A 57,671-nucleotide genomic window follows, 5' to 3' on the forward strand; every position below is an offset into this window, starting at 1 on the left:
CGAGCAACGAGCCGACCTCCACCAGGGACTACTCGAACTCGCCTGCAGCGTCATCTGCCTTCGACGGCTCCGCAAGTCATTCTGAAATGATCACTTAAGGGCGCCCTATTCGCGGGCGGTGGCGAGGCCCATCAGGATCTTGGTCGCGCCGATGTCGCCGGTCTCGGCACCCGGGGTGGAGTCGACCTCCATCCCGGGTGCCGAGGGCGGTCATGACAACACGTACGAAGAGCGGGTTGGGCTGGTGGGAGATGGCCGGCCCGACATCGGATCTGTTCCAGTCCGCCTGAGCGAGGGGATGTCGACGACGGCTGGTGCGAGATCCACGGTTCCCGGCACCCGGTCGGCGCCCTGAAGCCGGCCTCGGGAGCGTCCGAGGCCGGCTGCGAAGCCCCCTTTTCGGGCCCCGGCGGCGTGCTGGTGGGCGCGAACGGTGGTGGAGTCGACCGACAGCCAGTTGACGTCCCCACTGCGTCCGCCTGCGCCTGGGTGACCTTGAGCATCCGCTCGAAGGTGCCGTCCGCCGTCCACCGGCGCAAGCGGGTGTGCAGCGTGGCCCACGGCCGATACCGCTCGGCCCATATCGCTCGGACACATCCCGCCAGGCCGTCCCGGTCCGGAACGTTCACACGGTCCCGTTGAGGACCCTTCGGGCGTCCAACCGCTTCCGCCCCCGCAAGGATGCGGGCGGCAGCGGCCGGGCGAACTCACATTCGACCTCGGACCCCAGCGGCGCCTGCACTGCCTCTTCGCGGCTCAGCGGTTGTCGTCGCTGCGGCGGGCGCTGACCTTGCGGTGCTGAGGGGCTCCTTCGCCGTCTGGCCGGGCACCTTCTTCGCCGGCATGTGCGGCTTGATGCCCCGGGATGCTGGAACGCAGTGATGTAGCGGAAGGTGGCCGCGCGCTTCCTCGCCGGGTTGCCGCCGCCGGTGGAGTCGGCCAGGTACGAGGTCGTCTCCCACGGAGCACCACCGGCTCGGGCCTCGCTCGGCCCGAAAACCCTCCGATGACAGTTCTCCGCGACGATCACCGTCCGGTACGCACCCGGAGGCCTATCGGTGGCACGGCCCGGGACCTGTGTGTGCCTGACGGAACTGTCCGGGTGCGCCCGGCGTCTGTAGCTCACGCCGCCCCCACGGCTTTTCCCATGGTTTCGATCATTCTGGGAGAGTGGTTCATGAGTCGCCACAGCCTCATGCCGACGGACCCGCAGCGCTTGGGCGAGTACTGGCTGGCCGCCCGGCTGGGATCGGGTGGCCAGGGTGTGGTTTACGAGGCCTACGACAGTGCCGGCAGCCGGGTCGCGGTGAAGGTGCTGCACTGGGACGCCGCTTCGGGTGCAGCGGCCCGGCGTCGGTTCGCCAGGGAGGTGACTGCGACACAGCGGGTGGCCTCGTTCTGTACGGCTAGGGTGCTGGCCGCTGCGCCCGAGGCCGAAAGCCCCTACATCGTCAGCGAGTTCGTGCCCGGCCCCGACCTGAGGGCAGCGGTGGGGGCCTCAGGTCCCCTCCGTGGCGATGATCTCGTTCGGCTGGCGACGGGGGTGGCCACCGCGCTGGCCGCGATTCATCAGGCCGGGGTGGTGCACCGGGATCTCAAGCCCGGCAATGTGCTGCTCGGCCCGGACGGCCCTCGGGTGATCGACTTCGGTATCGCCCGTACCCCCGAGATGACGCTGACCGAGACCGGTGTGGTCATGGGTACCTTCGGCTATATGGCTCCCGAGACCCTGCGGGGGCGGCGAGCCGGCACCGCGGCGGACGTGTTTGCGTGGGGAGCGGTGGTGCTGTTCGCCGCGACCGGACGGGAGCCGTTCCGGGGGGCGAACATCGGGGAGGTGGTGGTCCGCGCCCTGGAGCACGAGCCCGACCTGAGCGTCCTGCCCGATCCGTTGCGGTCGCTGGTGCGTGAGGCACTGGCCAAGCGGCCCGAGAACCGGCCCGATGCGGCTGCGATCCTGCTGCGTCTGCTCGGCGGCGGCTATGACGATCAGCAGGCGCTGCGGGCCGGGGCCGGGGCCGCAGCGCTGGTCCGTGCCCCGGCCGGTGCGGCGGCGGCAACCGTACCGTCGCTGGGTGAGGCGGCCACGGCCGCCTACGACGCCCTGCCGGCCACCGTTCAGGCCAGTGCACGCGAGGTCTGGCTCCGACTGGTCGTCCCGGGCAGCGCACCGGACGGATCCCACGACAGTGTGCGCACCGCCGAGGAATCCGAGCTGCTGTCCGGGCGGCCCGCGGGCGAGCAAGCCGCCGTACGGGAGGTGATCGCCGGGTTCACCGGCGCAGGCGTCCTGGTCCATGAGGCAGCAGCCGTCAGGCCGGTCAGCGCGGCCGTGCTGCGGGCTTGGCCGCTGCTGCGGGAATGGGTGGAGGCCGACCGCGAAGGGCTGCGCCTGCACCGACGGTTGGGTGAGGCCGCCCGGGTCTGGCACCAGCACAGTCACCGACCCGACGATCTGGACCGCGGTACCGCCCTGCGCAACGCGCTGGACTGGGCCGCCACCGCCCCCGGTTGGCTACGGCCGAATCCGATGGAGAGCCAGTTCCTCATCGCCAGCCGCGCCGCGGACACCCGCCGGCTGCGCCGCCGCCGGACGACACTGCTCGGCACCGGCTGTCTGCTGGTCGTTCTGGCCCTGGTGTTCGCGGCCCTGTGGCGGAAGTCCGTGAACGAGGAGCGGCTGGCCGAGCGACAGCACAGGGTGGCGACGGCGAAGGGACTCGTGTTCCGCGCGGAGTCCCTGCAGGAGTCCGACCTCACCACCGCGTTGCGGCTCGGCGTTTCGGCACAGACCCTCGACGCGACGCCGGAGAGCCGTTCCGGGCTCGTCTCCAGCCTCCTCCGGTTCCATGACGCCCTCTATCTGGACGGACGCACTGGAGCCGTGACGAGTTCGCGTCGCGCGGTGCCCAGTCACACCGTCGACGAGGTCGCGTTCAGCACGGACGGCCACACCGTCGCGACCGGCGACACCGACGGGTCGTTCGCCCTGTGGGACGTCAGGAACCGGTCGCGACCGGTACGTATGTCCCGCACAGCCGGGAAGGCCGGTGCCCTACGGGCGTTGGCCTTCGGTCCGGGTGGCGCGCTGCTCGCCACCGGCGGTGACGACGGCACGGTGCGTCTGTGGGACACCCGGCATCCCGCCCGGCCGCACGAGCTGGCGGAACTACCCGGTCACGGTCGCGTCGAGACTGTGGCTGTCGGCCCCGACGGACGGACGCTGCTGGCCGGCACGGACGGGCGGTACGCCGTCCTGTGGGACATCAGCGCCCCCAGCGGTCCCCGGCAGCTCGGCCGGCTCGAAGGCGGCGGTGCGGGCCCCGTTCACGGCGTCGCCTATTCCACCGACAGCCGTACCGTGGTCATCGACGGGGCCGGTGACGCTCCGTATGTCTACGACGTCTCGAAGCCGGAACAGCCCCGGCAACGGGGCTTCATCCCCGGTAACGTCGTCACCGCCGTCCTGTCCGTGGCCTTCGCTCCCGACGGGCACACGGTCGCCACCGCCTACGACAACGGCGATGTGATGCTGTGGGACCTGCGACGGGCCCTGGACGAGAACGACCAGAGTTCCCTGGCCACGATCACCGTGCACTCGGGGCCGGTGCGCGACGTGGCCTTCAGTCATGACGGCGAGACCCTGGCGACGGCCGGACAGGACGGCGTGGTGATCCTGTGGGACGTGACCAAACCGGCGCACCCGCAACGCCTGGCCTCGTTCACAGGTCACGGCGCGGGGGTGCGTTCGGTCGACTTCAGTCCCGACGACCAGACCGTCGTCAGTGGTGGCGAGGACGGAGTGGCCGCATTGTGGGACGGCACACCGCGGATCACCGGCCACGCCACCACCGTGCTCACCCAGCCCCAGGGCGAGGTGAAGACCGTCGCGTTCGGCCCGTCGGGACGGGCCCTCGCCCTCTATCAGGCATACGACACGGCCACGGCGGAACTGCGGGACGTGAGCGTACCGACCCGGCCCCGGCACCTGGCGGACCTCGACGTCGAGACGACCTGGATCGTGTCCGCCGCGTTCTCCCCCGACGGCCGGCTGCTGGCGCTGGGTACGGGCGACCGCGAGACCCAGTTGTGGAACACCTCCGATCCGGCCCGGCCGGAACGACTCGCCCGGCTGAAGGGTTTGAAGGGTGTGGTCTCCTCGGTGGTGTTCCAGCCGCACGGACACATGCTCGCCACCGCCACCGAGGAAGGCACGGACGGGGACCACTCCGCCATCCTGTGGGACATCGCGAACCCTCGCGCCCCACGGCGGCTCGCGACACTGCCCGATGGTCCTGTGAACTCCCTCTCCTGCACGCCGGACGGACGAGCCATCGTGACGACGGCGTTCAACAAGGCATACATCTGGGACGTCTCCTCGCCGGCGCACCCCCGTCGGCTGGCCGTCTTCGACGGTGACCCGGAATCCATGGCGGCGTCGGCCGTCAGCCCTGATGGGCACATGGTCGCCGTCGCGGAGAGTGCGAAGCAGCGGGTGGTGCTGTACGACATCGAGAACCGCGCCCGGCCCCGTCGGCTCGCGACCCTGCCGAGCACCGCCACTTCGGGCACCAGTGCCATCGCATTCAGCCCTACCGCCACGGTGTTGGCCATGGGCGACTGGGACGGCTCGATCGTCCTGTGGGACATCACGGAGCGCACCGCTCCGCGTCGGCTCACGGAGCTGTCCGGTATCCGGTCGATGGTCACCGGTCTCTCCTTCGCCCGGGACGGCCGTCACCTCGCGGCCACGGAGTGGGGCGCCCGGGTGGCTGCCGGCCGGGGTGTGGTGTGGGACGTCGGCCGTATCGGCGCGATCGTCACACGCCCCGTCGAGCGCGCGTGCGCCCTTGCCGGCCGGGGCCTCAACACGAAGGAATGGTTGCGCTACACGGACGGTCTGCCCTTCCGGGCCACCTGCACCGCCCGTTGAGGACACACGGCTGGTGGTGGCGCGTCACCCAGCACCCATCTCGGCCCGGTGGGCGACGGCCGTCGGCCTGCTGGTGGACATGCCGACGCGCCGATACGTCGATGAGACGCAACTGCTCGTTCCGCGCGGCGGCTGCTGCGGCGGCGGGGCGGTCCGACGTGTTGGCCGCACCAAAGAGAGGTCCACCGGTCGGTGAGCTGAGCAAGACATGGCTGGTGTGCTCCCCGCAGCTGCGGGGCGGCCCCGCGCGAGTCAGCCCGGGTTGTCGGTGCCCTCAGGGGATGCGGATTCGTCGAGCGCGGCGCGAGCTGCCCCGGCGAAGGCGCTGATACGTTCGGAGACCATGGTGACCTCGACGGCGTGCCGCTCCACGAGCTTCACGTTCAGGTCGGCAGCGCCTACAGAGTCCCGCCATGCGAGCAGCGTTGTGTGCATGGAATGAAGCGCGGTCTTCACGCCATTGGCCGCCTGCTCCACAGCATCGGGTCCCTCGACGGCCAGCGCGGCCCAATTCGCCTGCAGGGTCCCCATCTTCACCTGCGCGACGTTCAGTTGACGATCGGCCTCCTCGGTGTCCGTGTCGCCCACCAAGGCACGCGCAGCGTACTTGAGAGCATTGTGGGTTTCATGAGCCGGTGCGAGGAACGCGCTGTATGCCTCGCGTCGTGCCTGCCTGCGCCAGTGCGCATGGTCGACCTTGGCTTGGGCGCGTATCTGCTGCCGGTTCGACCACCCGGATACGGCTGAAGTGGAGACGGCCCCAAGGACCCCGATCACCGCTCCCAGCAGTGCTGAAATACCCTGATCCACAGAAGGATTGTGCACACCATCACTCATGATCACTCGACGTGACGAAGCGCTACTAGGCCGTGCCCGCTTGGCTGGGCGAGCGCCGTTTGATGTCGATCGCCCAGCTGCTGGCCCCCGCTGGGGCTAGAGTCTGCGCCGAACGGCCTTGGGGGGTCCTGTGCTCATCAGACACGTGGCGGTCACCGTCACTGCCATCTGCGTACTCACCACCACCAGCTGCGGCACCGGCCACAGCGGCGACCACAGCTCTAGTCCCATCGTCCCGGCGATGGCCGCCAGCCTGCCCCACACCCTCGTGGGAAGCGACTACAACTCCGTCACGCTCCTCGAGACCCAGACGCAGAACGGCATCATCACGGGCACTCTCGACGAGACCGAGGTGAAGTACAACAGCCCTGAGCACCAGCGCGCCGCCGTCACTGGAACACTGAAGGAGACCCAGGTCACCCTCACCGCGAAGTTCACCCTGGGCAGTACGGTCATCAACGGCACTCTGAACGGCGACACCCTTACCCTCCAGGTGCCGCAGTCCAACGGGCAGATCGAGGACTACACGCTTCGGCCGGGCAGCGTCGACGACTACAACCAGCGCGTCGCCGGACTCGAATCCGATGACAGCCCCAGCCCGACAACCCAGCCCTCCAAGTTCTACTGAATCCTGTCGGCCGGCCGAGTGGGAACTCTGGCGAGGCCGTGACTGTGCGCTTCCGTGTCGGTTGGCACGCCCGTGAAAACGATGAAGGAAGCGGTCGAGGAAGCGCGCCTGGACGAAGGCGTGTACTGCCTCTACCTCACTGGAGATCAGGCTCGCGCGACGCTGCGCGCCCTGACCGAGGGTGCTGGGGATGATCCTGATGCCACTGCCGCCCGCGCCCGGCTTCAGCAACTGCTCGAGCCGTGACAGCCTCGGCAGCGGACTGAGGAGGAGGACCGACTCGCGAGGCAGCAGAAGTTGTCGTTGTACGACCTTCCGGACGCTGAGGCGTTGCAGGCCTTTGCGGCGCCCGGACGGCGAAGGCGCCGGTTGAACCAGAGAGACTGATCGGCGCCCAGTGTGTCCTGGCCGAGTTCCCTGCGCGTCGAGGGCATCACAGGGTGCCGGCGGAGGGCGAACGGGCTGCTGGCCCAGGACGGCGCCCTCACCCTCCGAAGGAGTGGCGCTCTGGGATTGCGGCACAGCGGTGCGATCCCCGTCAGGCGGCTGAGGAACAGCGAACCGAAGGACGGCGGCCCCGCCCGTGAAAAACGAGGCGCCACTGCGCGCGCCCCAGCCCGGCGTAGCCGCAGCTCAGCGGCGCTGAGCAGTCTTCTGTGGGAGGACTTCGCGGCTGCCCGGCCAGGGGCGACCCGTCAGATCGCCAGCGCCGCGCGCACCATGTTCCACATCACGCGCTCCGCCGCCTCCTCCTCGTCCTGATCGACGCGGACGCTGTCCCAGCCCAAGCTCTCGGCATAACGCAGGACCCCGGACAGTGTCTCGTGATCGTCGGTGCCGCGCGGGCCCTCGAAGGGAGAGTGCAGGACCGGCGACAATGACTGCCGCACCCAGCGGGCCACAGTGGCCTCGTCCCCTTCGGGCATCCACGAGTAGTAGGGCTTCCGCCCGAGTGCGCCCAGCGCCTCCTTGAGCCCCTCGAACTCCGGGCCGGGACGCGGACCGGCTGCGCGGTCGAGGGCGTCGGCGAATTCGGATAGCAGCGCGAGGTCCGCCTCGGCCACCTCAATGGCAGCCAGGTGCACCACCTTCCCACCGTCGGGGCCCACCAGCAGCAGCATGTTGGGCGGGTACTCCTCCGTCCCGTCCACCAGCTGCTCCGTCCCCTCGGGCAGTGCGCTGCGCACCTGCCAGTACGCCTCGAAGACGTCCTCGATGGGCGCGCCGGGGATCGGCACCCCCTCGCTGTGCTGGTAACCCACCAGCACCCCCTCATGGTCCAAGACCATGTCCATTCGGAGCCTCAGGAGCAGACCGTCCAGCTCGTACAGGCCGGCCAAGGCGTCTTGTACCAGGGGCAACAGCAACGTTCGGGTGGAGGCGAGGCGCGGCGGCAATTGCGGGCCGCCAGCTTGGGTGCGGTCGTTTGCCCGCATCGCCTCGGTGTACCGCGCGCCGGTGGCCCGGCTCTGCGCTCGGATCTCCCGCGTGCGCTTCCGCGACTTCCTGGGCTGACCCAAAGGCATGACTGACTCCGTACAGCAGCGCGCCCCACGCACACGCCGCTCTGAAGGCAGGCAGGTTCAGGCGCACGATGCGTCGAAGGACGGCTTGGCCTACCAACGAAGACCCCGGCGTGAGCGGGAACCCCCTTCAGCGGTCGGCGGTCGTGGCCGCCTGGCTGACAGCATACCGGCCCGGCGACAGCAACACGACAGGTCAGATGTCGGCCTCGGACAGATGAGGCCCCGGGGGAGTGGACCGCTACACACCTGGCGGCAGCGGTACGAACACACCTCGCAAGTACGCCGGAAAAGCTGAGGGAAGACGCCAAGACGATTCGCTTCCGACGGATGACCCTGTGTCAAGACAACTGTCCGCACTCATACGGTCCACCACTCGCAGGCTGTTCCGGCCCGCGCTGCTGTCCCTCGCATCACCGGCCCTGAGGAGGGAAGGAACGGATTGGGGCGTGAGGCTGCGGGTGCAGTGGGCCCTGTTCCGGTTGCACAGTGACCACGAAGAGGGCCCCCATGGCCTTCCGTGCCGTACACGAGCAGTGGGGAACGGTCTTCGCGCATGTGTCGGATCTCGGGTGTGAGCATGCGTGGGCGGACATCTGGCAGGTACGACCGCCCGCGCCGTTGACATGCGCCGAATGTCGGCACCCAGTCAGGGCGAAGGTCTCGCCGACCGGGCTGCGGTTCTTCGCCCATGCCCCGGGCGCCCCGGAGTGTGCGGCCACCGGAGAGCCGATGGCCCATCACCTCCTCAAGCTGGAGCTCGCGGCGGCGGCCCGAGCCACGAGCGCGAACGCAGAGCTGGAGGTTCGCGGTCCCGAAGGCGCATGGCGGGCGGACGTCATGGTGAGCGACCCGGGCGGGACATGGCGGACAGCACGGGGAGGCGCAGCTATCGCCCATCACACGGGACATCATCGCGGCCCGCACGGAGCGGATGCGCGCGGACGACGTTCGGTCGGTCTGGTTCGGCGACCGGCCGCGGACACCGTGGCTGGGGCTGGTCCCGTCAGCGCGCCTGGTGACCAACGAGGGCGGCGGCCTCGTTGTAGCGGAGGGACTGGCGCGGTTCGCTGCGAGCTTTTGGGTGGCAGGACCGCAGGTGCCGCTGGCGGAGTTTCTAGGGTGGGTGTTTGCACATCGCGTCATCCCTCACTGTCGGATCGTGCAACGCACGCGATGCTTGCCGGAACCGTTACGTACGGTCTGGACAGCCCCACAGTACGTCCGCGCGGAGGCGGCCTACCGGCGCAACGGGACCGCCGGGAACAGGCACAGTGGGCGTCGACGCGGCATCAGGACGCGATTCAGGCCGTGCTACATCGTCAGGCCGCACTGAAGAAACTGACCGTGGCGTTTGTCCACCAAGAAGCCGGCGCTTATCCCAAGGCTGCGAAGGCTGGCGCACTCGAGTTCGCCATGGGGATTCCCGTGTACGTCCGAGGTGCGCCGTACGGAGTGATCTGCCCGGTAGCGAGCCGCATCCCCGCCCTCCGGAATCACCTCGCCCCGCTTGTTCGTCGCCTCCGAAAGCGAGCGACAGCCAACCGAGGGGTACGTGCTTTCAGCCGATGCCCGGAGCGCATCGCTGCACAAGCTCTCCCCGGCCAGCGGATCGAGGTGCTGGACGGCCACCAAACGGCACCACCTGGCGCTCCGCAGCAGGAGCAACCGGACCCCTTCAGGCCGGTCCCCGAGTAGGGCCTGCTCTCCTGCTAGCCATGGCTGAATGCGTCGCGTGGGCCAGAGATGCAGCGAGGACCCGGATTCGACATGCCACCGGCACGCCTCAGAGCCTTGTGTCCACGGACGTCAGCCCGTACGGGTGAGCGGTCAGTTGTTCTCCTGCTGGGCGCACAGCTCATCTCCCTGTCCGGTATGACTATTGATTCCTGATTTGGTCGATTGACTGTGTGCTCAGCGCCAGAGAAGGTTCGACGCCTGTCGTAGGGTCGGGGCATGTCCCCTGCCGCGGTTGAGCTGCGCGAGTTCACTCTCGCTGACGGCTCCTTTCTCATGTCGTGGATTCCGGGTCCGGTCGAACTGCTCACCTGGGCCGGTCCTTCGTTCACCTGGCCGTTGGACGAGCCTCAGATCGCCGCGTATGCGGCCGAGTCCGCAGCGCCGGGACGATGGAGTTGGATGGGCGTCGACTCTCAGACCGGGCAAGTGGTGGGCCATGCCTCGGTGCGCGTGGACGCCAAAGGTGGCGCAGGGCGACTGGGGCGGGTGCTGATTGCCCCGGAGGCCCGTGGCCGTGGGCTGGGCGCTGGCATGTTGAAAGAAGTGCTGGCGGTCGCCCTCGACCTCCGGGGCCTGCAACGCGTGGAACTCGGGGTGTTCAGCCATAACGCCAGCGCGGTCCGCCTCTATGAACGGCTCGGTTTCCAGGTAGAGCGTGTACTGCCCGACGTGGAGCAAGTGGAGGGGCGGTCCTGGTCGGTGCTGCAGATGTCCCTGGCCTGCGCGGACTGGGCGTCCGCTCGCGGGCAGCAGAGGGAGGATGATGGTGGGCCTGTGGCGCAACATCATGAGGCAAGCGGAATGACGCCCTGACCGCTGGTGGCCTGGGTCAGCCGCAGCGAGGAGCCCTCGGTCAGGACGATGTGCGCGTGGTGCAGGAGCCGGTCGACGGGGGCGGTGGCCAACGTCTTCGGCATGATCGAATCGAATCCTGAGGGATGAAGGTTCGAGGTCACGATCACTGACCGACGTTCATTTGCCGCGTCGATCACGCGGTAGAACGCCTCCGCGGCGGCCTGTCCTGAGGGCAGCATGCCGATGTCGTCGACCACGATGAGGTCGCACCTGGTGATCTTCGCGATGGCCTTGGAGACCGTGTTGTCGACGGTCGCCCGCCCGAGGTGGGCGGTCAGTGATTCGAGGGTGAACCAGGCGACCTTCATGCCCTGGTCGATGGCCTTGTTCGCGAGTGCTTCGGCCAGGTGGCTCTTGCCCGTGCCGCTGGGCCCGGCGACCGCCAAGTTCTCCGCCCGAGTGACCCATTCCAGCGTCATGAGTGCGTGCTGGGTCGGGACCGGGATGGAGGATTCGCTCTCCCTCCAGGAGCCGAAGGTCTTGCCCGAGGGCAGCTGGGCGAGCCGGCGGTGGTTGCGGCGAGTGGCCTCGTCTCGGCCCTTGATCTCCTCCTCCAGAAGAATCCGGACGACCTCGGCCGGGTCCCAGCGTTGCGATCTGGCGGTCGCGAGGACCTCGGGGGCGGCTCTGCGCAGATACGGAAACCGCATCCGCTTGAGCACCGCTTCCAGCTCGGTCGGGATCGGCGGAGCCGGCGGGGGCGGAGGAACCGGTGCCGGCGCCGGTGCGGGGACGACTTCTGCGGGGTCCATCACGGGAGTGGTCATCATCAACTTCTCTTCTGGCTGCGGTTGGTGAAGGTCCGGTCCAGGGCCGCAACGCGGCCCTGGACCGGGAGATCACCGGCATCGTCACCCTCCACTCCCGTCTTGTCGGTGACGTGTTCTTCCACCCCGCCGCCTCGGCAACCCAGGCGATCTGCGCCTGACAACCGCACCCTGGGCCGCCGCGCCCGGCCGCTGTTCCGGCGCTGCGGTCACCGACCCCGGGGGCGGGGTGACCACCGCCCTGCCCCCCGGGCCGCCGCGCAGTCCCAATCCCCACAGCATGTGCACCCACGACGTTTGAGTAGTCGCTATGACCGCTACGCTCCGCGCCCACCGCGCCCGCAATGCCCGCTCGCCCCGCTACGCCGACCGCCGTCCCCGCCCGACCGGCCCGCGCTCAACGAACCGCACCGTCGGCGCTACCCGCTCCCGTCTCGCCCGCTCGCGTACGTCCGTGCTGCGCCGTGCCGCGCCGTGGCTCAAGACGCGTTTGATGCGGGGGGAGTGGCGGCACCGCGTGCAGCAGGCCGCCATCCGGCGCGGGGCATGGCGGTGGCGACGGCATGGCGCTGCGGCGCGTACGGCCGTGCCGTCCCCTTCCCCACGCCCGACCGCTCGATGCTGCCCCGCGAGGAACGCATCGGCCTGCCCCGGCGCAAAGGATCACCGTCGGGCCGTGCTGCGGTGGTTGCGTGTCGTGCCCCGCCTCCGGCCATGGTCGGTCCAGCGGCCCGGAGGGAGCGGTGACCACCCCTTCCCACCCCCTTCGGGCCGCCCCAATCCCCGGCCACGCCCGGCACGGCCCCCACACGCTCACCCTGGAACCGGCCTCGTCGGTGAGGATCTTCTCCAGGAAGGCCACGAACTGCGAAGCGCTCTCCAGGCGACTGATGTCCTGCATGGCCTGCTGGGCGATCAGTGCAGGTCGACGGCGAGGGCGTGCACGCGGCGGCCCCACGCGAGTTTCTTCGCCCCCCTAGGCCCTGCGGAGGCCGAGTGTCACCGAACACCCTGTCGCGGAAGGCTCTTTGAGTGCGCATCCGCATGGTCCAGGTCCGTCAGGAGCCTTTCCATGTCGGTCATGAGCGAGCCGTAGACGTGCCACGCACCGGGCTTGGTGAGGGTGCCCCCGCCGATCAGGCTGGTCATGGTGTCGTGCCATGCCGATGCCCCGTCCATCGCTCGCCGTAGACGTTTACGGCGTATCACGTCGGGTGAACCGGCCGGGCCGGTCCGCTGGACGAACTCTTGGACGGCCGCTCCCGCCAACTGCAGCGTCTCGGCATAGCGGTCGAGGAACTGGTGGCCCAGGTGGTGATCGGTGTGGTGGTCGTGGGCATTGTCGGCAAGAGTCCGTGCGATGCCGCGTACCTGCAGGGAGACGCCACACAGTGCCCTGAATGCCTCGCTCGAGGGCACTTCCCTGCGGCGGGCATGGGCGACGCAGCGGGTGTTCCAATGCAGGCTTTCGTGGGCCTGGCGCACCTGCTCCTGCGCCTGGGCGAGGCGCTCGTCCAGGCTGCGTGCGCGGTGAAGCCAGCCGTGAGCCCTGGAAGCGAGCTGTCGGCCTTCCAGACCGGCCCCCATGTCGCGCAGCAGTGACCCCATGGCGTCGGCGAGTTCGCGTACGGCGGAGTCGGACTCGTCGAGATACAGCGGAGGCAGCAGCAGAGCGTTCACGGCAATGCCCACAACCGCTCCAGTGAGGGTCTGCAGGATGGGGGCCACGACACCGCCCAGGGGATCGGTCGCCGTGGCGGCCAGCGCGATGACCGCGGTCGAGGCGATCTGCAGCCGGTCATCGGCCGTGCGGCGGGGGCCCGCCAGCGCCGCGAGGAGGGCGATGACCGCCGCGGCGCCCGCGGTCGGCCCCAGCAGCCGAGTGGCCCCGAGCGCGAGGGCCAGGCCCGCGATCCGTGCCACTACGTTGTGCACCGCCTTCGTCACGGACTGGTGCACGGTGGACGCGTTGACCATCAGCAGAGCCGTGGCCACTGCCAGGAACGGGCGCCCCGCCGCAGCCCACGGCGCCGCGGCACCCCACGCGAGCAGGGCCGCGATCAGCGTCTTGGCCCCGTGCACCGCATGGCCGGGGCGCCGGGCGGACCGGCGTAGGACGGGCCCTGCCAGGCGTGACACCCTCGCGGGAACCAGTCGCGGCAGAGTGGTTGAAAGTTGCACGATGTCGAGGGTGGCACGTTCTCCTGTCATGGGCCTCGTGATGTCCGACACGGCCGCGTCGCCAGTGCGAAGGGCGGGTGCGATCCGGGCACGGTGGGCGCCGCCCTCCGCCCTGGATCGGGCCGTCGAGGTGACGTTCCCCACGGTAATGGTTTATTGTTCAACTACTTGCCTCGTGCATAGCCTTCATCCCGCCGTCACCACGGCAGGATCCACAGCTCGTCGTCCCCCAACGACGCGCTGCACAGGAAGGCATGATGATGACCAAGCTCATACGGCGTACGGCGACCATGGGTGTCTCCGCTGTCCTCGCGGGAGCCGCCCTCCTGGCCGCCGGCGGCTCCGCCGTCGCGGCCCCCGACCACCTCGACGCACGCACTCCGGCTCACGTCGCCGTAGTCGTGGATGCCAAGGCCCACACCGCCCACCACAACCACGGCGCCACCCGTCCCGACCCCTGGATCGCCGGGCAGCTGACGATGGTCGACCCCTGGATCGCCGGCCAGCTGACGATGGTCGACCCCTGGATCTCCGACCAGCTGGCACTGTTTACGGCTCGCGCTTGAGAGCGTCCCGCGCGAGGCAGCGGCGCACGGGAGAGGCCGACAAGAAGGCAACGATGCCGCGCATGACGGCCTCGCGGGACAGTTCGGGGGTAGTCCAGCGGGACAACGGCGTGCCGGTCTCGGCGGGCAGTTGACAGGCTAGGGCCTTGACCTGGGCGGCCTGCGGCGGGGTCAAGGAGGGCGGGCGTCCGGTGCGCCACCAATGGCACGCCCAGGACCCCGTCAACCTCGCCCTGTCAGTCGCCAACACCTGCCTCTACGGCATCGTCCACGCCGCCCTGCTCGCCCTGGGCTGTTCCCCCGCCCTCGGCTTCGTCCACACAGGCACCCAGCACGCCTTCGTCTACGACATCGCCGTCAAGCCGGCATTTTGCGCGCAGGCGTCAACTACGCCCCCGAAAGCGACAACTAATGCCGTCCATGGTCGTCATCGCCACCACCGCCGTCCCCGACCAGCTGCGCGGCGCCCTCAGCCGCTGGACCAGCGAAGTAGTTCCCGGCATCTTCGTCGGCAGCGTCTCCGCTCGTGTCCGCGACGAACTCTGGAACGCCGTCACCGAAACCGTTACTGACGGCGCCGCCCTCCTCATCCACCCCGCCCCCACTGAACAGGGCTACGCTCTCCGCACCGCCAGCACACGCCGTCGCGTCCCCGTCGACTTCGAAGGCCTTACCCTCATCTGCATGACAGGACCACCGACGGCAAAGGCATCGCAAAGCGACTCCTGAGTCGCAGGTCAGGAAGTATCTTCCCCGCCGACGCGGGGGTGCTCCGCGCAGATCCCTCGAACCTGAACCCGAGCCTGCGTCTTCCCCGCCGACGCGGGGGTGCTCCGCTCACGGACGACCGCTTCTTCGACACCTACTCCGAGGCCGTGCACACCAGCGCCTCACCATCACGCAGGCCGCCCGAGCCGGCGATCACCTGGTACGTTCGCTGAAGGCTTGAAGGGGCAGCCGCCGTCCAACGACCGCTGCCCCCCGCTTCTCCGCTGGCTGGGGCCGCGGCGACCTCGACTTCACCCCGGTACAGCCCGGCCTGATCATCGAGTACCTCGCGGACACAGCGGTCGACGACGGCCGGTGCACCCTGTGCGGTACGTCCGTGTCCGCAGCGACCTCGCTGTGGATGATGTGCCACTCGTCCAAGACTGACGTCGCCAACCAGCGTCTCGTCCGGACGCCCACGGCAAACGCCGTACCGCCTGGTCTGGGCCTATTACCTGTTTGTGGGGGGCAGCGAGGGGCATACGTGACTTACCGCGCAAGGCGGATACATAGGCAACCACGGCAGGAGGCGCGTCTGCCATGTCGGCTGGTGAGAAGGCCAAGGCCAAGGCCGAGCAGGCCAAGGGAAAGCTTAAGAGGGCCACGGGGCGGGCTGCCCTAGATGACCCGATGGTCGCAGAGGGCCAGGCGGAAAAGGCCAAAGGTGATGCACGTCAGGCCAAGGAGAAGATCAAGGACATGTTCAAGCGCTGACCTCTAGCGCCGGAGGGCTGGGCCTTCACCCGACCACAGGGGTTGGAGGCCCTTCCCGGTACTCAAGCTGTCGCGAGATCGCCCGGACTGCCTTGAGGGCGGGCCCGTCGCTCTGAAATTCACGGCTGACAGCGCGAGCAGGGGGCACCCCCGCCGACGAGTGCCTGGCGCACCGTGGTCTCGTCGGTGCCGCGGCTGCGCTTCCCAGCGTTCCAGCACCCGCCGCGGTGGATATACACCGCGTGATCGCTGTTGAGCCCGAGCTCGAGCAGCCACTCGGGCGCCGCCGGCCGAGCCACTTCGTCCTGCTGCCGCTCCTCCCCGCGTCGCCCCTCGTCGACGGTCCACCGGTCGGTGTCGGCGGGCTGGCGTCCAGCCTGTGGGATTTGGGCTCGCGCACCCGCGACTCCTCCTGTCTTGCCCTGTAAATCGAACGCGTGCTCCATTCCGGGTGTGCGCCGGGTAGACCAGCTCACCGACACCCAGGAGCGCATCCTAAGTCGCGGCAGATGAGCGAGCGGACGGCGAAGATCGTCCTGCTCGTCACCGCGTGCGGTGTGATGTGGGGTCTCGTGGCCGCGTTCCCGTGGATCGCCTACGTCATCGCGGGCATCCTGGGCACGCTGGCATGGCAGAAGGCGCACAGCTGGATTGCCGCTCGGCGGGGAAGCGCCGAGGGCTCCGAGGTCGGCCCCGGGGATCTGTCGACGTCCAGGCAGATCTGGCAGGTCGAGGTCATGCGGGACAACGATCGAAGTTGACGGCGCTGGGGCCCGGGGCTGGGGTCGCCAGCACGCTTGACCCCACCAGCGCGTTACAACAACATCACACGAGGCACACGCACGTGCTGCAAGCAGGCATGATTCCCCGTCAGCAGCACATTCAGATCATGGGGGGACCATGAGCGCACCCGCACGTCCTACGGCACAAGCAGTCTCGCGCCGCCCGGGATGCGCCATCCTCGCCTTCATCGGCGCCGTGCTACTGCTCATCAACGAATACCCCCTGGGCGCCGTCCTGTTGCTCTTCATCACCGGCGTGTATTTGGTGGTTGACCAGCACAAGGCGAAGCAGGCCGTCGAACTGCACCGCATCCGTTCGCTGCAATCCACGGAAATCACCGGCTACCACGCCATGAGTCCAGGTGAGTTTGAGCGTGCGGTCGCCTTCCTCTGCGAGCGGGACGGGTGCGCGGATGTGCGGGTCATCGGCGGCGCGGGCGACCTTGGCGCGGACGTCATCGCGACGGCCCCGGATGGGCGGGGGATCGTGATCCAGTGCAAGCGGTACGGGCCAACGACGAAGGTCGGTTCGCCGGATCTGCAGCGGTTCGGTGGGACCTGCTACAGCGTCCACCGGGCGCACGTGGCGGCGATCGTGACGACATCGGTGTTCACGAGGCCGGCAGTCAACTACGGCACGGCGCAGGGAATCCGGCTCGTCGACAACGGTGCGCTGGCAGGGTGGGCGACGCGGACCGGTCCGACCCCGTGGATGTGACGGCATGACCGACCAGCTACTTCACATCGGCGGCCGAAGTATCCAGGTCACAGCTGCTGCCCACTGGGTCACCCGCTACTTCGACGAGTACGCAAACCGGCAGGCGGCGGCCATCCGGAGCGATGGTGTGTACGCGTGGCCCGCTTACGACCGCCTCAACACCGGGAGCGGTCCGAATGAAGTCAACGACGGTGACTTCCTCGCCCCAGGCATGCTCAACGCCGGACCGTCGATCACCGGCATGTACTCGCTCCACACGGTCCGCAGCACTCTGGAACGAGCGCTGGCGGCGGTCCCTGTCGATCTCAGCCTGGAAACGGCAGTCGAGCAGGGCCTGCACCGTCAGCTGCTCGGCGACCTCGTCCGAGTCCTCGATCCCTATGGAGCGCTGCCTGACGTGCAGCTCACCACCTTGTCGAAGATCCTTCACCGCAAGCGGCCGCTACTGGTCCCCCTGTTCGACGACAACGTCCGCGGCTGCTATTGGACGACGAGGCCGACTCCGGGGTACCCCATGCATCGAGTGCGACACCGCCCGGATGCAGAGTTCTTCCCGCTCCTGGCAGAACATATCGCCCACGACCTCACGGGCCAGGCGGAGCTGTGGCGACAGCTGACAACACTCGTACCGACGGATGTGACCCCACTGCGCCTCCTCGACGCGATCGCCTGGGGGCTCGGCGGACATCACGCTAAGTGACGAGTTCCGCGGCTGTCCAACATTCCGACTGCAATGCCTGACCGAGGGCACACTGATGCCAGGCCCCGCCGTCGCCCCCCGTCGACGGCGGGGCTCAACTCATGACGGCAGCGGTTGTCCCGGTTGCTGCGCGGTCTCCTCGAGCTTGCCGTATGAGTCCAGCGCCCACCGGGCTCCACTGTCGTCGGTGAAGTACTGACTCGGCCGGTTGTTGTGCACAGCAGCCGCTGAATAGCGCTGTGACAGAAAGTCGCCTCGCCGCTGCGCAGCAGTTCGGACTCATGGGGCAGAGTAGAGACGCCCCGGGGCGAGCGGGACGGGCGCTCCTTCAGCGGGGCGCTGGGCCCGACTCAGCAGACCGGACCGGCGGCCGGGGCGCGGCACGGTTATTCACCGCTCGCCACCGATCTGTGCGGGCAGCATCATGGGCAGCGGGTCGCGCTGCACGAGCTGCTGCTCCAGGCTCTCGACGCACTCCTCGCGCGTGTCTGCCTGCACGGAGCACCGGATCGCCATGAGCCAGTGTGGCGGGCAGGTTGGGCAGGGGTTACCGGTTCGAGCGGATCCAAGTACGGATCAGTGACGGTGCCTTCACGTCACCTTCACGTGGGCGCATGATGCGTGCACGCACCAACGAGCCTTGGGCGGACCATGAGCGACACCACGCAACCGCCTGTATTTCCGCCGCCGCTCCCACCCGAGCCGCCGACGCCCGCAAAGAAGAACCGCACCAACCTGGTCATCATCGGCGCCGCCACCGCGGTGATCGCAGCAGTGATCGGGACCGGTACCGTCGTCGTCAACTCACAGGATCATGGCGGCAAGCAGGACAGCAAAGCCGGCGCAGCACCGTCGGTCAAGGCGACCGCCGCCAGCGAGCCGGACCCCACGCCGACGTACGTCGATGTCGACGAGAACAGCTTCACGATCGAGTTGAAGACCACGAAACGCCAGTGCTTCGGCTCCGCGGGCTGCAACCTCACGGTCGAGCCGCGCCTGACCTACCTGGGTGACGACGGGAGCATCGACCCGGACGCGGTGTACGAAATCACCTATGAGATCCACGGTGACGAGTCCGGTCCGGTCATCGAGACGGCCGAGCTGACGGACCAGACCAGCCTGAACTACACGCCCTCCGTGATCAGCACCACTTCGGCGGCGACGAAGGTCTCCGTGGAGATCACGGACGTCGAGGCACAGGGGAGTTGAGGCCTTCGTACGGCAGGCCCCGCTCCGGCGCCCGGGCGGGCTCTTCGTCATGCGGTGGGGTGGTGGGTTGGAAGCTCGTCCTCGCTCCACCGGCCGAGAGTTTCGTCCTCCGAATAGAAGCAAGTGATGCGGGACATCGCGGGGAAGGCCGGGTTCCCCATGGAGGACGGCCGGCTCATCCTGGCCCTGGAGCCGGAAGCGGCAGCTCACTACGCCTCGGACGGCGCAAGCCTGTTGGAGCCCGGCAGCCGGTTCGTGGTGATGGACTGCGGCGGAGGCACCGTAGACCTCACCGCCAGGGACTGGCCTGGGCGGCGGCCAGCTCGGTGGCCGCCGCCCCGCCCGGCGCAGCGCCCCGGAAGAACCGGAGGGTAAGGCGGTCCTGGCTGCAGTGGGCAAATCCCGCCTCGACCCATTGGCATCGCAAGCCGCGGTTGAGCAGCTGCGCCCTCGACTCCCGGCTCAGTACAGACAGGACCGCCAGCGCATTGGGGCTCGAGCTCGTGCCTGGCGCATCTCTCGACGAGGAGTTGCAGGAAGCCTGGCCATTCGTGTGACAGTACGCTGCCCGGCCAGTTCGTGATCGCTCCCGCTTACCTTGTAGCCGAGCAAGTCTTCAGCCGGCAGAGGGTCTGTACCGACCTCTCCCTCACTGGCTGATGCAGACGCCTATCTGCAGGGCGAACTCAGACGTGCTCCTGCGCCAGATCGAGCGGGCCAAGCGCAACGGCTCGGCGTCCGACCCAAGCGTATGGGGAGCGATCATGTGGAGAGGGCGACATGGTGCAGGATCTGCGTAGCCGTCGGCCCTCCCGTGGGGGAGGCCGGGGGGCGTGGCCCCGCCCAGGTGACAGCGCACGGGCGCGGTCAGGGGGCGGGGCCTCTGTCTGGGGAGGGCAAGAGGATTACCGCGGTCACAGGATGACACTGGATTCGGCCACGCAACAGGGTTGTGACTGGAATCGGCCGCATGGCGGGGTCAGCATTCGGCATCCGTCTTTGGGCCGATGGGGGAGCCATGGCATCTTTAGGTCGCCCCGCCGCCCGTGGAGCGCCTGTGGGGGGCCATCAGAAACGGCCTAGGCGCGTGAGCTGCACGAGGATCCGGCGGTGTACGCCGGATGCGTCCTGGCCCAGAAGCTCGACAAGGCGCGATTCCTCGAAGGCAGTGCTCTCTTCCTCAGCACGCCCGGTGTCCGCGAGGAGTTCGCCAGCCGGTTCGGCCCGCAACCCGGCGCGGCCGCGTCCGCGGCGTCGTGGCCGTACAGCTCACGGACCGCTTCCGCGCCGCCAACGTCCTGCGCGTGCGTGCGCTGGACGCGGCCGACCGGTTCCCAGTGGAACACCAGACGCTCGGCGATGTGGCCGAGGCAGCGGAGCAGGCGACTGGACGGGCGGACGCGGCCCGATGGACCTGTGCACCCAAATGGGGCGCCCACTCCCCTTGAATCACCTGATCAGAGCGCTGGTGGGCCCGCCTCGACACGGCGCAGCACGGGCAGTAGGCGGTCCAGGTCGGGACCGGTCTGGACCTGTCGCTCGTCCCACCAGGTGGCGCCGGCGTCGTGCAGCGGACCGATCACGTCCTTGGCTTTCGCCGCGTCCGCGGGCGTGGCACCACCGAGCACGAACTCGAAGGGACGCGCTGCCTCGACCGCACGGTGCTTGCGTACGTAGCCGACCAGTTCCCCCACCTCCGCCACATCCGGCACATGGCCATGCCGGGCCGTTTCGAACAGCGGCACCGCGCCGTCCCATCGCGCCGCCCGCCGCATGGGCGCTCCACGCGGCCAGAACCCGCCGATCCACACCGGCGGACCAGGCTGCTGCACGCTGCCGGGCAGCAGCGTCACGTCCCGGACCTCGTAGTGCCGACCGTGGTGGTTCACCGGCCCACCGGACCAGAAGCGCCTCAACAACTGCAGTCCCTCGTCCAGCCGCTCGGCCAGCACGCGTGGCTCGGCGGCGTCGCCGAAGCTGCGGTACTCGTCTTCGATCGGACCGCCCAGGCCGGCGGCGAAGATCACCCGGCCGCCGCTGAGGTGGTCCAAAGTGGCCACTTGACGGGCCAGTTGCTGCGGACGGTACCGGGGGACCGGCGTCAGCAGGGTGCCCAGTCGGATCCGCGAGGTCGCCAGCGCGGCGGCGGTCAGCAGCATCCAGGGATCTCCGAAGGGACGACCCTGGTGCTGTCGGTGCAGGACGTGGTCCCAGACGAAGAGCCCGTCCCAGCCCGCCTGTTCGGCGGCAGCGGCCACGGTCGCGACGTTACGGGGATCGGCGAAGTCACCGAAGTTCGGGAGGTTGACGGAGAAGCGCATCTCAGCAGCATGCGCGGGCGGCCGCGAAGTGGGCAATCAGTTTTGGAACCAGGCGGCTGCACGGCAGGCTGCGAACAGACGCAGGGTCACCCGTGTTCCATCGGGACCCACCTCGCAGGGAGTGGTACGGCGTTCCGCCGGTTCGCGGCATCGCACGGAGCCCGGGGCGCCCAGGAGCCGGACCCGGGGGCCCGGGCGCGGCGTCCGGCCGGAGTCCACACCCTGACGGCGGGCGATGCGGGCGATGCGGGCGGTGCGGGCGGTGCGGGCGGTGCGGGCGGTGCGGGCGGTGCGGGCAGACCGGGTCCGGGCAGTCACGGGCCTGCAAGGGACGTAGGCCGATCACCATGCGCCGGTGGTCGGCCACGGAGGTACGCGGGACCGTACGGAACCTGCAGGTGCGGGGGCGGACGTCGAGGCGCCCGAACCGGCGCCGCCTGGCAGCTGCGGGCCCTGGGCCGAGGACATGTCCGAGGGGACGGTACGGCCCGGCCGGCTGCGGCCCCGCCCTTCTAACTCGAACCTGCGTTGTTTCTAGAATGGCCGGGTGGAGGACATCGACGCGATCGCGGCGCTGCAGGATCCGGTCCGGCGCCGTCTGTACGAGTACGTGGTGGCCCAGGGCCGTGAGGTGGGCCGCAACGAGGCCGCCGAGGCGGCCGGGGTGGCGCGCACGCTCGCCGCGCACCACCTGGACAGGCTGACCGAGGCCGGGCTGCTGGAGAGCGGCAGCCGCCGGCTGACGGGACGCTCGGGGCCGGGAGCGGGCCGTCCCGCCAAGGTGTACACGCGGGCGCGGGCCGAACGGGCGGTGTCATTGCCGGCCCGCGACTACCGCACCGCCGCCGAACTGCTCGCCGAGGCCGCCGAGCAGGCCGGGCTCGACGCCGGGCTCTGCGCGGCCGCACGCCGCCGGGGCGAGGCCCTGCGCGGCTCGGCGGCGCCCTGCGGCAGCCTCGACGAGGCGATGGCGATGCTGGCCGCCCGCGGCTACGAGCCGCACCTGGAAGGCACCGCGGAGACCCAGGACGCCGAAAGCGCCGAGGAGACGACCGGAGAGGCCGCGGCGGTCGTGCGTATGCGCAACTGCCCCTTCCATGCCGTCTCCGAACGCTTCCCCCCGCTCGTCTGCGGCATGAATCTCGCGCTGCTGGAGGGGTTGCTGGGCACGGACGGTCCCGTCCGCGCCCGGATGGATGCCAGGCCGGGGGAGTGCTGCGTGGTGGTCGAGCCTTCTAAAAACAATATCGATTGACATAGAAATGAGCCCATGCTGGGATGTGGCCATGACTGCATCCGTGCATGCTGCCCACCTCGCCCAGCTCAACGTCGCCACGCTGCTGCACCCCCTCGAAGACCCGCGTATGGCGCCGTTCGTGGAGATGCTCGACCCGGTCAACACCGCCGCCGACGGCGCGCCCGGCTTCGTGTGGCGGCTCGTGGAGGAAGGCGCCTCCGACGCCACTGCCCTGCGCCCGGCGGGGGAGGACGTCATCGTCAACCTGACGGTGTGGGAGACCCCGGAAGCGCTGTGGGACTTCACCTACCGCAGCGGACACTTGGACGTGATGCGCCGGCGCCGCGAATGGTTCGAGCGGCACGTCGAGGCGCACCTGGTGCTCTGGTGGGTCCCCGCCGGCCACCTCCCGACCGTCGGTGAGGCCCTGGAACGGCTGGCGGACCTGCGTGCCAATGGGCCCACCCCGCGCGCGTTCACCTTCGCCTCGTCCTACACCGCGGCCGAGGCCGCCCAGCACCTTCACGCCGTGCCGCAGGAGCAGCCGTAGGCGGTGCCTGACTGGTCCTCACCGGAGCAGTGGCCGGATCTCGGGGAGGGCGGCCGGGCCGAAGGGAGGCGTACGCTCCTGGTCGTATCTGCCCTGTGAGGGCCGGGACCGCTCCGGGGGCGCCTCCGCTGACCGCGCACCTTTACGTCTTCGCGGGTTCGCTGCCAGCCTGTCGGGCGCGGTCCTGCGGGGCACCCCCGGATCGTCCCCTTTCCGCCGTTCGGTACCCTCGTGCGCCGGTACGCTGTCCGTGGAGCCGGGGGGTGCCTCTATGTCCTTCGTCAAGCGAGTCGAGGGCTTCTCGGCTGGTAGAAGGTGCCGTCGCGGAGCATGGCGAACAGGACGCTGATGCGGTGGCGGGCGAGGCGGAGGAGGGCCTGGGTGTGGGTCTTGCCGCGGGCTCGGCAGCGGTCGTAGTAGTGGCGTGAGGCGGGATCGTGGAGGGCGGCGAACGCGGAGAGGAACATCGCCCGTTTCAGCTGCCGGTTCCCGCCTCGGGGAGCGTGTTCGCCATGGATCGAGGTGCCAGACTGGCGGGTTGCCGGGGCGAGGCCGGCGTAGGAGGCCAGGTGGGCGGCGGTGGGGAAGGAGCTGCCGTCACCCACGGTGGTCAGCAGGACTGCGGCGGTCCTGACGCCGATGCCGGACATCGAGGTCAGGACCTGGGAAAGAGGGTGGGCCTCCAGCAGGGCCTCGATCCGGACTTCGAGGGCTCTGCGTTGTTCGTGGACGGCGGCCAGGGACTTCGCCAGCGAGGGGACGATCACGTCGAGGGTGCCGGTGCCGGGGACGATGACGGTCTGCTCGTCGAGCGCGGTGAAGATGTCGTCGACCAGCCGCTCGGCCATGCGTGGTGCTCTCGGGCGGACGACCTCGACCAACTTGCGGCGGCCTGCCTTGCGCAGAGCGGCCGGGGATCCGTAGCGCTCGAGGAGCCAGGTGATGGCGGGGTGGTCCAGGCGCGGGCCGAGGACGCGCTCCAGGCTGGGGTGCAACTGGGTGAGCAGGCCGCGGATGCGGTTGGAGGTGCGGTTGGCCTCGCCGGCGAGGTCCTGGTCGAAGCCGACGAGCATGGTCAGCTCGGCGGTGACCTCGTCGGTCAGGTCGAGGGTGCGCAGGGTGTGGGGCATGGTGCGGGCGGCGTCCGCGATGACCGCGGCGTCCTTGGCGTCGGTCTTTGCCTCGCCGGGGTAGAGGTCGGCGATCCGGCGCATCGCCAGTCCGGGCAGATAGGCGACCTGGCAGCCGGCCTCGCGGGCGACGGTCAGTGGGAGGGCGCCGATGGAGGCGGGCTGGTCCACGACCACCAGGACGGTGCCGAACTTGGCTGTGAGTTTGTCGAAGACGGCCCGCAGCTTCGGTTCGCTGTTCGGCAGAGGCTTGTCGAAGACCGTCTTCCCGGCCGGGGTCAGGCCGTGTCCGTGATGCGTCTGCTTGCCGACGTCCAGCCCCAGAAAGACGCCCACCCCGTCGATGCTGATCACCGTGCCCCCACATGTGTCGACGCATGCCGGCCCCAGGGTCGGGAGCCGTTCTCGCGCATCCACGTTATGCAGACCTGTCGCCCGCGAACGGCCGGGCATTGCGCCAAGCCAGGCGACGGTCGGACCTCTGATCAGCGTCTCCGACGGCACCCCTCGGACCCGGTGACACCACCCCCCAGGTCATCCGATCGACAGGGGGCAACAGTCATGCCGGGCCCGGAGGCCAGCGGCCCTCTTGCAGGACCGCGAAAAACATAACGGGGCGCACGGAGTCGGCGTGTATGCGGAGGCGTCATGGGGTCAGAGAACGACGCTCTGGCCGTGGTGTTGATCCACGGGCTCATCTCGTCACCGAAAGCCTGGAAAGACTTCGTCCGGCTGGCTGGGACCGATCCAGACCTGCGCTCGGTCAGGATCCTGCCCTTCGCGTACAGCTCGCCCAAGCTCCGGCTCAACCCACTGAGCCGGATCCCGGACCTGGACGACATCGCGGACAGCCTGCGCGGCTATCTCCGGGTGGAGGCCGCGGAGTTCGGGCGGCTGGTGCTGGTGTCCCACAGCCAGGGCGGGCTGGTCATCCAACGGCATCTCGCGCGCACACTGTCCCGGGGTGAGGGCCTGGACCTCGCCAGGATCCGACAGATCGTGCTTTTCGCCTGCCCGAACAACGGCGCCGAGCTGTTGCTGTCGCTTCGTCGTGCGTGGTTGCCCCATCACCCGCAGGACCGCGGGCTGCGTCCGCTCAACAGCCAGGTGCAGGACGCGCAGAGCCGGGTGGTCAACCAGATCATGCACGCCGAGACGGTGGCGCCGCACGAGTGCCGGATCCCGATTGCGGTCTATGCCGGCGCGAGCGACAACATCGTTCCACGCGCCTCGGCGCAGGGCGTCTTCAAGGAAGCTGGCGTGCTGCCGGGGAACCACAAGACGATCATCCGGCCGGATTCCCACGACCACCGCTCGTACACCACGTTCAAGCACCATGTCCTGTCCGCTCGGGCGGTCGTGGAAGACGCTCCCACGCTGTCGGCGGCCGCGTCCGCCACCGCCGCGGCGGTGACGGACGGTCCACGGCCCCGCCCGTCGGGGGACGCGCACGGCCTAAGGCGGCTTGCGGCGGAGTTTGGCTGGGGCGGCGAGACCGTCGAGCTGGTGGACTTCCGCAAGAACCTGGTCTCGCTGACGGGGCTCCTGGACGGCGTGCCACCCGCCGAGCGGCGGGTGCTCGGCGCGTTGCTCGACCATGGTACCGGTGCGGTGTCCCACAAGCACTGGGGTGAATGCGTCTACCGAATGCCGCTGCCGCAGCTCCAGCACGTCCTCAACATCAGTGCGGCGCGGCTGACCGAACATCTTCGTGCGCTCGAGGGTCGCGAACTCGTCAGGCGGACCGCCCAGGACGGCGAGGCGCCCGCACACGCCGAGACGGACGGCCGCCGCGACTCCATGGATGCCTACGTCATGGGCCGCCTTCGCGCGTTTTGTCACGCACGGGGAGTCGATCTCGAGGGGATGATCGCCCGCCTCGATCTCACCGCCCTTGGATGACCCGGCGCTCCCGCGCCGTGACGGCACCGATCAGGAGGCCGCGCCGCCGGCGGCGACCGTCTCCCAGTAGGCGAGGTTGGCGCGGAGGTTCACGATGTCCGCGTGGTCGGCCCCGAGGACCCGGACGGCGTCGCTGACCAGCACCGCGAAGGCGGAGGCTGCGCCGGCTGCGTCACCCGCCCGGCCCAGCCAGTAGGCATGATTGCCACGCACGTTGAGGGTATCCGGGTGATCGGGACCCCGTACCGCGCGCCTCACGGCAAGGAGGTCCTGGAGTACCCCGGCGGCGCCCGCGGCGTCTCCCGCGGCTCCCCGCCAGGCGGCGAGGTAGTTGCACGCGTTGAGCGTGCGGTCGTTGTCGGGACCGAGCACGCGCGCCATGTCGGGATCTCCAAGTCGGCCGCTGACCGGATCATCGACCACATCGCTCCGTTGCTGGCGCTCCGACAGCGGAAGCAGTTCCGCAAGGACACTGTGCTCATCGTGGACGGCACCCTGGTGCCCACCCGCGACCACAAGGTCGCCGAGCAGTCCAAGAACTACCGCTACTCCACGAACCACCAGGTCGTCGTCGACGCCGACACCCGCCTGGTCGTCGTGGTCGGCCGACCGTTGCCGGGCAACCGCCATGACGCTCGGGCCTGGGCCGAATCCGGCGCCAAGGACGCCGTCGGGAAGACTATGACCATCGCAGACGGCGGCTACCGCGGAACAGGGCTGGCGATCCCGCACCGACGGCGCAGCAAGAACGAGGAACTACCGCACTGGAAAGCCGCCCACAACAAGTCCCACAAGCAGGTCCGCGCCCGCGTCGAGCACGTCTTCGCCCGGATGAAGACTTGGAAGATCCTGCGCGACTGCCGCCTGCGAGGCGACGGCGTGCACCACGCGATGCGCGGCATCGCCTGTTTGCACAACCTCTCCCTCACCGGATAGCCCACCGAGCAGGGGAGCGAGGGCGGGATAGTGGGTAGGGCCTGCCTACCGAATGACGTCGCACGTCAACGGTCAATGAAGTTGGCATTCCCACGGCTCGATGTCCGGCTCCCCCGGGGGCAGCTCCCCGGTGCAGTATCGGTAGAGCCAGGCTGCAGCCCGGCGCTCCGCATGCTTCTCGTTGACCGGTTCTCCCTGCTCATCCAGTTCGAGGACGTTGGCGAAGATCGCGACGCAGATCTCCATCTGAGAGGGCGACTCGCGCAACTCCTCCCAGTAGTCGATCCCTTCCAGCATCGGGTGGCCTACTGACCCCCGGGCGAGCCATCCAGCGAAGCGTCGGAGGGCTCCGGAAGCACCATGGCTGAGATGCGAAGGCATGCGAGGAATCTAGCCCCAGCCTTCCCAGGCTGATCGTCGACCTCCCAACGCGAGGGGCGAGGGGGTGGCGCCGATGGTGACGGGACGCCCCTTAGTCGACGGTGATATATGAGGGTCGCGGCGATAGCTGTGAAGGCAAGGAAGTGTTCCGGCTTGCGCTCGTAGCGGCGGTGCAGGCGACGGCAGCCGGACACCCAGGACATGGTCCGCTCCACCACCCAGCGGTGCCGGCCCAGCCGCGGGGACGACTCGATGCCCTTGCGGGCACGGCGGTGCCGGATGCCACGGGAAGCGAGCCATCGCCGCAGGTGCCGGTAGTCGTAGCCCTTGTCACCGTGCAGCTTGCCTGGCCGCCGGCGTCGATGGCCGCGACGCGAGCGGATGGGTGGAATGCCGCAGACCAGCGGGATGAGGGCCTGGCTGTCGTGGAGATTGGCGGCGGAGATGCCGATCGACAGGGGCAGGCCCTGGCGGTCGACGATGAGGTGGATTTTCGATCCCTTCTTGCCGCGGTCGGTCGGATTCGGTCCCGTCAGCTGCCCCCTTTGAGGGCCCGGACGCTGACCGAGTCGATCGCGCACCGCCACCAGTCCAGCTCACCCCGGGCACCGAGTTCATCCAGGACCAGGCGGTGGAGTATGGCCCACACCCTGGCCTCGGTCCACTCGGTGAACCGCCGAAAGGCGGTGACCCCGGACAGGCCGAAGCCTGGCGGGAGTTGATTCCAGGTGCAGCCCGAGGTGGCCACGACGATGATCGCCGCCAGCACCTCGCGGTCCCCGCGCCGACGATGTCCTCCGCCTTGCGGTCGGACCGGCGCCGGCGGCACCACCCGCTGAAACAACGTCCACAGCTCTTCCGGCGCCATCCGCTCGACAAGCGCAGTAGTCATCACCCCAGACTGCCGAAAGATCACACCAACTGAAATGGCGTCTTACGAGTTGGTGCGTGATAGCGGGTGAGGCGTCGTGCCTGGCCGGTGGCATGATCCGTCTGTGGCGATCATGGTCAATCGGGCGGTGCTGGCGCATCGGCTGTTCACGGGGATCTCTCGGCGTCATCTCGCGTGTCTGGTCGAGGTGTTGGCGGTGCCGTGGCAAGCCGGGGTCGAGGGTCGTCGCCATGCTGCACGAGGTGGGGCCAGGAAGCAGGCCGCGGGAGCCGGCGCCCGCCACCAGCTGGTCTTCGTCGACCGGCTGGTGGCCACGCTGATCCATCTGCGGCACGACCTGCCGCACTCGGTACTGGGGCTGCTGTTCGGTGTCGACCGCTCGACCATCACCCGTGCGATCGCAGAGATACGTACGCTCCTGGCCGAGCGGGGGTGCGCGGTCCCCGACCGTCCCGGCCTGCGGTTACGGACTATGGCCGACGTGTTCGCCTACGCTCAGGCCGAAGGCATCGAGCTGCGGCTGGATGCCACCGAGATCCAGGTCCGCCGACCACCGGCCGGCCGCGGCGGACGGCGCGCATTCGTTTCCGGGAAGAAGAAACAGAACACCATGAAGGCCACCGTCATCGCTGACTGGCAGGGCCGCACGTTATGGACCGACACCCTGCGGCCTGGTCGTATGCACGATGCCACGGCCGCCCGAAACGAGGGCATCGCCGTCTGCTTCCAGCACTTCCCCGACGTCGAGGTCCTCCTGGACGATGGCTACCTCGGCCTGAGCCGCGACCACCGCGGGCAAGCGATCACACCGCCCAGAAAACCCCGGCCCGGAGCACTGCCCGGCAGAGTCGAACAGTGGGAATGCGATCGCCACGGACACTCCTCCGACCGCATCACCGTCGAACATGCCCTCGCCGACCACAAACGCTGGAAGCAACTGACGCGCTGGACCCACCGCCGCGACCGCCTGCCCGACACCTACCGCGCCATCGCCAGCCTCGTCTCCGACCGCACCATCAACGCCTGAGAGCAGGCCACGACCAGGCCAAACACGCCTCACCCGCTATCACGCACCAACTCGTTAGGGTGCACACGTGAGCGAAACCTGGGACGACGGCGCGCCCGGCGTCATGAAGCTGCCCTCCGGTCGCCTCGTCCGTGGTCGCGGCCTGCGCCGCCCTCTCCCCACCGGTCCCGAACCGGCCTTCGCCGTCCACCTGCTGGGCAAGCGGCCTCCCCAAGTCCCCTGGGAGGCGCGCTGGCTGCGCTGGCCCGACTTCCGGCTGCCCGCGGACGACCGCGAGACCCGGTCCGTCCTGCGCGAGGCGTGGGAGCGGTCCGCCACCGAACGCGTCGAGCTCGCCTGCGGCGGAGGCCGGGGAAGGACGGGCACGGCGCTGGCCTGCCTGGCGGTCCTGGACGGCGTCCGCACGGAGGACGCGGTGGCGTACGTGCGCCGGCACTACGACAGCCGCGCCGTCGAGACGCCCTGGCAGAAGCGGTACGTACGCCGCTTCGGCCCCGGGGACCGCTGAGGGCCGCCCGCCCCGATTCGCGGCAGGGGGACCGGCGCGTTTCCCTGGAAGTGTCAGACCCGGCACTTCGGCAAGAGGAGGCGTCATGGACATCCCTCCAGAACTCGTCGAGGCGAAGAGAGCCGTGGAATTCGGCCTGCTCGCCCTGCCCGGGGTGAACGCGGTGGGGCTCGGCATGCGCGAGGAGAACGGCGAGCTGTTCGACGAGCTTTCCGTCGTCATCTACGTCGAGGACATGGCGCAGGTGCCGGACGGCCTTCCGGAACGGATCGGCGATGTGGGCGTGTGCATCGTCGAGAGGTCGGTCGAGCCCTGCGGCTTCCCCGACGTCGCCCGCTATCCCGACGTGCGGGGCGGCATCGCGATCAGGAAACCGCACGTGGGGACGGGGACGCTCGGTGCGGTGGTGGTGGACGCGCAGAGCCTGGAGCGGCTCGGCTTGAGCTGCTTCCACGTCACCGGGGACGCCCACGAGGCGTTCCCGCACTCGATCTGGCAGCCCGACAACCCGCCGATCGCCGTAGGAGTCAGCATCGTCAAGGACGACAATCTCGGTGAGGTGGAGCGGGTCGACTTCCCGCAGACCGCCCCCTTGCCGTTCTCCCCGATACTGGCCGGAATGTCCGACGCGGCCCTGATCCACCTCGACGTGGCCGCCGCGGCCGGACGACTCCCGTCCCCGGCGATCGCCGACCAGGGCCCGGGACAGCCCAACCTGGTCGGGGCGGTCACCGCGACGGCGGACCTGAACGCGCCCGGCTGGCTGCCGCACCGCATACGGAAACGCGGATTCGCCACGGGCCCTACCAACGGACTGGCCTACCACCGCTTCCTGACCGTCAACTGGGAGCCGGGCGGCCCCAACGCCTTTCTGATCGACCAGGTCGCGGTACTGGGTGACGGCGTCTTCTGCGATCAGGGCGACTCCGGATCCCTGGTCCTGGAGGAGACGGGGCCGACAGCGGTGGGCCTGCTCTGGGGCCGCAACAAACAGAGTGCATTCGCGCCGGCCGGAAAAACGGGCTACTTCACCGAAATCCGCACCGTCCAGGCACAGTTGGGGTTCTCGACGGTGTGGCCTTAGGCCACGCCCAGTGCCGCATCAGGCAGTGTTCGCCGTGCCGGGTGGTCTGCGGTGGTGGGCACCATGGACGAGGAAATCATTCCCATTCTTCGCGTCGAGGACGCTGCGGCGGCGGTCGAGTGGTACGAGCGGCTGGGTTTCGCCAAGCAGTGGGAGCACCGCTTCGAAACGGGACTTCCCGCGTTCGTCGAGGTCGCCCGGGGCGGAGTGCGGTTGTTCCTGTCGGAGCATGAGGGCGACGCCCATCCGGACACGTTGGTCTACCTCCGCGTTCGTGATGTCGATGCCATCGCTTCCGAGTTCGGTGTGCAGGCGAAGGACGCTCCATGGGCGCGTGAGACCGAGCTCTGCGACCCTGACGGCAACCGGATTCGGATCGGCACGCCGAGGGAATGAACATTCGCCGGGGGTAACGAGTTCTGTCTCGACCTCGACTGAAGGGCCGCGAACGTGACTTCGTCCGGTTCGACAGATCACGACAAGTTCTATGAGACGGACCCGGTGGGGGAGGCCGGCCGCGCGGCCGGTGCGGACGCCTGCGGCGGTGCGTACGCCTGGTGGGGCGTCGGCGGGGCCGTGACGCCGCCCGCGTCGCAGGCGACGCAGAGGAGGGCGATAGGGCGATGAGGTTGTGCGTATGGCCCCTACGGGAAGAGGAAGTTGACGAGAGTGGTGTCGACGAGCTGGGACACCGGCTTGAGCTGAGCGGACGTGGTGCCCACGCGGTTCTGGAAGACCGCGACGAAGCGTCTGCCGGTGGACCTTTCGTCGATGATCGCCGCTTCCGAGCACACGACCGCTCCCGTGTTCAGCGGCCCCTGCCCGACCTTCGAGAACACCATGTCGAAGTTCACCGTGGTGTCCTGGTCGAGCATGGAATGACGATTCAGCACCGCCTGCCGCAGCAAGGCCAGCATGGCTTCGTCGCTGTCCCCGTCGACAAGCGGGGTGTTCTGCGCACCGGCCAGACTCCGGCCGCCCAGAAAGGTGAACAGACGCGCCATCTGCCGGGCGGACGTCGCCTGCGCCACGGGCCCGGTGTCGTTGACGCACGGAATGCGCCGGGGCGTGAATCCGTTGGCGAAGTCACCGGACAGCCACATGCCGTCGGCCGTCTCCGGGCTGCCGGTGGCGCTGTCATCGAAGAACCCCGCCGAGGCCGCGGCCTTGGTGAGATAGCCGAAGCCCAGCCCGTGGATCACCGTGCCGGCGGAAGTGTTGCTGCCGTTGGCGATCGCGTCCGACAGCTCGTCGGAGAACGCGGGAGTGAATTCCACGAAGGAATCTGCTCGCACGTCGAAAACGTCGTCCCAGCGCGGAAGCAGGGTGTTTCCCATGTCCACCCCTCGGAGCTGGGCCACCCGCTGCGCGTCGATGAGCGGATTGAACGTGTCGCGCAGCATGGTGATGACGTCGGCCGGAGGCGGTCGCGCGTCGAAGGAATCCACCAGTTCGTTCGCGGCGCGCAGCAGTTCGTGTGCCGCCCACATGGCGGTGGCCTTCAGCAGGCTCGCCGAGTAGTGGACCTCGAGTTCGAGCTGTCCGGTGAAGAAGTGCGGCTCCTGCTGGTTGAGGGCCACGACGACGACCGGCTCGCTGCCGAGCGCCTGCCCGGACGGGGTCTCCTTCGCGTCGTGGAGCGCCTTGTCCAGACCGGCGTCCCGCTCCAGCAGGTCGTCCTTGAGATCCGGGAACAGCCCCATGGCCGCCTCCTCAGTGGTGGGGACCGTGAGGCCCTCCGTGCGGTCCGTCGTGGGGCCCGCCGTGGGGACCGTCATGTGGACCGTGCGGTCCGTCGTGCGGTCCGCCGTGGGGACCGTCATGCGGGCCGTCGTGCGGGCCGTGCGGCCCGTCATGTGGCCCATCGTGAGGCCCGTGCGGGCCAGGGTGCGGGCCGTCGTGGTGCGGTGATTCCACATTCACCGTGTCCATGTACACGACGCTGCCCTGCGTCCCCGACTCCGGATCCTCGGGATGGTAGGCGACCGTGACCGCCTCCTCGACGACCAGGAGCCTCCGGGCCGCCCCGCTGTCCGGCCCACCGCCCGGAAGGGGCAGCTGCCCCGTGTAGTCGGAGGCGGAGAGGGAGACGTCGTCGACGCGGTCGAGTGGGGACGCGCTGTCCTCCAGGGTGAACCAGGCGACGGCGTCGTCGTCGAGTTCCGGATCGCGCTCCTGGAGGAACGCCGTCGCCCTGGCGGGACGCACGCCCGTGTCGGCCCCGCCGGGCACGGTGTAGTTGGGACCGGACAGCTGGACGAGCAGGGGATCCGTGCCGGCCACGGTGAGGACGCGCTCGGGGAGGACCCTCAGGTTGTCCGTGAGCACGATCTGCGACAGATGGTCACCCGGCAGGGAGTCGGGCTGGAAGCGCGTCAACGCCAGCCGGACGAACGGGAAGTAGGCGCCCCCGGTGTCGAGATCGATGTCGCAGAACCAGCGGCCGGCATCCCGGTCGAACCGCGGCTCGTAGCCGACGGCCGTGACCGTGAAGCCGGCGGTGAAGTCCGAGGGCTCCGGCAAGGGGAGGCCCGCCGCGACCGTCGCGGCGCCGGGGAAGGCGGACGCCGTCGGCGCGCTGACGGGCGCCGAGACGTGGATGGGGTCGCGCCCCATCACGCTGATGAAGGGGTACGAGGACTCCGGCGCGTCGCTCCCCTCGTCCCGGACCAGCACCCCGAGCAACTCGCCCTCGCCGGAGGAGAACCACGGCCGCTCCAGATAGACCCGCAGGCCGCCGAGCCGACGGCGGGTGAGCGTGCCGGGCAGGGAACCGGACGCGTCGAAGGACTGGGTCGGCACGACGTCGATCACCTTGGGCGCCGCCGGCTTGGCGCTGCTGAACACCGTGTGCGTGACGTCGACCGGCTGCTCACCCGGCCGGGACAGCAACTGCTGCTCGGGATGGTCCCCGAAATCGGCCGGGAAGCTGTCGGCGAACGGCGTGGTCGCCACCACGTGGTACCGCACCGTCCGGTGCTTCGTATCGCCGAACTCCTGCTTCTGCAAGGTCGGCGGAATGCTGCTGTCGCCGTCGGCGCGCGCCTGCTCGGCCGCCCGGGTGTTGAAGAACAGCGTGCCGCCGGCCAGGACAAAGGGGAGGGAGGCAGGGTCGTCGGGGACGTCGCTCCCCTCGAGCGGCGGCTTCGGCAGCGTCAGCCCGAAGACCGGCGCCGCACGGTCCTGCGGCGTACCGGGCTCCTCCTGCGCCGGGTCGTCGGTCACCTCGGTCCACTCCGCGAACAGATCGATCCGGTCGGTGCTCGCGGGGTCCACGCCGACCGTTCCCGACAGGTGCTCGGCGGTCTCACCGTGATCACGCCCCGCGAGGTCCGGGATCTCCAGGACGGGCGCCATCAGGGGGTGCTGCACGGCATGGACCAGAGTGAGCTCGTACCAGGGCGTGAGCATCCAGTGACGGCCGCTCCGGGCCGCGTTCATGATGGCGGCGAAGCCGTCGCTGCTGTCGCCCAGCTCGTCGTGGCACCAGCGCAGCATGCCCATGATCCCTTCGTCGACGCGGACCTTGGAGCTGACCCGTACGACGGCCACCGCCGCCTTGGGCAGCGAGACCGTCAGCACGCGGGCGGCCGCGTCGAGAACCGGCGGCCCGGACCCCTCGACGACCCGCAGCCGCAACGACCGGGGCGTGTGCCACTGCGCACCGGCCCACGGCACCTCGAAGGGCTCGTCCCGCTGGTTCTCGGGCAGGCCCGGCAGCCCGTGGAAGACCACGCCCAGCGACAGTGGATCGGGCAGGTACGGCACCTGGATCGACTCCCCGGTGTGCAGCGTGTAACCGCCGGGGTGCCCCGGGGTATCGGGCGCCGCCCGGAAGCCGGGCAGCCCGGGATCGTCGAGACTGCCCGACTCCCGTACGGCGAGCTGGTACACCGCCTGCCGGGTCGTCGAGTTGCCGGAGGCGATCGCGTCGTCGAGCTTGCCGTGGCGTTCGACGCACTCCAGCGACGCCTTCGGAGCCACCAGATGCCGTTCGTCGACGGGCAGGTACGGCGGATGCGTCCCACCGGCGACCAGCGGGGATGCGTTGAAGGCGGCGGCGTACGCGGCGGTGGACTGCCCGTCGTCGCTGCGGATCACCATCCGGTGCGCGCCGGTTCCCTCCAGGAAGGGGGAGCGCGGCAGCAGCAGGGGGGCCGGGACCGGTTCGTGCCGCCGGAAGGTCGTCCCGCCGACGGGCAGCGCCAGATCGTCCTGGTCCATCCGGTCCGTCGCCTGGTCCACGGTGGGGCCGTTGCCCGCCAGGTCGACGGTGCGGACACGGAGTTTGTACTGAGCACCGAAGCGCAGCCGGGGCAGGCTGCCCGGCTTCGGAGCGGTCTCGATCTCCAGTGGCAGCTTCGTGAATGCCTCATTGCGGACGGGCTGCGGTCCCGCCGTCGGGTCCGGTGTACCGGGGCCGCCGTTCGGGTCGTAACCGTCGACCATCACATTGCCCGGCAGGGGAGCCGACAGGGCCCAGCCGTTCCAGGTGACCATGTGCTCGTGCACATGGACGCGGCCGTCGGGCCCGTCCGGCTGCATCAGGCCGGTCTGCACGAAACCCTCGTCCGTGACGGGGGGAACGATGGGCGGAGTGCCCGCCTGCGCGCCGGGCGGGTTGTAGCTCACGATGCGTTCGTTCAAGGACCGCCACTTCCCCCGGTCGTTGACGTCGACCCGGTAGCCCCGCACCAGGTCTTCCGAGGTGAACGTGGTCAGGCCGTCATCGTCCCGCTGCCGGTGCTGGTCGGCGGCGTGCAGGAGATCGGACTGGAGGGCCTGTGCGTGGCCGGTGTGGACGAGGGCGAGGCCGGTGGTCCGTACGGTCGGCGGCGCGGCGGGGGCGGGTGAGCCCTCGGGCGGCGCATCGGCGGCGGCGGACGCGGCGAGCAGCTTCAGGTTCGTACCGTCCGTGTCGGTCTGCTCGATGCGGTACGTGTCGGGCCGTTCGACGCCGTCGTCACTCTCGCTGACGGGCAGCGCGAGCAGCCCGCGGGCGGGCGGACCCAGCGGATCGGATCCGGAGGCGGCGGCGCAGAAGTTTCCGTCCTGGTCCAGGACGTACAACGTGGCCGGCGTGTCCGGGACATTGGCGGAGTCCGGGAGCGCCGACGGGACGGTGGGGACGAGCACCAGGCCCAGCCCCCCATGGGTGCGCGGCAGTTGGTCGACCGGCAGGGCCAGGTCGATGACCAGGCCGAGGCGGCGCAGCAGCGCCGGATGGTCGCCGAGGGCGGAGAGCATCTGGTGGAAGTCGGGCTTGGGCTTATCGGGCCGCGGCGGCGGCTCCGGCAGCTCGCCCGCCCCGGTGGACCCGTCCCGTATCTGCGGATGGAAAGCGAGGAACTGCTCCTGGGCCGAGGAGAGATCCGGCTGTACGTTGCCGGTGGGGTCGTCGGCGGCTCGTGCGTCGGCGTCGTCGAGCTTCTCGGCGACGTTCTGCAGGGTGTCGGGCATGTCCTCGCTCGAGGGGAATCCGGCGAACCCGCTCATGGCCGCGGGGTCCGGCAGCTCGGTCGGCGAGGCGGACGCGATGTCGGCGTAGGCCCGACGGCCCGCTCTGGCCAGGTCCGCCGCCGCATAGGTCACTTTCGCCCGTGGCGCGTAGTCGTCGAAGGCGAAGGAATCCAGCGGGGTGTCCGGGTGGAAGAACCGCTTCCAGAGGTTCGAGTCGGCGGGATTCCCGGCGAGGGTGAGTGGGCCGAACGGCGCACCGGCCGCCGTGCTGCGCCCGGTGCCCTCGTCCACGGTCGCGGTGTCGAGCATGAACCGGGCGTTCGCCAGGAGCGCCGGCCAGTCGAGGAAGTCCTCGAACGGGGCGAGGGTCGCCCCCTGGCCGTCGCCGTCGACGCTCAGCCGGGGCGCCACGAACACCGAGACCAGGGCCTGGGTCCCGTCGGGCGACAGGCCGGCCGGCAGGACGACCCACTGGATGCGCTGTTCGATCGTCACGAGTGGATTCCCCTTCGTCTCGTTCGTCCCGCGCGGATCCCGTGGCGCGCCCGGCTCAGGGGGCGAAGGCCAGGCAGTAGGTGTCCCAGTGGCCCGGCTTCACACAGTCGGCGAAGCTCGGGTCGCCCGAGCCGCCGAAGCGGCGTTGCAGTCCGAGGGAGACGGACTTGCTGAAGAACGCCACCTTCACACTGACCGTGAGGGTGCCCTCGCCGTACACTTCCGTACGGTTGCCGGACTTGACGTACGTGAGCTTCAGATAGAACTCCACGGACACGCTGACCAGACCCAGCACGGACAGATAGCCGCCGCAGCGCAGATACCCGGTGAGCTGCACCGCCTGATCGCTGTACGCGAAGTAGATCCCCGCCATCAGATGGACGCCGCCGCTGGCGACCCCGAGATCGAGCGAGGTGTTGCCGCCGAACTCCAGTGCCCCCTCGATGAGTTGGATACCGGCCGGGCTGACCGTCAGCGAGAAGAACCCGCCGCCGCCGAAGATGCCGACGGTCAGGTTGAACGGGTGGAACCGCTCGGCGACCGAGAAGCGGAAGGTGACCACCTGCCGGTCGTCGAACGGGATCCGCAGCTCCGCGCCGAGTGACACATTGCTCAGGCTGAAGGCGCCGAACTGCACGGCGGGAACGGCGAGGGTGTATCCCGCCTTGATCCCGCTTTGGTCGACGTCCACGTAGGCGCCCTGGCCGAAGCCATCCTTCGGCAGCAGTTCCTTGAGCGTGTTGATGAATTCCAGCGCGCTCTTGAAGCCGACCTGCAGACCGGAGGCGTTGAGGACCGGCCGGCTGCCCGGCTTGGTGACGAACTCGATCCGGCCGAAGTCGACGGTCAGGAGGCCGGCGAAGTCCAGGCCGAAGCCGGTCAGTACGCCGCGTACGGTCGACTGCTGCGCGGCGTCCGGCGTGCAGACGGTGGTGGCCTCCAGCGTGAGGGAGGCGTTCTTCAGGTTGATCGCGGCGAAGTCGGCCCCGGGCACCAACGGGGTCCGGCCCTGATGGAGCGCGGGTGTCCACAAGTAGCGCAGTTCCCGGCCGTTCGCCAGTTCGCGGGCCCGCAGGATCGGCACGGGCAGCAGACCCCTCGCCAGCCGGTCGGCGATGATCTCGTCGGCGTGCGGGCCGGTCAGCTGGGCCAGACCGTTGATTCCGGCGGGAGCGACCGGCTCGAGCAGTTTGAACAGGTCGACCGAGCCGAGCAGTTTGGCGTCGCCGAAGATGTGCTGGAGCTGGTCCACGCTGACAGCGGTCGCGGCACCGGCGAAGTCCTGTGGCAGCAGCCCCGCCTTCGCCGTGATCGCCTGGACCACCGAGGACGGCTGCGCGAGACCGCCGGCCTTCTCCGCGGCGAAGCTCACGGCCAGCGGGTCGACCAGATCGAGGAAGGCGGAGCTGGGACCCGCGGCGGCGAACCCGTTGGCGACGTAATCCCGGCGCAGGGCGACCTGCCGCTCGGCGGGCGAACCGGTGAGCTGCTCCACGGCGTGTACCCGGGCCGTGGCAAGCTGCATCTCCGGCAGTGCGCCCAGCGGATGACCGGACACGGGGGCCATCGTGAAGGTGAGCGACCCGACCGGCATGCTCGTGGCACCGGACTCCACGCCGTCCGGCAGCGGCGTCAGGGCCATGGTCTGGCCCTGGAGCGTGACCCGGCGAAGGTCCTCGGGAGCGGAGCCGTAGATCCCGGCCACGTCCAGGCTGGAGACTTCGTTCAGCGTGAAGAACATCAGCGGCATGGTGAACGTGACGTGGCGCTGCTCGGTGTCGGTGCCGACGACGGTGAAGCGGAACGGCTCACCGGACCCCTCCAGCTTCACCAGGTGGGTGTTGTCGGCGGGGGCGAGCGGTGGAGTGATGGTGTCGGTGATGCGCAGCGCCGCGAACGGCATGCTCTGGCCCACATGGTGATAGTCGACTCCCTCCCCGTACGTCTGCTCGGGCTGGGTGACGGTGATGCGGTCCTCCCTCACCAGGTACGCGACCACCGTGCCGTCCCCTTGGGCCACGAACCTGCGCTTGGCGGTGTTCGTGCGGACCGCCGCGTGGCCCGAGCTCAGGAAGCCGCGTTCGACGACCCGTACGTACTGGTCCCGGCCCAGTTCCGCCTCGTGGTGGTAGCCCTGCAGAGAGATCCCCGGCAGCGGCGCGAAGTCGCCGCTCATCCGGACGCACGCGCCGAGCGGGGTGAGGATGAAGCGTTCGGCGCGCAGCGGCTCACGCTGGAATCCCTCGACCGGCACGCCGTTGAAGATCAGCTCGCCGGCGCTGGTGAGCTTGATGAGGTCCCGCAGGTTGTCGTCACTGATGGGGGAGCTGATGCGCTGCGGAGTGTCCGTGAAGGCGGCGAATGCCTTGAGCAGCCCCTCGGCTCCGTCCTGTCTCGTCAACGCCGCGCGCCACAGCGGTGCGTGCCCGTCCTTGGACACCGGGCCGTGCGCGAAGGACCATCCGCTGTCCCTCTCGGTCCCCAGCAGGAGGCGGGCGGGGAACTCGATCGCGGTGCGCGGCAGTCCGCCGAAGACGGAGATCTCGCCGTCGTCGGGAGGTATGGACACCGGTACGGTGGTGTTCTGCAGGAGTTCCCAGGCCAGCAGCGCCTCCGAGGCGAGGTCGATGCCGTCCTCGCCGTCCGGGAGCAGCAACGCCAGCCTGCTCGGCCCGGCCGAGACCGCCGGGACCGTCGGCGGGAAGGCACCGGGCACGTCCGACTCGCCGACGTGCTGCGGCGGAAGCCCGAAGAGCAGCACCGCCGGTTCGTCCGCGTTCTCGCGCACCAGCCGGGAGCCGTCGCGCTCAAGGTTGATCACCGAAACATGCAGCAGGAGCATGTCCTCGACCCGCAGAATGGTGAACGGATCGGCAGTCATCGCGGCACCGCCTTCCGTCGGCCGCCCGTTCTCCTCAGTGTGGCAAACGGGTGAGGTATATGCACCCTTTGTCGGCTTCGGGGCGGGCTCGGTCCGTGCGGTGCACCCGGGCTCGGTGCGGTCGTTCGCCGGTGAACGACCTAAGGACTGTCCGGCGGATCACTAACGGATCCACAGCCGGATCGCGGCGACAGCGACCGTCCCGTGAAAGACGAACGCTCTCTTGTCGTACCGGGTCGCCACGGCCCGGAAGCCCTTGAGCGCGTTGATCGTCCGCTCAACTTCGTTCCTGCGGGTATAGAGCGCCCGGTCGAAACCAGCGGGGCGACCGCCCCGGCTTCCGCGCCGCTGCCGGTTGGCCCGCTGGTCCCTGCGTTCCGGGATGGTGTACTGGAACTGCCGTCGCCGCAGGTAGCAGCGGTTGCGACGGGAGCTGTACGCCTTATCGCCGCACAGATGGCCAGGGCGAGTGCGCGGGTGCCCGCCCGCCGGGCGTGGGACACGGATACGTTCCAGAACCGGGATCAACTGCGGCGCGTCACCCCACTGTCCGGGCGTGATCAGGATGGACAGTGGCCGGCATCCGCCGTCACTCGCCAGGTGGATCTTGGTGGTAAGCCCGCCGCGTGAGCGGCCCATCGCCTCGTCAGGCCGGTGCTGCACCGGCCGCCTGCGGCGTCCAGGCACCGGTGCCGACCGGTGACGGGCCCCGGCGGCATGCTGGTGGGCACGGCACACCGTGGAATCCACGCTCACAACGCTCCAGTCGATCCGCCCCTCCGCGTCGGCGTCAGCTTGGACAGCCCGAAGGATCCGATCCCATGTGCCATCCGCCGACCAGCGCCGATCTCGTCATCGACGAAGTAGGAGATACGTCGGTGAAAATAGTCAGAGAGTGCCTTAGGTGGCGCAGCGTAACGTTCGTGCCGGGCTTGCCCGTCGCAAGCTCCCACAGGTACGGACCCGAGATAGGGACGCCGGTCTGCTCCGAGATCTCGCGGGCCACGGTGTTCCAGGACGGTGGTTTGCCACCCTCGGGGGCGAGCCCGTCGCGAAGGTGACCTCGCTAGGCCGCAAGTCGCTGAAGAGGACTAGACCAATAGCCCTCCGTTGGGTGCCACGCCCGGCAGGGTTGAGGGTAGCCGTCTGGATAGGCTCTCTACGGGTGTTTATCCAATCTGTTGGGCCAGGGCCCGGTTGACGGCCTTCCCGGTGGGGCTGAGTTCCAGCAGGGATCGTCGGATGCCTGTGGGCAGTCAGGGGCCGGCGCCCTGGGAGGCGAGGTCGGCCAGGATCGGGACGCCCTGGCGCTCGCAGATGCGGATGATGCGGTGGGTGCGGGCAGCGGTCAGGTCGTGAGCCCGGCGCGGCAGCGCGGGTGACAGCCACAGCAGCCGGCCGTCCGGATCGGTGACCACCTGCACGTTCACTCCGTGCCGGCGGTGCTTGTGGGAGTAGTCGGCGCGTGAGGCGCCGACCCGGTCGCACTTGCCCAGGGTGCCGCCCAGCAGGATGAAGTCCGGGTCGGCCTTTCGCCGGACCTTCAGCAGATCCGGGGTGCGCTGGGCGAGCAGGTAGATGACCGTGTTGGTGCAGGCGTGGGCGGTGGATTCGCCCTGCGGTCGCAGGCCAGGCCCCCGGAGCCCCCAACTGGGTGGCCACTCCGCGTGTCTTCAGCCACACCAACACCTCACGGGCAAGGGGACTTGCCGCTAAGGTCTCGTGCGGTGAGCATGGATGAAACCGGACTTGCCAAGGCGGTTGCTGAGGCGCTGGGCGGTCAGCGCACCGCTGCCCTTACGGAACTCACCGAGCGTGTCACCGCGCTGCGCTCCATGACCGAGGATGCGGGAACCACCGAAGTGCTGTTGGCCCCGCTGAAAGGCCGCGCTGCGGAAAAGTGGGAACGAGTTGCCCGGCGGGAGGCTGAGGACTGGGTGTATGTCCGTTCCGACGATGGTGCAACCGTCCTTGCTGTGGACCAGGCGTCCGAAGCCGGAGTCCGCGATCCGGCAGCAGCTGTCGTCTACCCTGAGCTGCACACACGACTGGTCAGCTGGTGGCTCGTCCACGCCTGGCGCAGCGCCGACCTCCTCGCTGACACCCTGGACAACCTGACCCGGTGGCGTATCACTTCCGGCGCGGTCACGGCCCGGGCTCTCATCGAAGAAGCAGGAGCCCTGGTAGACGAGCAGAACGCCATCGCTGAGGCATGGCGGATCGGCAAAGCCGCCGCCAAAGACTCCTTGAAACGTCCCGCCCTTGTCCGCGAGGCGCTTGCTCCTGTCCTGCTGAAGGCCGGGTTTGGCTCAAGGATGAACGGCAGCAACGAACAGCTCCAGGCCACCAACGTCCTGACTCTCGTGAAGAAGCTGACCAAAGCGACGGGCGATGACAGATTCCCGAAGTGGTATGACCTGCTCTCCGACGCCGCGCACCCCGCCTTCGGAGCCAGAATCGCCTTCGCCACACCTCCGCTCGTACACACCTCAAGCGCTGTCACGGTGCGCAGTTACGCCCGATCTCCCATGTCGCTCGCTGACGGAGGATCTGTCCAAGTTCTGGAACCTACCGTCGCCTTCGCAGTTGCCGACTCCCTGATCTCCGCCGGCACCCACATGTTGAACGTTCTCGAAGATGGCCTGGCCATCGTGGACGACTTCGGCCTGACGACATCAGCGGCAACGCTCACCCGCCGTACGTACTGGCGCGCCTTCCACCCCACGCGCGGCAGCCGCGCCTGCCCCTGCGGCCGCGGTAAGTGGTCCACCTGCGGTCACCGCTGGGGAAACCAGATCCCCACGCCCTGCAGCCGTTGATCACAGAGCGGAGCTGAGAACGCCAGACCACCGGCCGTAAGCCTGCCTTACTGCGGCGGAAGTTTGCACCGGTCGCCCTCATGGGTGTGATAGGCATGGCGACCACTCGCCAGACGAACGACAACCTCAACCACGTCGCAGCCGGGACATGATTCATGGCGACTGGTGTTGTTGGCCTGCCACCCGTCTACTCACGTTCTACTGCTCACGGTCGGTCGGGCCAGAAGATCGACGAGGGGAGCCGGACGGAGGGCAGGTGCACCGCCTGGATCGGTCCCAGAGCGGCGGCAGCAGCACGAAGGGCTTCGTCGTAGGCGCCGGAGCCAAGGACCTCAGCAGAGCAGGCAGGACAGTCTCCTGGGCGGCGGGCGTGACCGGCGCGGTGATCCCCGGAGCCTCGGACGTGCGCGAAGGCGTCGTCAGGAAAGTCGGCCCGCACGGCATGCCAGACCCCGACCCGTTCGTCCTCGGGCAGCCCGGCCGCTACCTCCGGCCGTATCGGCGGCAGCAGGCGCCCGCGGTCCTGGACGAGGAACACCCGGTCGGTGAAGTCGACGCCGTCCCCCTCGGGGCGCTCCTGCTCCAGCCACGCACGGGCCTCCTCGCGGGTGCCCGGCCCCACAGGTAATCCGTCGGGAACCGTGTGGTCTCGTAGCGGGTGTCGAACTCCGCCCAGTGAGCGTCATTTGAGCGACTGCCCGGAATGAACGGGATGGCCCGCACCACGACGTACTGGTACTCGTCGCTCTCGTGATCTTCCATGGGGTCGGGGGCGGTGAGCGCGCCGGCGGGTTCCATCCGTGCCTGCCCGGAACCGTTCCAGCTCAGCACGGTGATCTCCCGGTGCAGAGGTGCCGGGTACAGGCGCTCATCGGGGGTGGCCTGCCCCCACAGCTGGTTGATCAGCTCCGCCAGGTCCCGCACCGTTCGGGCCGCCCCGACAGGAGTATCGACATGGTGGCCGGAGGGATGGGCAACGTAGTTACGCAGCTTGGCCAGCGCGTCTTCGACCGCTCGGCTGCGCCGCCCGCGGAGCAGACCCGCCGTACGCGCCCACAGGCGGAGCCCGTGCAGCATCCCGTTGAACTCGATGGCGTGGGTGTCGACGACCAGCTTCGCGCGTTGCCGCATCATCCTGTCTGCGCGCTTCTTGACGTCGTCGTACGACGTGACGGTGTAGGAGACGTCCGGGGCCTGGGGGAGACGGAAGGTGATGGTGCCGGAGCACCACTCCATGAAGCGGTCGCGCAACGCCTGCTCGTAGATCAGGAGCGCCTGGTCGCCGACCATGGTGTACACGTCGTAACACAGCACGCTGTAGGCGAAGACGGTGCGCAGCCGCTCGAAGGAGTTGCGTGTTCCTGCCGCGACGCCCTCCGCCAAGTCGCAGTCGGCGATCTGCCACTGCTGGAACTCCGTGGCGTCTTCGGGCCTCATACGGCCGCCGAGCCCGCAGGGGTTGAACGCCAGCGACAGATCGTCCGCAGCGCGCAGCTCCTCAAGCGGCCGAATCTCCATGTACTTCTCCTCACGATGGGAAACGGATCAGCTTGCACCTCCGGGCCTCTAGGAGCTGTCCGGTCGATCATGCGATCGCGTTATATCGGGGGCCTGGAGCCTGGCCGAACGCTTCCTCGTGGGCTTCGGTTCATGGGTCTGTGGGATGTCTTTTCGGACAGTGAACGGCGGCAGTGGATCTTCGAACCGGCAGGAACGGCCGCTGTGCCAGTCCAGCCTATGGTGGTCAGTGTGGAAAAATCTTCACGATTTGGAATTCGCCATCAGCACCTTGATGCCCGTTGAAGTCAGACGGACATACTCCCTGGGTGTCTTTTGCGTAAAAGATGAGGTGGCACTTCAGGCATTGTTTCCACCCAGTCTCTGACGCGTCGAAAGCGGTTGCCGGCATCGCTTGGGGGACGATGCGTCGCACCGTGTCACCTTCATGCCGATCACGCACGAGTATAGGTCCGAGTAGATCGTCCCCTTCGTGTCGGAGTGGCCTTCCCGAGCAAGCCTGATTGCTGAGGCTGAGAGTCGGAAGGGCGTGCAACCCATTGCACCACTTGCATCGTCGGCAACCGTAGTTCCAGCCGTAATCGGGCGGGAATTGGCCGTAGCCGCTGAGATTGCGATAGATGACGTACGGTGGAAGTGAATGCTCCGCAATGTGTACCCCCTGGACACCAAACCCAGAGCCCTGTAGGAAATTAGCGGCGGCGCAACCTCCAGCATCTAGGGGGGCGCTTGGTTGCTGTGGGTCCACTGTGGTCGGATCATAGGCGCCGTTGAAAAATAGCGTGCGGCATTTCGCGCAGCGATCCCAGCCGTAATCGTATTCATCGAATGCCATAGTCGGCTCCAGCAGATCTATTCGGTCCCTCTCCCCTGGGAGCGCTGTAAGAGGAGACCGGGGAGAAGAGCGCTATTCAGCGCCATGCAGCGCAAAGCGGGGCCGTCTTAAGACGCCTGTGACTTCTGGTGTCCATCGGTGCGTCATCAACTGTGCCCACCGCGCACATGTCCATTATCCCTCGCCTCTCAACGGCCCGCACCCTCTCGACGAGCGGACGGCGCCGTCTGGCTCCTGCCCGACACCCCGGCCCACGACCCCGATCCCCGGCGCCCACCGTTCTCGGCAATGTAACCGCCGTCCTGCACAGCCTCTGACCCAATCTCTCGTCCGGCCGCAATGTGCGCAGCACGGCAAACGTGGATTGTGACCCAATACCCCTGGGACTTGTCCGCCCGATCATGTGCGGAGCCAGATGACGAGGGCTGCGACGGTGGCAGTGCCGAGAAAGACGTGTCTGCGTTTGTCGTAACGGGTGGCCACGGCCCTGGCTTGCTTGAGCCTGTTGATCGCCCGCTCGACGGTGTTGCGCTTCTTGTATCGCTCTTCGTCGAAGCCGGGTGGCCGTCCGCCGCGCGAACCTTTGCGCCGGCGGGCGGCCTGGCTGTCGGTCTTCTCCGGGATGGTGTGCCGGATGCCCCTGCGGCGCAGGTACCGGCGGCACGGGCCGTTGCTGTAGGCCTTGTCCGCGGCGAGGCTGTCGGGCTTGGTGCGGGGCCCGCCCGGCCCGCCGCGGGGGACACGAATCTTCTCCAGGACGGCCTCGAACTGGGTGCAGTCCGCGCGCTGGCCGCCGGTGACGACCAAGGACAGCGGTCGGCAGCACCCGTCGGCGCTCAGGTGGAGCTTGCTGGTGAACCCGCCGCGCGAGCGGCCCAGGCCCTCACCTCCTGCACCACCTCCACCAGGCGGGCGAGCAGGCTCTGCCACGGCGTCTCGGCCTGGTGTTCTGGGACTTCGGCCCCCTTTGAGTCGGGGACGGCGGCGGATCGGTGCGAGCACCGGCCGCATGCTGGTGCGCACGCACGATGGTGGAGTCCACCGCGATGTCCCAGTCGATCTCACCGGCCGCGTCGGCCGCGGACTGGACCTGCTGCAGCAGACACTCCCAGGTGCCGTCGGCCGACCACAGCCGGTGGCGCTCATAGACCGTCTTCCACGGACCGAACCGCTCGGGCAGATCCCGCCACTGCACCCCGGTCCGCACCCGGTGCAGGATCCCGTCGATCACCTGCCGATGATCCCGCCACCGGCCACAACGCCCGTTGCTGACCGGAAGGAACGGCCGCAGCCGTTCCCACTCGCCATCCGTCAAGTCACCCCGCCCCATGCCTGACACAACGAGCCAACAGTCAGACAGTCACATGATCGGGTGGACAAGTCCTAGTTGGCCATCCCTTTCAGGTGACTTCGTGAGAGCGAGGCGAAATGGGGTGGAAGGCTGCGGCACCGACCAGATCCACGCCACTCACATCAGCCGCCAGCCGCGGGCTTCCTCCAGCCGCTCGGCTGGCCGCCCTGTTCCTCGCTGCCCACAGTACGTCCAAGCTCCTCGGGCAGCTCCCGTCGAACCTCCCCGAAGCCTGCCGGGCCGCGTTGCCGGACCTCCTCCAAAAGGGCTTCCTTGCTGAGCTGTCCGAGGACCGTTGCCGGCTCGACCCGACTGTGCGACACCTATCGGGTATGCGCCACCCCACCGAGGATGAACGAGCGGCGACGACGAACCGGAAGAATGACGGTGCAGCAGTGTCGCCGGCAGCGCGGGGATTCGAGTTCAGCGCTGATGCGTGGCTGCAGTGGAAGGCCGCAGCCACGCCTGCTCTCCGCCGGCACGTAGAGGCGGTTGAGTACTGCGCCCTGCGGATCGGGTCGCGGAGGCGTTCATGGTTCCTGCCCGCCCGCAATTCATCCCCAAGAACACGAAGGCCGCCTATGGCAAGTGGAAGGAAGCGCACCCAGACCGTGGTCCGCTGGCGGCAAGGTTCACTGTGGACTTCCGAGCCGAGCACGGCCATGGTCCCTCGTGCAACCAACTGTGCACGGGGCTGGGCTGGAATCTGAGCCGTCAGGTGCGCCTGTTCGTCGTACAGCGCTTGGTGGCCAATGAGTGGCTGACCAACACGGGGCCAGTGCCCTGGACATTGCGTCCGGGCCAGGCCGCTGAGGCCCAAGGCATCCTTCTACCCAAAGCGCGGGGGTCGGTTGCTGGCACCCAGCACCGCCCTGAGTTGATGAAACCTCCACGAGCGTTGGGCGTATGACGATGAACGACAGTCATGGCTCACGGCGAGGGGCTGCCTCCGCCAGACCTGGCCGGAGGCCATGCCAGCTCCCCGACAGCGGGAATTGACCGCAGATTCAATCGCATCAACGAGAGTTGGCCCTCTGGGACGCGCCACGCGCTTCCGAGGAAGGCCCCGACGCGTCCGGCCGATACGCCTCCGTCAAGTGCCTGTGAGTACCTGACAAGTAGCTGCCACGGCGCGTCCCCCGATCACGGCTCGAGCGCGGACCCGTTCTGCCCTGAGTTGCCCATCGTATGGGCTGTGAGCTGCTGTAAGGCTCATCCTCTGGAGCATGACACCCCCTCCGCTCAACCTCTTCGAACCGCTCCGCGAGGGTTGCGGACGCTGTAGCGGGCCGTCGATTCCCAGTCGACGCGGAGGGCGGACCGCCCGTTCGGGGGGCGGTACCGAAGCCGAATCAGCGTTCTCCAGACCCGATCAATGTCGCTCAAGAGCGGACGAACGTTGCCCTATTTTTGTACATGTTTCCCCCTTTAGGGAAGCTTACCGATCACGAGATCGATTTCCTGCGATTCCGGGTAAACATGGAATGGGACATTGGTCGGACGTGGGGGGCGTCATATGACGGGGGGCGGCGGGTTCGGTCTTGCCCGGGCCACGGGGCTTCAGGACGCATGCGCGCGGGCCGTGGAGGAAAGTCAGGCCGCCGCCGACGCGCTCCGGTCACGAATAGAGGAACTGGCCTCTCAGGTACGGGCGGTCCGGGTCCGGACGCCCGATGCGGCGGCCATGCTCGCCGAGCAGGACGAACTCCTCGCTGAACGGGTCCTCCAGGAGATGGAGGACGCGGTCGGCAACCGGATGGCCCACCTGGAGACGTTCAACATCACCCTGTTCGGCCGGACCGGCGCGGGCAAGAGCAGTCTCTTGGAGGCCCTCACCGGCGGAGACGGCAGCCGGGTCTCCCCCGGCAGCAGCGACTGGACAACCGAAGTTCACCACATCGTCTCGGGGAAACTGCGCGTCACCGACACCCCTGGCGTCGAAGGATGGGGACGATCGGAGGACCCCGAGGAACTGCGCGCCCGGGCGCTCGCGGCTCTCGCAGCATCCGACCTCGTCGTCCTATGTTTCGATACGCAGAACCAGCGGGCGGCCGAGTTCCGGACCGTTGCGGAATGGGTGGTCGCGTACCGCAAACCCGCGATCGCCGTGCTCAACGTGCGCAACGCCGCCTGGCGCTACCCGCCGCGGGCGCAGACTGTCCGCGCCCGGCGCAGCCTGTCCAGGACGGTGCGCCAGCACACGGACGAAATCAGCCAAGGGCTTCGGTCAATCGGCCTGGCCGGGACCACGGTCATCGCCCTCAGCGCCAAGAACGCGTCTTTCGCTCGTGTCAGGGGCTCCTACGCCGGCCACGACGCGGAGGGGTTCCTGCGGCGACTCAGCCAGGCCGGATCAGCGGAGGTACTCCTTGAATGGTCCAACCTCCAGGCCTTGGAATCGCTGCTCGTCGAGGCAGTGGGCGGTCACGCCACCTGGCTCCGCCTGACCGCCCTGTACGAACAGGTCCGCACCTGCGCCATACGCGCCGCAGCCAACTACGCCACCGCCCGGGAAGAGCTCGAAACCCTGGCTGCACAGGCAGAGCTCGGCATCGAGCGCGTCCTCGCGGTTCTAGGTGCCCCAGAAGCACTCGGCCGGACCGGTGAAAGTGCCGACCGGCGCGCCGTCGAAGGCGTCCTTGCCGAGCTCTCGCACCTTGAGACCCTGCGCGGACGCCGCCTCCCTGCACCGTCCAGGGGGTCGGCGCTGCACCACGCCGACCAGCTGGTCACCGCCCGGATTGGCCCGCTGCGCGCCGCCTCGCTGGTCCGTGCTGAGCAGCTCGTCGACAGGGCGATGGCAGAGCGCCGGAAGATTGCTCCCGAGAGGTTTGCCGCCGAGGTGTTCGGGGGCGACGAGATCGCCGACGCCGTGTCCGGGATACGCAACGACTTCACCGCTTTCCTGAAGGCCCACCTCGAGCTGGTGGCAGAAGACGTTCGCGCGGACGTGAAATGCGTGACGGACCGTGGAGTGCGCATCGCAGGAGCCAAGGGGAAGCTGTTGCATCGGACGGGCGTGACATTGTCGGTTGCTGGCATCGGGGCGAGCCTCGTCGGCGGTCTGGCCCTGGCGAACATCTGGAATCCCCTCGGCTGGAGCCTCTTCGCGGTCGGCTTTGGCGCCGCGCTGGCGAGCCTGACGCTGGAACTGCTCGGGTCGTGGTCGCGGAAGCGGGCCGCCGCGCGCCATGAGCAGGAGCTCGGCCGGGCACGGGCCGACGCACGCCGGACGGTCAACGAGGCGTTCGACCAGCTTCTGGCGGATCTCGGCCGGGCGTTCACCACCGCCGCCCAGCAGTGCCTGGCCGAGGCACTTCCGGATGCCGTGGCACACGCGACGATGCTCCGCAAGAGTTCGGCGGCGCACGCGGCGCGCCTGAGCGCGATGGAGAAGTTCCTCGACAGCCTCCCCCCGAAGGACACGCAGGACGACCCGCGTACCGTCCTGCACCGGGCTGCGGCCAAGTGCGAGCTCTACGTGGGCCGGGCGGCGGACCTGTGGCTCGGCGAGGCATGGACCGAGGGGTGGATCGCCGAGGGGCAGCCAGGCACCACGCCGGACTCGCGCGTCATACCGGCGGCGCCGCGTATCGACGTCGCGCCCAGGGTGGCGGATGCACTCACCGCGTCCGCCACCGCGCAGGGCGCCGGGCGTGCATGGCTGGACCGCCACCGAACCGCCCTGTCTACCGATCCGCGAACCGCGGCTGTCGTCGCAGAGCTGGACGAACTGACAAGCGACGGACACGTCCGCGTCGCCTTCTGCGGCGACCAGAGCGCCGGGAAGTCGGCTCTGATCGCCCGGCTGCTCCGCGGGAGCGGGCGATCGGTCCCGTCGTCGCTCGCCTCGGGCGGTGGTCAGGTGACGCGAAAGGTCGCCGAGTACCCGTGGAGCGGCCTGCTTCTCGTCGACACGCCCGGCTTCCAGAGCCGGGAGGACGCCTCACCGAAGGAAACGCAACTCGCGGTGGCTGGCGCCACGGTCATCGTCCACGTCTTCAACGCCAACGCCCTCGCCGGCGACCTCACCGATACTCGGGCGGTGCTCGGCCCCGAGCGAGCCGCGCCCTTGCTGCTCGTCATCGGCCGCGCCGACGAGATCGGCATCGATCCGGAGGACTCGCCCCGCGCGTTCGCGGCGCTTTGCGCGCACAAGGAGGCGGAGCTACACGAGGCCCTGCGCAGGACGGTGAACCAGCATCGACGGTGGCCGACACCTATCTGTCTTTCCCCTGCCCCGTACGGCGGCACGGTAGGCGACGCCCTGTGGGACGGCGTCGCGCCATTCGCTGATGCCCTATTGGAACACTGCGATGCACTGAAGGCGGTCGCCGCGGACATCGCAATCCTGGACCGGGCCGTCCACCTGTTGACCGCCCTGGTCGAGGAGACCGAGGCTGCCACCGAACAGCTCCGAGCAGAACGGGAGGCGCTGCTAAGGCTCCGCAGTGACGCCAGCACAGGACGGGCCGCCGCCCGCGCGCTGGCCGCGGAACGCGCCTCCGCTTTGGAAAGAGTCGTCGCCGACTTCGTCGAAGACCTCGTCGGCCGGGCACTTGCCACACCCGACAAGAACGCCCGCGCGGCCGTCGTCGCACGGCTGGAGCGCATCGCCTCCGACCCGGAGCTCGCTCAGCTGGCCAACGAGTGGGCCCGCGCCACCCGCGCCCAGGTGGAGGGCCTGGTCCATGACACCAACGCCTCCCTGGCACGGCGCCGCAGCGCCGTGGCCTACGCAACCGCCACGACTGGACCATCGCCAGCCGCCGACGTGGACGTGGCCGCGTTGCAGGGCGGCCGCCGCCGTTCCCGGGCCGTCGGGCCGGTGCTGTCCCGAGTGTCCGGCGTACTGTCCCGACTGGACAAGGTGGCGCGTGCTGCCAAAGAGGGCGCACGCGGCGCACGGTTCCTCAAGACGGCGGGGCCGGTCGTAAGCATCGCCGGAACTGCCTGGAGCGTGTGGGAACTCGTCGAGGACCTCCGTGGTCGAGAGGAGCGGGAGAGCGAGCGCGCCGAGTCCGTCAGGAAGTTGCACGCCTGGGGCCGCGAACGGGCCCGCGACCTGTGCGACCGTGAGCCGGCCCTGCGAACCCTGCGGGAGCACACCACCGAACTGGACGGGCTAGCGGACGACTGCGACCGGTATGTGGCGGCGGTCGAGGCCGCACTCGCCGAGGCGGAGACGCGGATCGCGCTGTCACGCGCGGCACTGGAAACGGCCCGACGGCACACGGGCAAAGGCACAGGGGGAGAGGAAGCATGAGCGAGTCCTGGTTCGGCAACGTCCAGAAGACCGTCGCAACGGTCCACGGTGAGCAGTGGCGGCGGACGGCAGAGGAGGACTGGCAGCGGCATGCCGACCGGCCGTCCGTCGCCGTGGCCCTGCACGGGCCCTACGACGCCGGGAAATCAACGCTGGTCAAGCGTCTACTGGTGGAGGACGGGACACCTATCCCGCAGTGGCTCACCATCAGCGGGCGCAAGGAAACGACCACCGCATCCGAGGTCGACTCCCGCGGCATCACCTACGTCGACACCCCGGGCACGGCCGGCGGCAACACCCAACACGACCGGCAGGCCGCCGACGCCGTGACGCGGACCGACGCACTGCTGCTCGTCATCACCCCGCAACTCCTGGCGGACGACGCCCGGTGGATCAGGTCTTTTACCGCTGGCACGTTCTACTCCACCGGTCCGCGGCCGCTGTTCCACCCCGGCGCCCTGCTGCTGGTCATCGCCCAATCCGACACAGCCGGCGTCGACCCGCTGGACAGCCCCGAGGGATTCCGCTCCCTGTGCGACCGAAAGCGTGCGGAACTCGACCGCATGCTGGACCTCGGCGACCAGGACGTCCGGCCCCGGGTGCACATCGTGTCCGCCGACCCCTACGCCCAGGTCGGCACAGAGCCGCAGCCTTCCCGCTCCGACTACGCGGACGCTGCCGACTGGGACGGGCTGGCCGATCTGCGCGCCGACCTGGCGGCACTCGGCGGACGACTCGACGACCTCAGGGCGGCCGGACGGATCCGCTACTGGTGTCTGCTAGGCAAACGGGCCGCCGAGGCGGCCACCCGAGAGATCGCGGAACTCGAACCCGTGCTGGAGGAGGCCCGTTCCCGGCAGGCGCGCAGGGAACTTCTGCTCGTCAAGCTGGAGACACTCGTGGACGCCGCGTCCGTCGAGCTGCAGACCGGAATAGACGGCGCCCTCCACGGCATCGTCGGCATACCCGGAATGAGCGAGGCGGGGCTGCGGGCAGAGGCACAACACCGGCTGACGGAGTACCTGGAGTCCTGGTACGCAACCCGGGACCGGCTGCTGAAGGGGCTGGCTGCCGAGGCCGACGCGGAGATCGACATCGAACGTGTACGCCCGGCCGCCAAGCAGTTCGACACGTGGATCCACGACTTGGCGGACCGCACCGCATCCCCCGACGAGACTCGATCCCTGACCCACTTCACGGACGGCGCCTCCGCAGCGGTGAAGGCCAGCTTCTGGATGCGGCACCGCATGACGGTGCAGACCGCCAAGGAGGAGCTTCGCAAAGCGGCCGATGCCGGATCCGTCGAGGCGTACCTGGCGTCGGCGGACGCTGCGTTCAAATCGAAGGAAGGGCTGGAGAGCGCCCGCACCTGGCTGCCCCGGGCGGAGTTCTTCGCCGAATTCGCTTCCGTGGCGGCGGGCTTGGCCCCGCTGGTCCAGGGACCGGTGGAGAACAAACTCGCCGCTGAGCAGGAGCGCAAGCGCCGCCGGGAACTACAGTCCCGTATCGACGCTATCTCCGCCGAACTGCGGGAACAGGTCTTCGACGACCCCGACCGAGGCTGGAGGCGGGCGGCCGAGAAGGTGCGCGAGCGCATAGTGGTCGACCCATGGCTGCAACCCGTCGTGGCCACGGCGAAAGAACGCGTCGATGAGCTTCGCCGGGCCTTGGCCCTGCTCCACGAACTTCTGCAGGACCCCCCTGCTCTCCCCGGGCCCGCATGAGGCCGGGGAGGCTGACTGAGGCGCGGACACCGGGTACGTAGGCCGCGTGAAGGTGCGTCCTGAAATTCTAGGCGTGCTACCGGGAGCGAGGTCTCCCGGCTCTGCGCCGCCCTTGACGCCGAGCTCACCGCCTTCCGCACCCGGCCGCTGGACCATACCCGCTTCCCTACGTCTACTTGGACGCGACCTACTGCAAGGCCCGCGTGAACCACCAGATCGTGTCCCAGGCCGTCGTCATCGCCACCGGCATCACCGAGGACGGCGGACGAGAGGTGCTGGGACTGATGGTCGGCGACAGCGAGACCGAGGCGTTCTGGACCGAGTTCCTGGCTCGCTGCGCGAACGGGGCCTGTCCGGGGTCCGCCTGGTCATCGCTGACCACCACAGCGGCCTGGTCAAGGCCGTGCGCAAGGTCATGCTCGCCGCCGGCTACCAACGGTGCCGCGTTCACTTCCTGCGCAACGTCTTCGCGGTGATCCCGAAGGACTGTGCCGAGATGGTGGCGGCGACCATCCGCACGATCTTCGCCCAGCCCACCGCAGCAGCCGTCCGGGCCCAGCTCGACACCGTCGCCGACATGCTCGGCCGACAGCTCCCCAAGGTCAGGGTCATGCTCCTGGAGGCGAAGGAGGACCTGACCGCGTTCGCGGACTTCCCTGATCGGCAGTGGAAGAAGATCCAGTCGACCAACCCGCTGGAGCGGATCAACCGCGAGATCAAGCGTCGGACCGACGTCGTCCAGATCTTCCCCAACCCCGAAGCTCTCGAGCGTCTCACCACCGCAGTGCTCGTCGAGATGCACGACGAGTGGATCGCCTTTCCCCGCCGCTATCTACCCGAGGGAAGCATGGACACGATCTACAAAGATCAGATCGACCTCGCTACACCACCACAGGGGACATGACCCAGCTCTGCCAATCCAGCCCGATTCGATAGAGCACCGGAGCGGGCCGGCCGGGAGTGCACGCACATGTCGAGCGGTGTCTCGGCCGTAGGTAGGGTCGGCCCCCCTCGCATGCTGTCGAAGGGAGGGGCCCGACCGCGTTGGGCTTCGAGGCCGGGCCGGCTGCCTGGACGTGACAGTCCCGAGGAACGGAGACGTCACCACAGGGTCAGCGGGATTCCCGCTTCTTCCGCGGCACGGATTCTCTCTTCAATGCGATCTTGCGATTCGCCGGCTTTGAGGCCCGCCAGGATCGCTGAAGCGATGGCCCGTGTTCGGCCAGCAGCCCCCCGGACGTCTGCGAGTGGACCATGGGGATTGTGCCGCCGTCGCGACCACTCGGCTCGGTTCTCTACGGCTGTCCCCAGCCGCAGATGGGCGGGATTCGTGCAGCCGTGGAAGTCACAGGTGTGGCAGATGACAGGATCCTCAGCGGAGGACCATCCCGTCCGGGTGACCACACCGTTGACCAACTGGTAGGCGAAGAGGTGAGCTGGGACCGTGCCTCTGCGAGACGGCCCCGGGAGGCTGGCGGCGCGGAACGATCCATGGCCGGTTGAGCTGACGGCGCCCAGCCACGGCCAGCATTGACCCGCTGAGCGGACGTAGCACTTGGCCTTGAAGCGGGCGACGATGGTCTCGTCAGTCAGCCAGCTCAACCAGAGATCTGCAGGAAGTCGGATCGGTGTCGGGTGTCCCAGGAGGGACAGCTGTTCTCCTCTGGCTGACGCGGTCTGTCGCCCTTCGCCGCTGTCCGGCAGGGGGAGTTGACCGGTGTGTTCCGTCATGGTGTGCTGTTGCCGAGCTGCTTGGGGTCAGGCGGATAGCCCTTGGCCCGGAGCCATGCGTCGAGGGCCAGGGCGACGATGTCGCCGTGGGGTATCTCGGTGTCGGCGTTGCAGCGGCGGATGCGCCTTTGGAGCTCAAGGACATCAGGAACGGCGTAGTTCAGTTGCCCGCGCTTGGTGTGCCGGCTGTTGATGACCTTCATGGTGTCCGGGTGGGGAGCAAGCGGATCATCTTGTGACTCAGACTGTGCTTCAAGCGCGTCGGCAACCGCACGCAGCTGGCCGACATAGGTAGCGACGTTGTGCACGGAGTGGCTCCCTTGGAGGCGACTAGTACTCCAGCAGCGGTTCGTGTCCTGAGCTGGCAGTTGTCGTTGTCCTGGTATGGAGGGGATGGCTGAAGTCGCGGTCTGGGCGGCTGAGTTGGATTCGGTGTTCGCGCGGGTTGCGAGCCGGTTCGGCCGGGCGGATCTACGGTGGCGGATGCGGGACTATGTCCGTGGCCTGCTGGGGCTGGCGACGCGCAAGAACGGCTGGCAGCTCGCGGAATGGGCTGGGCACCGCACTCCGGACGGCTTCCAGCGGTTGCTGAACAGCAGCGTCTGGGACGCGGACGCTCTGCGTGACGATGTCCGTGAGTACGTGGCGGAACGGCTGGGGCCGGACGGGGTGCTGATCATCGACGACACCGGGTTCGTCAAGAAGGGCACCACCTCGGCCGGGGTCGGCCGGCAGTACACCGGCACCTCCGGAAAGATCGACAACTGCCAGATCGGAGTGTTCGCCGCCTACGCCACCGGCTTGGGCCGGGCTCTGATCGACCGGGAGCTCTACCTGCCCAAGTCCTGGACTTCCGACCGTGAGCGGTGCCGGGCCGCCAAAGTCCCCGACGAGCGGACGTTCGCGACCAAGGGCGAGCTGGCCCGGGACATCGTCCGCCGCTGCCTGGCCGCCGGCCTGCCCGCCGCCTGGGTCACCGCGGACGAGGCTTATGGACAAGACTGGCACTTCCGCCGCCTGCTCGAGCAGCTCGGCGTCGGCTACGTGGCGGCGGTGCCCAAGTCCCAGCAGATCAAGTCCCTGGCCGGGATCTTGCGCATTGACCAACTCATCGAGGATGCTCCTGCTGATGCCTGGCAGCGGCTGTCCTGCGGCGAAGGGGCGAAGGGCCCGCGAGTCTACGACTGGGCCGCGGCCAAACTGCCTGCCAACTTCATCTTCGATCCCGACCCGCCGACCCATCACCGCTGGGTGCTGGCCCGGCGCAGCCTGTCAGACCCCAGCGAGGTCGCTTACTACCTGGCCTACGCACCCGTCGGCATCGAGATCTCCGGGCTGGCCCGCATCGCCGGCAGCCGCTGGGCGATCGAGGAGTGCTTGCAGGCAGCCAAGAACGAGTGTGGCCTGGACGAGTACGAGGTCCGTCGATACGTGGGCTGGTACCGGCACATCACTCTCGCGATGCTCGCCCACGCAGTCCTGAACGCGCTTGCAGCCGAGGCCAGCAACGACGCAAAGGGGGCTGCAGAAAAGCATCAGCCCTCATCCCGCCCACCGTGGCGGAGATCCGGCGGCTCCTGGACACTCTCCTGCCCCGCCCCCCAGCCATTCACGACCCCGTCACCCACGCACTGACCTGGTCGGCCTGGAGAAGACGCCGTCAGGCCATCGCACGCCGCTGCCACTACCAAACACGCAGCTCAGGACACGAACCGCTGCTGGAGTACTACCCCCACACCGCGCACCCGCCCGCACCCCGGCCCTGCCCCGCACCCTCCAGGGGCGGGGCGGCGGCACCCCGTCCTGGGCAGCACGCACCACGTACGCCGCCTCTCACAACCCCACCCCCGGCAGCTGCGCGCGCCCCGCCGCGCCCGGCCGCGCCGCGCCGCTGCCCCGCCCGGCCGCGCCCTCGGCCCTATACCGCCCTGCCGCACCCGCCGGGCCCGGCCGGGCCCGCGGCCGGAGGCCAGCGTGTTGCGGCGGTAACCAGGCGGCCGAGCACGCTCACCCCACCACCCACTTCCCTCCCGAAACGGAGCCCACCAGTCGTGCGCAGCTACGGCACCGCCCAACACATCGGCGGCCGCACCACCCAGTGCGACGCCACCGCCGTCCGCACGACCCCCAACGGCACCCGCGCCTTCGTCCTCCTCGACGGAATCGGCTCCACCACAGAAGTCCGCGACTTCACCCGCCGCACGGCCGTACGCCTGGCCCAGACCGCCGCCCGCCACGGCGACGCCACCACCGGCCTACGCCACCCCCCAACCGCAACGCGCGGCCCGCCCCCCTTGCACTCACCAGCCCACCACCGGCAGCCCCCCGGGGCCGTGACTCCCCGGCAGACCAGGGAGATCCCTTCGCATGACCAAGTCGAACCGCTTCCACGCCGAGCCCGACGAGGTCCTCGCCTCCCTCACCACCATGCTGAACGAATGCGAAGAGTGGGACGAACTGCCCGAGTGGGGGATCCTCCACGCCGACCCGGAAGGCCACGTCCGTACGCGCCCGCTCCCCGTCCCGCCGCAGATGTGGATGGAAGCAGGCGACCCCAAGCGCCTGCTGCACCTCTTCGCCGGCCTGCTCTCCAAGCCGCCACCCAGGGCGAGTACCTGCGCCGAAAGCTCCCCAGGACTTCGCCGGGCTCTACCTGAGGACCGAGGGCTGGGGCGCCCCGCAGGCCCGCGCGCAGGAGATCC

At 69.0% G+C, this 57,671-nt stretch carries 35 protein-coding genes and 7 pseudogenes; 25 read left to right on the forward strand and 17 right to left on the reverse strand.

Annotation, left to right across the window (positions count from 1 at the left end; translation table 11 throughout):
* Nucleotides 1-1,177 precede the first annotated feature (1,177 nt).
* On the forward strand, nt 1,178-4,933 hold the full coding sequence (locus tag ACIHEJ_RS38755; RefSeq protein ID WP_400142559.1) for a WD40 repeat domain-containing serine/threonine protein kinase: 3,756 nt from the start codon (nt 1,178-1,180) through the stop codon (nt 4,931-4,933).
* 252 nt (nt 4,934-5,185) lie between these two features.
* Here the strand turns inward: ACIHEJ_RS38755 and ACIHEJ_RS38760 are convergent, their stop codons facing one another.
* The gene (locus tag ACIHEJ_RS38760; RefSeq protein WP_400142560.1) at nt 5,186-5,743 is read right to left on the reverse strand and encodes a hypothetical protein; all 558 of its coding nucleotides are present in this window, start codon (nt 5,741-5,743) and stop codon (nt 5,186-5,188) included.
* 157 nt (nt 5,744-5,900) lie between these two features.
* Between ACIHEJ_RS38760 and ACIHEJ_RS38765 the strand changes: the two genes are divergently transcribed.
* Both ACIHEJ_RS38765 and ACIHEJ_RS38770 read left to right on the forward strand, forming a co-directional pair.
* Complete coding sequence (locus ACIHEJ_RS38765; protein WP_400142561.1) at nt 5,901-6,398, forward strand: hypothetical protein; 498 nt, start codon at nt 5,901-5,903, stop codon at nt 6,396-6,398.
* A gap of 54 nt (nt 6,399-6,452) precedes the next feature.
* A complete protein-coding gene (locus ACIHEJ_RS38770; RefSeq protein WP_400142562.1) occupies nt 6,453-6,644 on the forward strand; it encodes a hypothetical protein in 192 nt (63 codons plus the stop codon).
* Nucleotides 6,645-7,093: 449 nt separating this feature from the next.
* Here the strand turns inward: ACIHEJ_RS38770 and ACIHEJ_RS38775 are convergent, their stop codons facing one another.
* Complete coding sequence (locus tag ACIHEJ_RS38775) at nt 7,094-7,924, reverse strand: hypothetical protein (protein WP_400142563.1); 831 nt, start codon at nt 7,922-7,924, stop codon at nt 7,094-7,096.
* A gap of 1,953 nt (nt 7,925-9,877) precedes the next feature.
* On the opposite strand from ACIHEJ_RS38775, the gene ACIHEJ_RS38780 reads away from it, so the two are divergent.
* The gene (locus ACIHEJ_RS38780; RefSeq protein ID WP_400142564.1) at nt 9,878-10,474 is read left to right on the forward strand and encodes a GNAT family N-acetyltransferase; all 597 of its coding nucleotides are present in this window, start codon (nt 9,878-9,880) and stop codon (nt 10,472-10,474) included.
* On the opposite strand, the gene istB is transcribed toward ACIHEJ_RS38780, so the two are convergent.
* Together istB and ACIHEJ_RS38790 are read right to left on the reverse strand one after the other, a co-directional pair.
* Complete coding sequence (istB, locus tag ACIHEJ_RS38785) at nt 10,447-11,286, reverse strand: IS21-like element helper ATPase IstB (protein WP_400142565.1); 840 nt, start codon at nt 11,284-11,286, stop codon at nt 10,447-10,449. The genes ACIHEJ_RS38780 and istB overlap by 28 nt on opposite strands.
* 996 nt (nt 11,287-12,282) lie before the next feature.
* Nucleotides 12,283-13,494 (reverse strand): hypothetical protein, encoded by a 1,212-nt coding sequence (locus ACIHEJ_RS38790; protein ID WP_400142566.1) that lies wholly within the window; start codon nt 13,492-13,494, stop codon nt 12,283-12,285.
* A gap of 230 nt (nt 13,495-13,724) precedes the next feature.
* Between ACIHEJ_RS38790 and ACIHEJ_RS38795 the strand changes: the two genes are divergently transcribed.
* The 4 genes and pseudogenes from ACIHEJ_RS38795 (at nt 13,725) to ACIHEJ_RS38810 (ending at nt 15,512) form a co-directional block, all read left to right on the forward strand.
* On the forward strand, nt 13,725-14,030 hold the full coding sequence (locus ACIHEJ_RS38795) for a hypothetical protein (protein WP_400142567.1): 306 nt from the start codon (nt 13,725-13,727) through the stop codon (nt 14,028-14,030).
* A gap of 203 nt (nt 14,031-14,233) precedes the next feature.
* Nucleotides 14,234-14,386: pseudogene (locus ACIHEJ_RS38800) on the forward strand (CRISPR-associated endonuclease Cas1); the annotation flags it as partial.
* A gap of 55 nt (nt 14,387-14,441) precedes the next feature.
* Nucleotides 14,442-14,759, forward strand: a complete 318-nt coding sequence (cas2e, locus tag ACIHEJ_RS38805) for a type I-E CRISPR-associated endoribonuclease Cas2e (RefSeq protein ID WP_400142568.1) — start codon at nt 14,442-14,444, stop codon at nt 14,757-14,759.
* A gap of 579 nt (nt 14,760-15,338) precedes the next feature.
* Entirely contained in the window at nt 15,339-15,512 is a 174-nt protein-coding gene (locus tag ACIHEJ_RS38810) for a CsbD family protein (RefSeq protein WP_400142569.1), read from the forward strand.
* A gap of 119 nt (nt 15,513-15,631) precedes the next feature.
* Here ACIHEJ_RS38810 and ACIHEJ_RS38815 read toward each other — a convergent pair whose 3' ends face one another.
* Nucleotides 15,632-16,006, reverse strand: coding sequence for a DUF6233 domain-containing protein (locus tag ACIHEJ_RS38815; protein WP_400142570.1), 375 nt, complete (start codon nt 16,004-16,006; stop codon nt 15,632-15,634).
* Nucleotides 16,007-16,021: 15 nt separating this feature from the next.
* Here ACIHEJ_RS38815 and ACIHEJ_RS38820 point away from each other — a divergent pair, with 15 nt between their 5' ends.
* The 4 genes from ACIHEJ_RS38820 (at nt 16,022) to ACIHEJ_RS38835 (ending at nt 18,921) form a co-directional block, all read left to right on the forward strand.
* Nucleotides 16,022-16,273: a hypothetical protein gene (locus tag ACIHEJ_RS38820; RefSeq protein ID WP_400142571.1), complete on the forward strand. Its 252-nt coding sequence runs from the start codon at nt 16,022-16,024 to the stop codon at nt 16,271-16,273.
* 139 nt (nt 16,274-16,412) lie between these two features.
* A complete protein-coding gene (locus tag ACIHEJ_RS38825; RefSeq protein WP_400142572.1) occupies nt 16,413-17,012 on the forward strand; it encodes a restriction endonuclease in 600 nt (199 codons plus the stop codon).
* 4 nt (nt 17,013-17,016) lie between these two features.
* Nucleotides 17,017-17,712, forward strand: coding sequence for a DUF6308 family protein (locus ACIHEJ_RS38830; protein ID WP_400142573.1), 696 nt, complete (start codon nt 17,017-17,019; stop codon nt 17,710-17,712).
* Nucleotides 17,713-18,363: 651 nt separating this feature from the next.
* Entirely contained in the window at nt 18,364-18,921 is a 558-nt protein-coding gene (locus ACIHEJ_RS38835; RefSeq protein ID WP_400142574.1) for a hypothetical protein, read from the forward strand.
* A 1,457-nt stretch (nt 18,922-20,378) separates the two neighbouring features.
* Here the strand turns inward: ACIHEJ_RS38835 and ACIHEJ_RS38840 are convergent.
* Entirely contained in the window at nt 20,379-21,242 is an 864-nt protein-coding gene (locus ACIHEJ_RS38840; RefSeq protein WP_400142575.1) for an LLM class flavin-dependent oxidoreductase, read from the reverse strand.
* Nucleotides 21,243-21,789: 547 nt separating this feature from the next.
* Between ACIHEJ_RS38840 and ACIHEJ_RS38845 the strand changes: the two genes are divergently transcribed.
* Together ACIHEJ_RS38845 and ACIHEJ_RS38850 are read left to right on the forward strand one after the other, a co-directional pair.
* Nucleotides 21,790-22,497, forward strand: a complete 708-nt coding sequence (locus ACIHEJ_RS38845) for a helix-turn-helix transcriptional regulator (protein ID WP_400142576.1) — start codon at nt 21,790-21,792, stop codon at nt 22,495-22,497.
* Between the two features lie 31 nt (nt 22,498-22,528).
* Nucleotides 22,529-23,029, forward strand: coding sequence for a DUF3291 domain-containing protein (locus tag ACIHEJ_RS38850; RefSeq protein WP_400142577.1), 501 nt, complete (start codon nt 22,529-22,531; stop codon nt 23,027-23,029).
* A gap of 281 nt (nt 23,030-23,310) precedes the next feature.
* Here the strand turns inward: ACIHEJ_RS38850 and ACIHEJ_RS38855 are convergent, their stop codons facing one another.
* Nucleotides 23,311-24,513: an IS110 family transposase gene (locus ACIHEJ_RS38855; RefSeq protein ID WP_400142578.1), complete on the reverse strand. Its 1,203-nt coding sequence runs from the start codon at nt 24,511-24,513 to the stop codon at nt 23,311-23,313.
* Nucleotides 24,514-24,807: 294 nt separating this feature from the next.
* On the opposite strand from ACIHEJ_RS38855, the gene ACIHEJ_RS38860 reads away from it, so the two are divergent.
* Nucleotides 24,808-26,061, forward strand: a complete 1,254-nt coding sequence (locus tag ACIHEJ_RS38860) for an esterase/lipase family protein (RefSeq protein ID WP_400142579.1) — start codon at nt 24,808-24,810, stop codon at nt 26,059-26,061.
* A 30-nt stretch (nt 26,062-26,091) separates the two neighbouring features.
* Here the strand turns inward: ACIHEJ_RS38860 and ACIHEJ_RS38865 are convergent, their stop codons facing one another.
* A complete protein-coding gene (locus tag ACIHEJ_RS38865; RefSeq protein ID WP_400142580.1) occupies nt 26,092-26,442 on the reverse strand; it encodes a tetratricopeptide repeat protein in 351 nt (116 codons plus the stop codon).
* Here ACIHEJ_RS38865 and ACIHEJ_RS38870 point away from each other — a divergent pair.
* Nucleotides 26,443-26,997: pseudogene (locus ACIHEJ_RS38870) on the forward strand (transposase); the annotation flags it as partial.
* A 72-nt stretch (nt 26,998-27,069) separates the two neighbouring features.
* Here the strand turns inward: ACIHEJ_RS38870 and ACIHEJ_RS38875 are convergent.
* Together ACIHEJ_RS38875 and ACIHEJ_RS38880 are read right to left on the reverse strand one after the other, a co-directional pair.
* A complete protein-coding gene (locus ACIHEJ_RS38875; RefSeq protein ID WP_400142581.1) occupies nt 27,070-27,294 on the reverse strand; it encodes a hypothetical protein in 225 nt (74 codons plus the stop codon).
* A 176-nt stretch (nt 27,295-27,470) separates the two neighbouring features.
* Nucleotides 27,471-28,270, reverse strand: a pseudogene (locus ACIHEJ_RS38880) (IS5 family transposase); the annotation flags it as partial.
* A gap of 112 nt (nt 28,271-28,382) precedes the next feature.
* On the opposite strand from ACIHEJ_RS38880, the gene ACIHEJ_RS38885 reads away from it, so the two are divergent.
* From ACIHEJ_RS38885 to ACIHEJ_RS38900, 4 genes are all read left to right on the forward strand, one after another.
* Nucleotides 28,383-29,297 carry a transposase family protein gene (locus ACIHEJ_RS38885; RefSeq protein WP_400142614.1) on the forward strand — a complete coding sequence of 305 codons (915 nt, stop codon included), beginning with the start codon at nt 28,383-28,385 and terminating at the stop codon, nt 29,295-29,297.
* 103 nt (nt 29,298-29,400) lie between these two features.
* The gene (locus ACIHEJ_RS38890; RefSeq protein ID WP_400142615.1) at nt 29,401-29,805 is read left to right on the forward strand and encodes a protein-tyrosine phosphatase family protein; all 405 of its coding nucleotides are present in this window, start codon (nt 29,401-29,403) and stop codon (nt 29,803-29,805) included.
* 85 nt (nt 29,806-29,890) lie between these two features.
* Complete coding sequence (locus ACIHEJ_RS38895) at nt 29,891-30,889, forward strand: hypothetical protein (RefSeq protein ID WP_400142582.1); 999 nt, start codon at nt 29,891-29,893, stop codon at nt 30,887-30,889.
* Between the two features lie 63 nt (nt 30,890-30,952).
* Complete coding sequence (locus tag ACIHEJ_RS38900) at nt 30,953-31,285, forward strand: glyoxalase superfamily protein (protein ID WP_355792736.1); 333 nt, start codon at nt 30,953-30,955, stop codon at nt 31,283-31,285.
* A gap of 1,317 nt (nt 31,286-32,602) precedes the next feature.
* On the opposite strand, the gene ACIHEJ_RS38905 is transcribed toward ACIHEJ_RS38900, so the two are convergent.
* From ACIHEJ_RS38905 to ACIHEJ_RS38920, 4 genes and pseudogenes are all read right to left on the reverse strand, one after another.
* On the reverse strand, nt 32,603-36,844 hold the full coding sequence (locus ACIHEJ_RS38905; protein ID WP_400142583.1) for a hypothetical protein: 4,242 nt from the start codon (nt 36,842-36,844) through the stop codon (nt 32,603-32,605).
* Between the two features lie 55 nt (nt 36,845-36,899).
* Nucleotides 36,900-39,725 carry a hypothetical protein gene (locus ACIHEJ_RS38910; RefSeq protein ID WP_400142584.1) on the reverse strand — a complete coding sequence of 942 codons (2,826 nt, stop codon included), beginning with the start codon at nt 39,723-39,725 and terminating at the stop codon, nt 36,900-36,902.
* Between the two features lie 162 nt (nt 39,726-39,887).
* Nucleotides 39,888-40,577, reverse strand: a pseudogene (locus tag ACIHEJ_RS38915) (IS5 family transposase); the annotation flags it as partial.
* 332 nt (nt 40,578-40,909) lie between these two features.
* A pseudogene (locus ACIHEJ_RS38920) lies at nt 40,910-41,338 on the reverse strand (transposase family protein); the annotation flags it as partial.
* A gap of 120 nt (nt 41,339-41,458) precedes the next feature.
* On the opposite strand from ACIHEJ_RS38920, the gene ACIHEJ_RS38925 reads away from it, so the two are divergent.
* Nucleotides 41,459-42,544, forward strand: coding sequence for a hypothetical protein (locus ACIHEJ_RS38925; protein ID WP_400142616.1), 1,086 nt, complete (start codon nt 41,459-41,461; stop codon nt 42,542-42,544).
* 483 nt (nt 42,545-43,027) lie between these two features.
* On the opposite strand, the gene ACIHEJ_RS38930 is transcribed toward ACIHEJ_RS38925, so the two are convergent.
* Both ACIHEJ_RS38930 and ACIHEJ_RS38935 read right to left on the reverse strand, forming a co-directional pair.
* Complete coding sequence (locus ACIHEJ_RS38930; RefSeq protein ID WP_400142585.1) at nt 43,028-44,062, reverse strand: hypothetical protein; 1,035 nt, start codon at nt 44,060-44,062, stop codon at nt 43,028-43,030.
* A 1,234-nt stretch (nt 44,063-45,296) separates the two neighbouring features.
* Nucleotides 45,297-46,227 (reverse strand): IS5 family transposase gene (locus tag ACIHEJ_RS38935; RefSeq protein ID WP_400142586.1). Its coding sequence is split into 2 segments (ribosomal slippage): nt 45,297-45,881 and nt 45,883-46,227, totalling 930 coding nucleotides; the frame shifts between segments, so codons are not numbered across the junction.
* 1,603 nt (nt 46,228-47,830) lie between these two features.
* Between ACIHEJ_RS38935 and ACIHEJ_RS38940 the strand changes: the two genes are divergently transcribed.
* The 3 genes and pseudogenes from ACIHEJ_RS38940 to ACIHEJ_RS38950 form a co-directional block, all read left to right on the forward strand.
* Nucleotides 47,831-51,514 (forward strand): GTPase, encoded by a 3,684-nt coding sequence (locus ACIHEJ_RS38940; protein WP_400142587.1) that lies wholly within the window; start codon nt 47,831-47,833, stop codon nt 51,512-51,514.
* Nucleotides 51,511-53,238 (forward strand): GTPase domain-containing protein, encoded by a 1,728-nt coding sequence (locus ACIHEJ_RS38945; protein ID WP_400142588.1) that lies wholly within the window; start codon nt 51,511-51,513, stop codon nt 53,236-53,238. The genes ACIHEJ_RS38940 and ACIHEJ_RS38945 overlap by 4 nt, the downstream gene beginning before the upstream one ends.
* A gap of 84 nt (nt 53,239-53,322) precedes the next feature.
* A pseudogene (locus tag ACIHEJ_RS38950) lies at nt 53,323-54,142 on the forward strand (IS256 family transposase); the annotation flags it as partial.
* A gap of 823 nt (nt 54,143-54,965) precedes the next feature.
* Here ACIHEJ_RS38950 and ACIHEJ_RS38955 read toward each other — a convergent pair.
* Nucleotides 54,966-55,277 (reverse strand): hypothetical protein, encoded by a 312-nt coding sequence (locus ACIHEJ_RS38955; RefSeq protein ID WP_400142589.1) that lies wholly within the window; start codon nt 55,275-55,277, stop codon nt 54,966-54,968.
* Nucleotides 55,278-55,362: 85 nt separating this feature from the next.
* Here ACIHEJ_RS38955 and ACIHEJ_RS38960 point away from each other — a divergent pair.
* Nucleotides 55,363-56,493 (forward strand): annotated as a pseudogene (locus ACIHEJ_RS38960) (IS701 family transposase); the annotation flags it as partial.
* Nucleotides 56,494-57,671: the final 1,178 nt, after the last annotated feature.

The organism is Streptomyces sp. NPDC052301 (genome assembly GCF_044593395.1).
In the GTDB taxonomy this organism is placed as follows: Bacteria; Actinomycetota; Actinomycetes; order Streptomycetales; family Streptomycetaceae; genus Streptomyces.

Bases quoted from the DNA above. Each gene is read 5' to 3' on its own strand.
- ACIHEJ_RS38755 (WP_400142559.1), top strand. From the start codon at position 1,178: ATGAGTCGCCACAGCCTCATGCCGACGGACCCGCAGCGCTTGGGCGAG.
- ACIHEJ_RS38775 (WP_400142563.1), bottom strand. From the start codon at position 7,924: ATGCCTTTGGGTCAGCCCAGGAAGTCGCGGAAGCGCACGCGGGAGATC.
- ACIHEJ_RS38780 (WP_400142564.1), top strand. From the start codon at position 9,878: ATGTCCCCTGCCGCGGTTGAGCTGCGCGAGTTCACTCTCGCTGACGGC.
- istB (WP_400142565.1), bottom strand. From the start codon at position 11,286: ATGATGACCACTCCCGTGATGGACCCCGCAGAAGTCGTCCCCGCACCG.
- ACIHEJ_RS38790 (WP_400142566.1), bottom strand. From the start codon at position 13,494: ATGACAGGAGAACGTGCCACCCTCGACATCGTGCAACTTTCAACCACT.
- ACIHEJ_RS38795 (WP_400142567.1), top strand. From the start codon at position 13,725: ATGACCAAGCTCATACGGCGTACGGCGACCATGGGTGTCTCCGCTGTC.
- cas2e (WP_400142568.1), top strand. From the start codon at position 14,442: ATGCCGTCCATGGTCGTCATCGCCACCACCGCCGTCCCCGACCAGCTG.
- ACIHEJ_RS38810 (WP_400142569.1), top strand. From the start codon at position 15,339: ATGTCGGCTGGTGAGAAGGCCAAGGCCAAGGCCGAGCAGGCCAAGGGA.
- ACIHEJ_RS38815 (WP_400142570.1), bottom strand. From the start codon at position 16,006: ATGCGCTCCTGGGTGTCGGTGAGCTGGTCTACCCGGCGCACACCCGGA.
- ACIHEJ_RS38820 (WP_400142571.1), top strand. From the start codon at position 16,022: ATGAGCGAGCGGACGGCGAAGATCGTCCTGCTCGTCACCGCGTGCGGT.
- ACIHEJ_RS38825 (WP_400142572.1), top strand. From the start codon at position 16,413: ATGAGCGCACCCGCACGTCCTACGGCACAAGCAGTCTCGCGCCGCCCG.
- ACIHEJ_RS38830 (WP_400142573.1), top strand. From the start codon at position 17,017: ATGACCGACCAGCTACTTCACATCGGCGGCCGAAGTATCCAGGTCACA.
- ACIHEJ_RS38835 (WP_400142574.1), top strand. From the start codon at position 18,364: ATGAGCGACACCACGCAACCGCCTGTATTTCCGCCGCCGCTCCCACCC.
- ACIHEJ_RS38840 (WP_400142575.1), bottom strand. From the start codon at position 21,242: ATGCGCTTCTCCGTCAACCTCCCGAACTTCGGTGACTTCGCCGATCCC.
- ACIHEJ_RS38850 (WP_400142577.1), top strand. From the start codon at position 22,529: ATGACTGCATCCGTGCATGCTGCCCACCTCGCCCAGCTCAACGTCGCC.
- ACIHEJ_RS38860 (WP_400142579.1), top strand. From the start codon at position 24,808: ATGGGGTCAGAGAACGACGCTCTGGCCGTGGTGTTGATCCACGGGCTC.
- ACIHEJ_RS38865 (WP_400142580.1), bottom strand. From the start codon at position 26,442: ATGGCGCGCGTGCTCGGTCCCGACAACGACCGCACGCTCAACGCGTGC.
- ACIHEJ_RS38875 (WP_400142581.1), bottom strand. From the start codon at position 27,294: ATGCTGGAAGGGATCGACTACTGGGAGGAGTTGCGCGAGTCGCCCTCT.
- ACIHEJ_RS38885 (WP_400142614.1), top strand. From the start codon at position 28,383: ATGGTCAATCGGGCGGTGCTGGCGCATCGGCTGTTCACGGGGATCTCT.
- ACIHEJ_RS38890 (WP_400142615.1), top strand. From the start codon at position 29,401: ATGAAGCTGCCCTCCGGTCGCCTCGTCCGTGGTCGCGGCCTGCGCCGC.
- ACIHEJ_RS38895 (WP_400142582.1), top strand. From the start codon at position 29,891: ATGGACATCCCTCCAGAACTCGTCGAGGCGAAGAGAGCCGTGGAATTC.
- ACIHEJ_RS38900 (WP_355792736.1), top strand. From the start codon at position 30,953: ATGGACGAGGAAATCATTCCCATTCTTCGCGTCGAGGACGCTGCGGCG.
- ACIHEJ_RS38910 (WP_400142584.1), bottom strand. From the start codon at position 39,725: ATGACTGCCGATCCGTTCACCATTCTGCGGGTCGAGGACATGCTCCTG.
- ACIHEJ_RS38925 (WP_400142616.1), top strand. From the start codon at position 41,459: ATGGATGAAACCGGACTTGCCAAGGCGGTTGCTGAGGCGCTGGGCGGT.
- ACIHEJ_RS38930 (WP_400142585.1), bottom strand. From the start codon at position 44,062: ATGGAGATTCGGCCGCTTGAGGAGCTGCGCGCTGCGGACGATCTGTCG.
- ACIHEJ_RS38945 (WP_400142588.1), top strand. From the start codon at position 51,511: ATGAGCGAGTCCTGGTTCGGCAACGTCCAGAAGACCGTCGCAACGGTC.